General features: G+C 72.8%; 53 protein-coding genes (1 of these 53 running past the window's edge). 26 read left to right on the top strand and 27 right to left on the bottom strand.

Annotated features, from left to right (window positions below; genetic code table 11):
• Window positions 1-62 precede the first annotated feature (62 nt).
• Entirely contained in the window at window positions 63-428 is a 366-nt protein-coding gene (locus tag ACFFR3_RS47380) for an STAS domain-containing protein (RefSeq protein WP_364372504.1), read from the bottom strand.
• Between the two features lie 219 nt (window positions 429-647).
• On the opposite strand from ACFFR3_RS47380, the gene ACFFR3_RS47385 reads away from it, so the two are divergent.
• From ACFFR3_RS47385 to ACFFR3_RS47400, 4 genes are all read left to right on the top strand, one after another.
• Window positions 648-965, top strand: a complete 318-nt coding sequence (locus ACFFR3_RS47385) for a helix-turn-helix transcriptional regulator (RefSeq protein ID WP_345405835.1) — start codon at window positions 648-650, stop codon at window positions 963-965.
• Window positions 966-1026: 61 nt separating this feature from the next.
• On the top strand, window positions 1027-2385 hold the full coding sequence (locus ACFFR3_RS47390; protein WP_379485316.1) for a serine hydrolase domain-containing protein: 1359 nt from the start codon (window positions 1027-1029) through the stop codon (window positions 2383-2385).
• A 15-nt stretch (window positions 2386-2400) separates the two neighbouring features.
• Window positions 2401-3192, top strand: coding sequence for a MerR family transcriptional regulator (locus ACFFR3_RS47395; protein WP_364372511.1), 792 nt, complete (start codon window positions 2401-2403; stop codon window positions 3190-3192).
• A gap of 41 nt (window positions 3193-3233) precedes the next feature.
• The gene (locus ACFFR3_RS47400) at window positions 3234-3749 is read left to right on the top strand and encodes an XdhC family protein (protein WP_345405847.1); all 516 of its coding nucleotides are present in this window, start codon (window positions 3234-3236) and stop codon (window positions 3747-3749) included.
• A gap of 20 nt (window positions 3750-3769) precedes the next feature.
• Here the strand turns inward: ACFFR3_RS47400 and ACFFR3_RS47405 are convergent, their stop codons facing one another.
• Window positions 3770-4543 (bottom strand): SigB/SigF/SigG family RNA polymerase sigma factor, encoded by a 774-nt coding sequence (locus ACFFR3_RS47405; RefSeq protein ID WP_345405850.1) that lies wholly within the window; start codon window positions 4541-4543, stop codon window positions 3770-3772.
• Window positions 4544-5299: 756 nt separating this feature from the next.
• On the opposite strand from ACFFR3_RS47405, the gene ACFFR3_RS47410 reads away from it, so the two are divergent.
• The 5 genes from ACFFR3_RS47410 (at window position 5300) to ACFFR3_RS47430 (ending at window position 9798) form a co-directional block, all read left to right on the top strand.
• A complete protein-coding gene (locus ACFFR3_RS47410) occupies window positions 5300-6871 on the top strand; it encodes a sensor histidine kinase (RefSeq protein ID WP_345405853.1) in 1572 nt (523 codons plus the stop codon).
• Window positions 6872-6967: 96 nt separating this feature from the next.
• Entirely contained in the window at window positions 6968-7402 is a 435-nt protein-coding gene (locus ACFFR3_RS47415) for a roadblock/LC7 domain-containing protein (RefSeq protein WP_345405856.1), read from the top strand.
• A 161-nt stretch (window positions 7403-7563) separates the two neighbouring features.
• Window positions 7564-7902 (top strand): DUF742 domain-containing protein, encoded by a 339-nt coding sequence (locus ACFFR3_RS47420; RefSeq protein WP_345409843.1) that lies wholly within the window; start codon window positions 7564-7566, stop codon window positions 7900-7902.
• Entirely contained in the window at window positions 7883-8491 is a 609-nt protein-coding gene (locus ACFFR3_RS47425) for a GTP-binding protein (RefSeq protein WP_345405859.1), read from the top strand. Before ACFFR3_RS47420 ends, ACFFR3_RS47425 begins: the two co-directional genes overlap by 20 nt.
• Window positions 8488-9798, top strand: a complete 1311-nt coding sequence (locus tag ACFFR3_RS47430; protein ID WP_379485317.1) for a cytochrome P450 — start codon at window positions 8488-8490, stop codon at window positions 9796-9798. Before ACFFR3_RS47425 ends, ACFFR3_RS47430 begins: the two co-directional genes overlap by 4 nt.
• A gap of 36 nt (window positions 9799-9834) precedes the next feature.
• On the opposite strand, the gene ACFFR3_RS47435 is transcribed toward ACFFR3_RS47430, so the two are convergent.
• A complete protein-coding gene (locus ACFFR3_RS47435) occupies window positions 9835-11052 on the bottom strand; it encodes a cytochrome P450 (RefSeq protein WP_345405862.1) in 1218 nt (405 codons plus the stop codon).
• A gap of 88 nt (window positions 11053-11140) precedes the next feature.
• Entirely contained in the window at window positions 11141-13615 is a 2475-nt protein-coding gene (locus ACFFR3_RS47440) for an ATP-binding protein (RefSeq protein WP_379485318.1), read from the bottom strand.
• A gap of 175 nt (window positions 13616-13790) precedes the next feature.
• Between ACFFR3_RS47440 and ACFFR3_RS47445 the strand changes: the two genes are divergently transcribed.
• Both ACFFR3_RS47445 and ACFFR3_RS47450 read left to right on the top strand, forming a co-directional pair.
• On the top strand, window positions 13791-14246 hold the full coding sequence (locus ACFFR3_RS47445; protein WP_345405871.1) for a carboxymuconolactone decarboxylase family protein: 456 nt from the start codon (window positions 13791-13793) through the stop codon (window positions 14244-14246).
• Window positions 14247-14298: 52 nt separating this feature from the next.
• On the top strand, window positions 14299-14745 hold the full coding sequence (locus ACFFR3_RS47450) for an iron chaperone (protein ID WP_345405874.1): 447 nt from the start codon (window positions 14299-14301) through the stop codon (window positions 14743-14745).
• Window positions 14746-14827: 82 nt separating this feature from the next.
• On the opposite strand, the gene ACFFR3_RS47455 is transcribed toward ACFFR3_RS47450, so the two are convergent.
• The gene (locus ACFFR3_RS47455; protein WP_345405877.1) at window positions 14828-15373 is read right to left on the bottom strand and encodes a TetR/AcrR family transcriptional regulator; all 546 of its coding nucleotides are present in this window, start codon (window positions 15371-15373) and stop codon (window positions 14828-14830) included.
• A 92-nt stretch (window positions 15374-15465) separates the two neighbouring features.
• On the opposite strand from ACFFR3_RS47455, the gene ACFFR3_RS47460 reads away from it, so the two are divergent.
• The 4 genes from ACFFR3_RS47460 to ACFFR3_RS47475 are packed head-to-tail and all read left to right on the top strand — an operon-like array spanning window position 15466 to window position 19079.
• Window positions 15466-16359, top strand: coding sequence for a TIGR03564 family F420-dependent LLM class oxidoreductase (locus ACFFR3_RS47460; protein WP_345405880.1), 894 nt, complete (start codon window positions 15466-15468; stop codon window positions 16357-16359).
• A 29-nt stretch (window positions 16360-16388) separates the two neighbouring features.
• Complete coding sequence (locus ACFFR3_RS47465) at window positions 16389-17204, top strand: helix-turn-helix domain-containing protein (RefSeq protein ID WP_345405883.1); 816 nt, start codon at window positions 16389-16391, stop codon at window positions 17202-17204.
• Between the two features lie 46 nt (window positions 17205-17250).
• On the top strand, window positions 17251-18216 hold the full coding sequence (locus ACFFR3_RS47470; protein WP_379485319.1) for an ATP-binding cassette domain-containing protein: 966 nt from the start codon (window positions 17251-17253) through the stop codon (window positions 18214-18216).
• On the top strand, window positions 18216-19079 hold the full coding sequence (locus ACFFR3_RS47475; protein WP_379485320.1) for an ABC transporter permease: 864 nt from the start codon (window positions 18216-18218) through the stop codon (window positions 19077-19079). The genes ACFFR3_RS47470 and ACFFR3_RS47475 overlap by 1 nt, the downstream gene beginning before the upstream one ends.
• 21 nt (window positions 19080-19100) lie before the next feature.
• On the opposite strand, the gene ACFFR3_RS47480 is transcribed toward ACFFR3_RS47475, so the two are convergent.
• Window positions 19101-19763, bottom strand: coding sequence for a glycosyltransferase family 2 protein (locus ACFFR3_RS47480; RefSeq protein ID WP_364374656.1), 663 nt, complete (start codon window positions 19761-19763; stop codon window positions 19101-19103).
• Window positions 19760-20731 (bottom strand): NAD-dependent epimerase/dehydratase family protein, encoded by a 972-nt coding sequence (locus tag ACFFR3_RS47485; protein WP_446686072.1) that lies wholly within the window; start codon window positions 20729-20731, stop codon window positions 19760-19762. Before ACFFR3_RS47485 ends, ACFFR3_RS47480 begins: the two co-directional genes overlap by 4 nt.
• A 138-nt stretch (window positions 20732-20869) precedes the next feature.
• Here ACFFR3_RS47485 and ACFFR3_RS47490 point away from each other — a divergent pair, with 138 nt between their 5' ends.
• Genes ACFFR3_RS47490 through ACFFR3_RS47500 form a run of 3 tightly spaced genes read left to right on the top strand, consistent with a single transcriptional unit; the run spans window position 20870 to window position 23426 of the window.
• Entirely contained in the window at window positions 20870-22165 is a 1296-nt protein-coding gene (locus ACFFR3_RS47490) for a glycosyltransferase 87 family protein (RefSeq protein ID WP_379485321.1), read from the top strand.
• Entirely contained in the window at window positions 22162-22818 is a 657-nt protein-coding gene (locus ACFFR3_RS47495; protein WP_345405907.1) for a TIGR04282 family arsenosugar biosynthesis glycosyltransferase, read from the top strand. Before ACFFR3_RS47490 ends, ACFFR3_RS47495 begins: the two co-directional genes overlap by 4 nt.
• The gene (locus ACFFR3_RS47500) at window positions 22815-23426 is read left to right on the top strand and encodes a methyltransferase domain-containing protein (protein WP_345405910.1); all 612 of its coding nucleotides are present in this window, start codon (window positions 22815-22817) and stop codon (window positions 23424-23426) included. Before ACFFR3_RS47495 ends, ACFFR3_RS47500 begins: the two co-directional genes overlap by 4 nt.
• On the opposite strand, the gene ACFFR3_RS47505 is transcribed toward ACFFR3_RS47500, so the two are convergent.
• The 3 genes from ACFFR3_RS47505 to ACFFR3_RS47515 form a co-directional block, all read right to left on the bottom strand.
• Entirely contained in the window at window positions 23423-24316 is an 894-nt protein-coding gene (locus tag ACFFR3_RS47505; protein WP_379485322.1) for a sulfotransferase family protein, read from the bottom strand. The two genes, ACFFR3_RS47500 and ACFFR3_RS47505, sit on opposite strands and share 4 nt — an antisense overlap.
• Before the next feature lie 350 nt (window positions 24317-24666).
• Window positions 24667-27024, bottom strand: a complete 2358-nt coding sequence (locus tag ACFFR3_RS47510) for an FHA domain-containing protein (protein ID WP_364374672.1) — start codon at window positions 27022-27024, stop codon at window positions 24667-24669.
• Between the two features lie 290 nt (window positions 27025-27314).
• Window positions 27315-27785 (bottom strand): MarR family winged helix-turn-helix transcriptional regulator, encoded by a 471-nt coding sequence (locus ACFFR3_RS47515; RefSeq protein WP_379485323.1) that lies wholly within the window; start codon window positions 27783-27785, stop codon window positions 27315-27317.
• 158 nt (window positions 27786-27943) lie between these two features.
• Here ACFFR3_RS47515 and ACFFR3_RS47520 point away from each other — a divergent pair, with 158 nt between their 5' ends.
• Window positions 27944-29161: a cytochrome P450 gene (locus tag ACFFR3_RS47520; RefSeq protein WP_345405922.1), complete on the top strand. Its 1218-nt coding sequence runs from the start codon at window positions 27944-27946 to the stop codon at window positions 29159-29161.
• A gap of 58 nt (window positions 29162-29219) precedes the next feature.
• On the opposite strand, the gene ACFFR3_RS47525 is transcribed toward ACFFR3_RS47520, so the two are convergent.
• The 3 genes from ACFFR3_RS47525 to ACFFR3_RS47535 form a co-directional block, all read right to left on the bottom strand.
• Entirely contained in the window at window positions 29220-30482 is a 1263-nt protein-coding gene (locus ACFFR3_RS47525; RefSeq protein ID WP_345405925.1) for an MFS transporter, read from the bottom strand.
• Window positions 30479-30931: a MarR family winged helix-turn-helix transcriptional regulator gene (locus ACFFR3_RS47530; RefSeq protein ID WP_364374684.1), complete on the bottom strand. Its 453-nt coding sequence runs from the start codon at window positions 30929-30931 to the stop codon at window positions 30479-30481. Before ACFFR3_RS47530 ends, ACFFR3_RS47525 begins: the two co-directional genes overlap by 4 nt.
• Window positions 30932-30996: 65 nt before the next feature.
• Window positions 30997-32973: a serine/threonine protein kinase gene (locus ACFFR3_RS47535; protein ID WP_379485324.1), complete on the bottom strand. Its 1977-nt coding sequence runs from the start codon at window positions 32971-32973 to the stop codon at window positions 30997-30999.
• Window positions 32974-33088: 115 nt separating this feature from the next.
• Between ACFFR3_RS47535 and ACFFR3_RS47540 the strand changes: the two genes are divergently transcribed.
• Entirely contained in the window at window positions 33089-33994 is a 906-nt protein-coding gene (locus ACFFR3_RS47540) for an aminoglycoside phosphotransferase family protein (RefSeq protein ID WP_379485325.1), read from the top strand.
• Here ACFFR3_RS47540 and ACFFR3_RS47545 read toward each other — a convergent pair.
• The 8 genes from ACFFR3_RS47545 to ACFFR3_RS47580 form a co-directional block, all read right to left on the bottom strand.
• Window positions 33989-35437, bottom strand: a complete 1449-nt coding sequence (locus ACFFR3_RS47545) for an RICIN domain-containing protein (protein WP_345405934.1) — start codon at window positions 35435-35437, stop codon at window positions 33989-33991. The two genes, ACFFR3_RS47540 and ACFFR3_RS47545, sit on opposite strands and share 6 nt — an antisense overlap.
• 100 nt (window positions 35438-35537) lie before the next feature.
• Complete coding sequence (locus ACFFR3_RS47550) at window positions 35538-37142, bottom strand: SpoIIE family protein phosphatase (protein WP_364374696.1); 1605 nt, start codon at window positions 37140-37142, stop codon at window positions 35538-35540.
• Entirely contained in the window at window positions 37135-38814 is a 1680-nt protein-coding gene (locus ACFFR3_RS47555) for an ATP-binding response regulator (protein ID WP_345405940.1), read from the bottom strand. Before ACFFR3_RS47555 ends, ACFFR3_RS47550 begins: the two co-directional genes overlap by 8 nt.
• Complete coding sequence (locus ACFFR3_RS47560; RefSeq protein ID WP_379485326.1) at window positions 38811-39812, bottom strand: SpoIIE family protein phosphatase; 1002 nt, start codon at window positions 39810-39812, stop codon at window positions 38811-38813. The genes ACFFR3_RS47555 and ACFFR3_RS47560 overlap by 4 nt, the downstream gene beginning before the upstream one ends.
• On the bottom strand, window positions 39809-40210 hold the full coding sequence (locus tag ACFFR3_RS47565) for an anti-sigma regulatory factor (protein ID WP_345405946.1): 402 nt from the start codon (window positions 40208-40210) through the stop codon (window positions 39809-39811). Before ACFFR3_RS47565 ends, ACFFR3_RS47560 begins: the two co-directional genes overlap by 4 nt.
• The gene (locus ACFFR3_RS47570; protein WP_345405949.1) at window positions 40207-40587 is read right to left on the bottom strand and encodes an STAS domain-containing protein; all 381 of its coding nucleotides are present in this window, start codon (window positions 40585-40587) and stop codon (window positions 40207-40209) included. Before ACFFR3_RS47570 ends, ACFFR3_RS47565 begins: the two co-directional genes overlap by 4 nt.
• On the bottom strand, window positions 40587-41450 hold the full coding sequence (locus ACFFR3_RS47575; protein WP_379485327.1) for an STAS domain-containing protein: 864 nt from the start codon (window positions 41448-41450) through the stop codon (window positions 40587-40589). The genes ACFFR3_RS47570 and ACFFR3_RS47575 overlap by 1 nt, the downstream gene beginning before the upstream one ends.
• 101 nt (window positions 41451-41551) lie before the next feature.
• A complete protein-coding gene (locus tag ACFFR3_RS47580) occupies window positions 41552-41908 on the bottom strand; it encodes an STAS domain-containing protein (protein ID WP_345405955.1) in 357 nt (118 codons plus the stop codon).
• A gap of 159 nt (window positions 41909-42067) precedes the next feature.
• On the opposite strand from ACFFR3_RS47580, the gene ACFFR3_RS47585 reads away from it, so the two are divergent.
• Complete coding sequence (locus tag ACFFR3_RS47585; RefSeq protein WP_379485328.1) at window positions 42068-46363, top strand: SpoIIE family protein phosphatase; 4296 nt, start codon at window positions 42068-42070, stop codon at window positions 46361-46363.
• Window positions 46360-46662, top strand: coding sequence for an STAS domain-containing protein (locus ACFFR3_RS47590; RefSeq protein WP_364374711.1), 303 nt, complete (start codon window positions 46360-46362; stop codon window positions 46660-46662). The genes ACFFR3_RS47585 and ACFFR3_RS47590 overlap by 4 nt, the downstream gene beginning before the upstream one ends.
• A 74-nt stretch (window positions 46663-46736) precedes the next feature.
• Here the strand turns inward: ACFFR3_RS47590 and ACFFR3_RS47595 are convergent, their stop codons facing one another.
• Window positions 46737-47654, bottom strand: coding sequence for a neutral zinc metallopeptidase (locus ACFFR3_RS47595; protein WP_379485329.1), 918 nt, complete (start codon window positions 47652-47654; stop codon window positions 46737-46739).
• Window positions 47655-47763: 109 nt separating this feature from the next.
• On the opposite strand from ACFFR3_RS47595, the gene ACFFR3_RS47600 reads away from it, so the two are divergent.
• The 3 genes from ACFFR3_RS47600 to ACFFR3_RS47610 all read left to right on the top strand — a co-directional run bounded on the left by ACFFR3_RS47600 (window position 47764) and on the right by ACFFR3_RS47610 (window position 49221).
• Window positions 47764-48408 carry a class I SAM-dependent methyltransferase gene (locus tag ACFFR3_RS47600; protein ID WP_345405964.1) on the top strand — a complete coding sequence of 215 codons (645 nt, stop codon included), beginning with the start codon at window positions 47764-47766 and terminating at the stop codon, window positions 48406-48408.
• Window positions 48409-48529: 121 nt separating this feature from the next.
• A complete protein-coding gene (locus ACFFR3_RS47605) occupies window positions 48530-48718 on the top strand; it encodes a DUF4236 domain-containing protein (protein ID WP_345405966.1) in 189 nt (62 codons plus the stop codon).
• Between the two features lie 125 nt (window positions 48719-48843).
• The gene (locus ACFFR3_RS47610; protein WP_345405969.1) at window positions 48844-49221 is read left to right on the top strand and encodes a hypothetical protein; all 378 of its coding nucleotides are present in this window, start codon (window positions 48844-48846) and stop codon (window positions 49219-49221) included.
• Window positions 49222-49224: 3 nt separating this feature from the next.
• Here ACFFR3_RS47610 and ACFFR3_RS47615 read toward each other — a convergent pair whose 3' ends face one another.
• The 4 genes from ACFFR3_RS47615 to ACFFR3_RS47630 all read right to left on the bottom strand — a co-directional run bounded on the left by ACFFR3_RS47615 (window position 49225) and on the right by ACFFR3_RS47630 (window position 53169).
• Window positions 49225-49437: a hypothetical protein gene (locus ACFFR3_RS47615; protein WP_364374721.1), complete on the bottom strand. Its 213-nt coding sequence runs from the start codon at window positions 49435-49437 to the stop codon at window positions 49225-49227.
• A 109-nt stretch (window positions 49438-49546) separates the two neighbouring features.
• Window positions 49547-50146 carry a hypothetical protein gene (locus ACFFR3_RS47620; protein ID WP_364374724.1) on the bottom strand — a complete coding sequence of 200 codons (600 nt, stop codon included), beginning with the start codon at window positions 50144-50146 and terminating at the stop codon, window positions 49547-49549.
• Between the two features lie 131 nt (window positions 50147-50277).
• Window positions 50278-51783 (bottom strand): PQQ-dependent sugar dehydrogenase, encoded by a 1506-nt coding sequence (locus tag ACFFR3_RS47625; protein ID WP_379485330.1) that lies wholly within the window; start codon window positions 51781-51783, stop codon window positions 50278-50280.
• 123 nt (window positions 51784-51906) lie between these two features.
• Window positions 51907-53169 carry an NAD(P)/FAD-dependent oxidoreductase gene (locus ACFFR3_RS47630; protein ID WP_379485331.1) on the bottom strand — a complete coding sequence of 421 codons (1263 nt, stop codon included), beginning with the start codon at window positions 53167-53169 and terminating at the stop codon, window positions 51907-51909.
• Between the two features lie 129 nt (window positions 53170-53298).
• Between ACFFR3_RS47630 and ACFFR3_RS47635 the strand changes: the two genes are divergently transcribed.
• On the top strand, window positions 53299-54096 hold the full coding sequence (locus ACFFR3_RS47635) for an MBL fold metallo-hydrolase (RefSeq protein ID WP_379485332.1): 798 nt from the start codon (window positions 53299-53301) through the stop codon (window positions 54094-54096).
• A 3-nt stretch (window positions 54097-54099) separates the two neighbouring features.
• Here the strand turns inward: ACFFR3_RS47635 and ACFFR3_RS47640 are convergent, their stop codons facing one another.
• Window positions 54100-54473: the 3' portion of a MerR family transcriptional regulator gene (locus tag ACFFR3_RS47640; RefSeq protein WP_379485333.1), read on the bottom strand. It continues 58 nt past the right edge of the window; only the last 374 of its 432 coding nucleotides appear in the window; its start codon lies off the right edge, out of view; the stop codon is at window positions 54100-54102.

Below are 54473 nucleotides of genomic sequence, written 5' to 3' on the forward strand. Positions count from 1 at the left end.
TTGTCGATCTACGACACACCGAGCGATCGCCACTCAGGTCACTTCTGAAACACGACCTAGCGTCAGGACAGGCGGCGCAAGCGGCCGGTGGCCAGGGCCATGGCGGCCTCGTGCACGTCGGCGTGGATGTCGAGGACGTCCCACACCCCGGTGAGCTGCAGCATCCGGGCGGGCAGGTCCTGCACGGCGGCCAGGTGCAGGGTCCCGCCCTCCTGACGCACGTCGGCGTCCACCCGCAGCAGCACGTGCAGGCCCGTGCTGTCCATGAAGGTCAGCCCGTCCAGGTCGAGGATGAGCGGCCGGCCGGGCATGCGCTCGCGGCCGACGAACGACTCCAGGTGGTCGGCGTTGGTGGCGTCCAGCTCGCCGGACACGGCGATGAGCACGCCGAAGGTCGAGGGCCGGCGGTGGACGGCGAGAGGAGACACCTCGGTCTCGCGAGCGGTGTTCAGCGGACCGGGAAACGAGCGTGAGCGGCGAACACGGAAGGGGACCTCCAGGAGAACACGGCACTGACGCGGCGGCTGCCGCCTCTGTCTATGACGCTACGGCCGAACCTGGTTACAGGAAAGGCTTTTCGTCATAAGATCTTTGCCACAAGGGTTCTCGTACCGCCCCCACCAGGCGGAGAGGTCGCAGGAGAGGCATTGAGCGCCGCGGACAACCGGCCGTCCACCTGGACGTTCCTCACCCACCACGCCCGCGTGCTGGTGGAGATCTCCCGCGACCCCGAGCTGCGGCTCAGGGACATCGCCGAGCGGATCGGCATCACCGAGCGCGCCGTCCAGAACATCGTCTCCGACCTCTACGAGGCCGGCTACGTGCAGCGCGAGCGCATCGGCCGGCGCAACCACTACCGGCTCAACCTGGAGCAGCACTTCCGCTATCCGACCGAGGCCGGCCTGCCCGTCCGCCTGCTCATCGACATCCTCATGGATCACGACCTGAGCGAACCCGAGGGTTGACCCTGACCCTGCGTCAACCCTGCACCATGGTCGCCACCACGACCACGATCAGGGGGACGCCATGGGATTCGATCACGCGTACTGGCAGGACCGGCTCGACACGCTGCGCGCCCGCCACCACGTGCCGGGCGCGACGCTCGCCGTGCTGGCCGGCGGCGAGCTGCACGAGCTGGCGAGCGGCGTGCTGCACCGGGGGACCGGCGTGGCGGCGACCGCCGACTCGGTGTTCCAGGCCGGCTCCATCGCCAAGGTCTACACCGCGACGCTGGTGCTGCAGCTCGCCGACGCCGGGCTGCTGGACCTGGACACGAGGGTGGCCGACGTGCTGCCCGGCTTCGCCGTCGCCGACCCTGACGTCACGCGCGGCGTGACGATCGGGCAGCTGCTCACCCACACCAGCGGCATCGCCGGCGACTTCACGCTCGACACCGGCCGCGGCGACGACTGCCTCGCCCGTTACGTGGCGGCCTGCGCGGAGGCGGGCCAGGACTGCCCGCCCGGCACCGTCATCTCCTACAGCAGCACCGGGTACGCCCTCCTCGGCCGCGTCGTCGAGGTGCTCACCGGCCGGACCTGGGACGCGGCACTGCGCGAGCGGGTGCTGGAGCCGCTCGGCCTGGAGCACACGATGACGCTGCCGGAGGAGGCGCTGCGCTTCCGTACCGCGATGAGCCATCTCGGCGAGCCGGGCGCGTGGCCGGAGCCCGCGCCGGTGTGGGACCTGCTGCCCCGCTCGGCGGGGCCGTCGGGGCGCGTTCTCGCCACCGCCGGCGACCTCGTCCGGTTCGCGCGGGCCCACCTCGACGGCGGTACGCCCGTGCTGTCGGCCGGATCCGCCGCCCTCATGCGCAGCCGGGCCGTCGAGTGCCTGGACACGTGGTCGTTCATGGCCGGCGCCTGGGGGCACGGGTGGGCGCTGTACGACTGGGACGGCGTCACCGGCTTCGGCCACGACGGGGCGGCGCTCGGCCAGTTCTCCTACCTGCGGGTGGTGCCCGGCAGCGGGGTCGCCGCCGCGCTGCTGACGAACGGGGGCCGGGCGGGCGAGCTGTTCGCCGGCCTGTTCCAGGAGCTGCTCGGCGAGCTGGCGGGAGTGCGGATGCCCGGCCTGTTCGCGCCCGATCCGCGCCCGGCCGAGATCGAGATGGGGCCGCTGACCGGCACGTACGAGCGGGCCGGCGTGCGCATCACGATCATCGAGCGGGACGGACGGCCGCGCGTGCGCTGGCAGCTCACCGGCGGCAACGCCGGCTTCGCCGCGCCGATCGAGGCCGACCTGGTGCCGGTGTCGGACACCGTGCTCGCCATGCCGGGGCTCGGGCCGGTCGCCGTGCCGTGGCTGCCGCTGGTGTTCGGCACGCTGCCCGACGGCACCCCGTACGTCTACACCGGCATGCGGGCGGCCCGCAAAGTCGGGTGATGGGAGACTGGCCGGATGCTGACCATCGGTGAGCTGGCCTCGTACGCGGGGGTGACCGTGCGGGCCGTGCGCCACTACCACGCCAAGGGCCTGCTGCCGGAGCCGCGCCGCGACCGCTCCGGCTACCGCAGGTACGACGCCGCCGCCGTGGTCGAGCTGATCAGGATCAGGACGCTGGCCGAGGCGGGGGTGCCGCTGGCCCGCGTACGCGAGCTGCTGCGGGCCGGCGACGAGGAGTTCGCCGCGGCGGTCGCCGACATCGACCGGCGGCTGCGTGCCGAGATCAGGCAGCGGCAGCGGCACCGCGAGCGGATCGCCCGGCTCGCGGCGGGCGACAGCCTGGCGCTGCCGGCCGGCGTGGTGGCCGTCCTCGACCGGTTGCGGGCGCTCGGCGTGGACGAGCGGATCGTGCGGGTCGAGCGCGACGGCTGGATCCTGCTGGCCGCGCACTCACCGGAACGGGTCGAGCGGTGGACGGCGCGCAAGCGCGAGCAGCTCGCCGATCCCCGGCTCATCGGCTTCTACCTCGCCCTGGGCCAGGCGCTCGATCACACCGGCGACGATCCCCGGCTGGTCGCGGTGGCCGACGAGCTGGCCGGCTTCATCGCGGAGCTGGCCGGCGAGCAGGGGGCCGAGCATCTCGGCGAGGGCGGGCTCGAACCGCAGCTCGTCCATCTGATGGACACGCTGGCCTTCGACGCGGCGCCGCCCGCCCGCCGGCTGATCGAGCTGTTGAAACGGCGCGGCTGGACCGGCTGGACCCGGCTGGAACGCGTGCACCCACCCGGAGACGACACCCCGGGCTGAGCGGCCTCCCCTGGCCGCGTGCCTCGTGTCAGACTGCCGGTATGACGCACATCCACGACGAGGACCCGGCCTGCGACGTCGCCCACGGCGCGAGCCCCGCTGAGGAGGCCGGCCGGACACTGGTCGCCGTCTTCGCCTCCCCCGTGGCCGGGCATCTGCTGCGGTTCGGGGACGAGCTGGGCTTCCGTACGGTGCTCTTCGAGCCCGACCCGGGGCGGCATCCCGGCGACCGTCCCGCGGTGGCCCGGCTGGACGACGTCATCGACGCCACCTGCGACGTCGTGCTCACCGACCACCACCGCGACGAGATCGGGCCTGTCCTGCGCGACCTGCTCAAGTCCCCGGCCCGGTGGATCGGGATCATGGGCAGCCCGCGCCACGAGGGCCCGCACGTACGGGCGCTGACCGAGCTGGGCGTGGCGCCGGAGGAGATCGCCAGGGTGCACAGGCCGATCGGGCTCAACATCGGCTCGCGCACCCCTCCCGAGATCGCCCTGGCGACCGTGGCGGGGCTGATCGCCGACCGCAACGGCCGCCCTGGTGGCTTCACCTTCTGACTTCTGGTCGCCGGCGGCGCTCACTCCGACAGGGCCGTGCGCAGCTGGGTCAGCACGGCCCGCAGGATGCGGGAGACGTGCATCTGGGAGATGCCGAACTCCTTGGCGATCTCCGACTGCGTCATGTTGCCGTAGAAGCGCATGAGCAGGATGTTCTTCTCGCGGGCCGGCAGGGCGTCGATGAGCGGCTTGACCGCGTGCTTGTCGAGCAGGGTGTTGAGCGACTCGTCCTGCGCGGGCAGGAAGTCGCTCAGCTCGGCCGCGTCGTCGTCGCCGCTGTTGACGGGGGCGTCCAGGGAGAGCGTGCTGTACGCGGTGGAGGCCTCCAGGGCGAGCAGGACGTCCTCCTCCGAGATGCCCATCTTCGCGGCCAGGTCGGCCACGGTCGGGGAGTGGCCGAGGGTCTGGGTCAGCTCGGCGGTCGCCTTGTTGAGCTCGATGCGCCGCTCCTGGTAGACGCGCGGCACCCTGATCGCCCACGTACGGTCGCGGAAGTGGCGCTTGACCTCGCCCATCATCGTGATCATGGCGTAGCCCCTGAACTCGTGGCCGAGCTCGGGGTCGTAACCGTTGACGGCCTTCATCAGGCCCACGTACGCGGCCTGGCGCAGGTCCTCCATCGGCTCACCGCGGTAGCGGTAGCGGCGGGTGACCTCGTTGACCAGTCCCTCGTGCATCTCCACCAGGCGCTCGCGAATGCGGACGGCGTGCAGTTCGGAGATCTGGGGGTCGGCCAGCTCGGTGAGGAGCTCTTCGGCGGTGAACTGCTCGAGTGCGGGGTTCAGGACGGGCATCTGCTGCTCCAGAAGGTGCGGCGGCCTCGCCTGAGAACACAAAAAGCCCAGGCAGAGGCACGCTTAGTTCGCGTGTTACGAAGCCCTCTGCTGGACTTCGAGATCAAGGATGCCCGCAAATCCCCCGCCCATCACCCAAAAATGGTAACGAAAAGGTCACGACTAGGTCTCCGTCAAGACTCGGCCAGGTGGGAGCGGGTGGGCGGCCCGCGCCGGCGGGAGTGGGAGGCGGAGGGCTGGGGTGGATGCCGGGGTGCGAGGGCGCGGGCGGGCGTGCGGCGGCCCCGGCGTAGGGAGGGGGTTTGGCGCCGCCCCCTTCCCGTGCGTGAGCAGAGGGGCGGCGCCGCACGGTGTTGTTCCCTGAAGCACCAAGGCTCACACCAGCCACGCCCGCTTATTGACAAGATTTTCGCCAAGAAGTAAATGATCTTGGGAGAAATGCCCGGAATATCCGGAATGGCAATCCTCCAAGAGCCCTCCGCGAGGAAGGCGAAAGAAATTCATAAACGCCACCGGAGGGCGTACGGAATGGCGATGAATGTGAATGACATTCAACGATGACGCATTCCCTGGGATTGGCGTTGAAGAAATGCCGTTAAGGGGTCCACGCCATTTGCAGGGATGCTACGGTTTGTACCTGATCCCGTGCGGACAGTACCGCGCGGCACATCCCGGACAAAGGCTTGCCGTCCCCCGCATCGGCAGGTTGATGCGCCTGCGGTGCCTGGCCGTCAACACCCCACGAGGACCTGATTGATGTCAGTACACGCCTCCAAACGCCCGCGGTTCCAGACCTCGCCCATGGGGCGGGCCCTGCTGTACTTTCTTGCGGCGGCGCTCATTTCCAGCACCGCCTGCGGCTGGCTCATCACCCGGATCCCCGCGGAAGGCAAGACGCTCGTGGGAGTGGGCAGCGGCGGCGCCGTCGCGCTGTTCTCGATCGCCGTCGCGGTCGCCGCCTATTGCTCGACGACCGCACGCGAGTCGCGCGACCGGCTGCGCCGTACCGACGCCGCCACGAGCCTGCTGCAGGAGGAGCTGAAACGCCTGACGCACGAGATCCTGCCCGCGCTCGGCCACCGCATCAGGAACGGCGCCACCGTGCCAGGGGTGCTCGCCGAGATGGGCCAGCCGTCCCACCCGGCCACCCAGGCGCTGGTGCAGTCGCTGGCGCAGACCGTGGAGGGAGAGCGGCAGCGGCGGGCCGCCGCCGTGGCCGCGTGCACGGCCATGGAGGCCGAGCTGGGCAGGCTGGCGGACGAGCAGCTGCCCGCCCTGCTCGCCCGGCTGCACGCGGGCAAGGGCGTGGGCGAGCCGGCGCTGCCCGACGAGCTGCAGCCCAGCCAGAAGGCCGTGCAGCGGCTGTGGGAGGAGATCGCCCGCGAGCTGGAGGACGGCAACCGCCAGGGCGCCGCCGCGATGGCGTCCTGCGCCGAGGCCGCCGCCCGCATCCAGGCCCAGGTGACCGGCCTGCTGGGCCGGCTGCGCGAGCTGGAGGACGAGTACGGCGAGCACGAGGCCGTCTTCGCCCACCTGCTGGAGATGGACCACCGCATCTCCCAGATGGGCCGCCTGGCCGACAACATCGCGCTGCTGAGCGGCGGCCGTTCCGGGCGCCGCTGGACCAAGCCCATCCCCATGGAGAGCGTGCTGCGCGGCGCGGCCGGCCGCATCGGCGCCTTCCGCCGCGTCCAGCTCCACTCCACCAGCACCGCCGCCGTCGTCGGCTACGCCGCCGAGGGCGTCATCCACGCGCTCGCCGAGCTGATCGACAACGCCGCCAAGTTCTCGCCGCCCGGCACCGCCGTGCACGTGTACGTCGAGGAGGAGGACGCCGGCGTGGTGGTCACCATCGAGGACAGCGGCCTCGGCATGCGCACCCGCGAGCGCCGCCTGGCCGAGAGCCTGATCAGCCGCCCCCTCGACCTGGCCACGCTGTCGGGCACCCGGCTCGGCCTCGCCGTGGTGGGCCGCCTGGCCGGCAAATACGGGCTCACGGTCAGCTTCCGCCCGTCGGCCAGGGGCGGCATCGGCGTGGTGGTCCTGATCGCCCGCCAGCTCGTCGTCTACCCGCCGGTCGACGACGACGCGCCGGGCCGCCTCGACCCGCGCGCCGAAGAACCCGTGCCGGCCCGGCACGCCGCGCCGCCGCCCGGCGAGGGGCCGGACGCGTACCTGCCGAAGAGGCCGCGCGGCGGCACCCTCGCCACCGCGCAGCCGCTGCCCGCCCAGCCGCCGGCACGGCTACGCGACCCGCAGGCCGCCGCCGACCGGCTGGCCGCCTTCCGCAGGCAGCGGACGTCCCCGGCGGATGACGACCTGACGTGACGACCCGCCGTACCGGGCCCACCACCCTCACCTCTTCCCCGCAGCCGCGATCACCGATGGGAGGCAAGGGGCACGCCCGCGAGCCCCGCCGTACCGATGAGCTCCAGAGATTCCTTGAGTGCCGCCGAGCACGACCTCGGCTGGTTCCTGGGCGACCTGCGTGACAACACCCCAGGGATCAGGCATGTGCTGGTGCTGTCGCGCGACGGGCTGGCGATGTCCGGCGCGCCCGGCCTCCATCCCGACCAGGCCGACCAGCTCGCCGCCATCGCCGCCGGCATCCAGAGCCTCGGGCTGGCCGCCTCCGGCGAGTTCGGCGACCGCAGCGGGTTCGGGCAGGCGCTGCTGGAGTTCGGCGGCGGCATGCTCGTGGTCGTGCCGGCCGGTGAGGGGGCGCACCTCGCCGTGGTGGCGAGCGACGACGCCGACGTCGGCGTCGTCGCGCACAACATGAACGAGGTGGTCGAGCAGATCGGCCGGCTGCTCACCGCGCCGCCGCGCGAGCCCGCGCACAAGGGCGGTCACGCATGACCGAACGCCGCCCGCCCGGCCCCGACGGCCCTGGCCCGTACCGGCCGGGCGAGCCGGGCCCCGAGGGCCCTGCTCCGTACCGGCCGGGGGAGCCGGGGCCCGACGCCCCCGTCCCGAGGCAGCGCCGCGCACCGGGCGCAGCCGCCGGGCGCGGGCGCGCGCTGGACAAGGAGATCCCCGACCGGCTCTACACCATCACCGGAGGCCGCGCGCACGCGGGAACCGACGCGTTCGACACGGTCACCCTCATCGTCGCCGAAGGCGATCCCCGGCCCGGGATGCAGTCGGAGCACGTTCGGATCCTGCGCATGGCACGGCGGCCGGTGGCCGTGGTGGAGATCTCCGCCCGGCTCGCCCTGCCGGTCAGCGTGGTGAAGATCCTGCTGTGCGACCTGCTGGACAGCGGCCGCATCACCGCCCGGCACCCGGTCGCGGCGCGGGCCTCGGCCCCCGACATCGCAACCCTGGAGCAGGTGCTCATTGGACTCCGCAACCTTTGACGAGCCGGGCACGTCGCTGCCGGCCACCGCGTCCGACGCGTTCAAGATCGTGATCGTCGGCGGGTTCGGCGTGGGCAAGACCACCATGGTCGGCGCCGTGAGCGAGATCAGGCCGCTCAGCACCGAGGAGATCATGACGCAGGCCGCGGCCGGCATCGACGACGTCAGCCGGGTCACCGGCAAGCGCTCCACCACGGTGGCCTTCGACTTCGGCCGCATCACGCTCGACGCGCACCGGGTGCTCTACCTGTTCGGCGCGCCCGGTCAGCAGCGGTTCTGGTTCCTGTGGGACCAGCTGTTCAGCGGCAGCCTGGGCGCGGTCGTGCTGGCCGACACCCGCCGGCTGGAGGACTCGTGGTACTCCATCGACCGGCTCGAAGCCCACCGCGCGCCGTTCGTGGTGGCCGTCAACCGGTTCGGGCCAGGACCAGGGCTCGACCGCATCCGCGACGCGCTGACGCTGCCCGCCGAGGTGCCGCTGCTCGACTGCGACGCCCGCGACCGCGAATCGTGCAAGAACGTCCTGATCACCCTCGTCCGGCACCTGCTGTGCCTGCATGCCCCATCGCCGAGAAAGAGCACGCCGTGACCGACCTTTCCCCGCCCGAGCATTACCCGTCCACCGGCCACAGCGCCGACCCGGTGCTCGCCGCCGGCTACCCCGAGCACGCCGACGCCGTGCGGCTGTACGGGCCGGCCATCGCCGAGGACCCCGGCACGCTCTACCAGCAGCTGCGCCGGCAGGGCAGCGTCGTGCCGGTGCTGCTCGACGGCGACCTGCCGGCCTGGTTCGTGCTGGGCTACCGGGAGGTGCACCACATCACGGCCAACCCGCAGTGGTTCGGCCGCGACTGCCGCCGCTGGAACATCTACGACCGGCTCCCCGCCGACTGGCCGCTGATGCCGTACGTCGGCTGGACCCCCTCGGTCATGTACGCGGAAGGCGGCGAGCATCAGCGGCGGGCCGGCGCCATCGGCGACGCGCTCGACGCGGTCAACCGCATCGACCTGATCGCCACCTGCGAGCAGGTCGCCGACCGGCTCATCGACGCCTTCGCCGGCGACGGCCGCGCCGACCTGATCACCCAGTACGCCTACCAGATCCCCGCCCGCATCGTGGCCCGTCTGTACGGCCTGCCCGACGGCGACATCTCCGCGCTCGTGCAGGACGTCTTCGACTCCCTCGACGTCGGCGACAACGCCGTCACCGCCCACCAGCGCCTGCACGCCAGGATGGCGCAGCTCGTGGCGGACAGGCACGCCCGCCCAGGCCCCGACGTGCCGTCGGTGTTGCTCGCCCACCCGGCCCGGCTGTCGGACGACGAGATCGTCATCGACCTGCTCGTGATGATGGCCGCCGCGCAGGCGCCCACCAGCAACTGGATCGGCAACACGCTGCGGCTGATGCTGGTCGACGACGAGTTCTCGGTCACGCTGCAGGGCGGGCGCAGCAGCGCCGCGCAGGCGCTCAACGAGGTGCTGTGGAAGGACACCCCCACCCAGAACTTCATCGGCCGCTGGGCGGTGCAGGACTGCAACCTCGGCGGGCGCCGCATCCGTAAGGGCGACCTGCTGGTGCTGGGCTTTTCGGCGGCCAACACCGACCCGAACGTGCAGCCGGGCACCCACGGCGACTCCAGCACCAACCGGGCGCACATGTCGTTCGGGCACGGCGAGCACGGCTGCCCGTTCCCGGCGCCGGAGCTGGCCGAGATCATCGCGCGGACGGCCGTGGAGGTGCTGCTGGACCGGCTGCCCGACGTGACGCTGGCGGTGGCGGCCAAGGACCTGCGGTGGCGGCCGTCGTTGTGGATGCGCGGCCTGTTCGGGCTGCCGGTGGTGTTCACGCCGACGTTGCCGCTGGTGCCGGCGGCGGCCGGGCGGCGCGGCGCGTAGCACCGCCCGGTGTCGCGTGATCCGGTGCCGCTCCCGTCAGGCGGCGGGGGTGAAGCGGACCCGCAGCGAGGCCGGGCCGCGGGTGAAGACGCCCTGCTCGCCCGGCTCGGAGTCGCCGGCGAGCCGCAGGTCGGGCATGGCGTCGAGAAGCTGGTTCGCCGCCACCTCGACCTCGGTCTTGGCCAGCAGCGCGCCCACGCAGAAGTGCCTTCCTAAGGCGAACGCCAGGTGCGTGGCGGCGGCCGAGAACGCGGTCGACTCGTCCAGCTCGCGGCGGAAGATGTCGAACGCGTCGGGGTCGGCGTAGTGCTCCTCGTCCCGGTTGGCGGCGCCGATCAGGCACGTCACCGTGCTGCCCGCGGGCACCACCCCGCCGCTCAGCTTCACGTCCTGGGCCGGCTGCCGCATGATCATGTGGACCGGCGGCGAGTGACGCAGCGTCTCGGCGAACGCCCGTGCGATCAGGCTCCGGTCGCGCCGCACCGCCTCGAGCTGGTCGGGATGGCGCAGCAACTGCGCGAACAGGCTGGCGATGCCCTTGTCGGTGGTCTCGCCGCCGGCGGTCAGCAGCAGGCTGCAGAACGCCTTGATGTCCTCGTCGCTCATCCTGGTGCCGTCGATCTCCGCCCGGCACAGCGTGGACAGCAGGTCGTCGCCCAGCTGGGAGCGCCGCTGCCGGACGAGGGGGATCATGTACGCGGCGAACTCCTCACGGGTGCGCAGCCCCCGCTCGGTGACGCCGGGGTCCTGGCTGAGGTTGCCGAGGAAGGCGATGATCGAGGTGTACCAGGCGTGGAAGCGGTCGTGCTCGGCCTTGTCCAGGCCGAGCATGTCGACGATGACGCTGACGGGGAAGCGGGTGGCGAACTGCGCCACCAGGTCCGCCTCGCCCGCGTGCCGGAAGCCGTCGATGAGCTCGCGCGCGTTGCGCTCGATGACCGGCAGGAACGTGCGGCGCAGCTCGGCGCCGCGGAACGCGGGCACCACCAGAGCCCGGCGCACCGCGTGCTCGCGGCCGCTCATCTGCAGGAACGTGCGCCCGTGTACGGGCTCCAGCTGCCAGTCGTAGTTGGCGGTGGTGAACACCTCGTCCTTGAAGGCACGCTCGACGTCCTCGTACCTCGAGATGATGTAGCTCCGCATCCCTTCGTGCCACAGCAGTGGCGCCTCGTTCCGCAGGACGCGGTAGGCGGAGTACGGGTCGGCCATGAACTCCGGGGAGAGGATGTCGGGCGTGTTGACAGGCGCGGTCATGACGCTCCCTCGCTACGCGGTCGGTACCGGCAGGGCCGCCCTTTACCCTAAGTCGCGGCTTCCGTACGGTACAGATCCCCGGGGTGACTCAGGCGCCGAGTTCGAGGTCCTGCCTGATCGCCTCACCCGCCGCGCGATGCTCGGCCGCGGCGGCCGGGTCGCTGTCCGCCAGCACCGCCGCGAGGCCCTCGTGGGCCAGCGCCTCCTTGTGCCGGTGACCCATCCGCGCGGCCAGGTCGAGCGCCTGGCGGTGCAGCCGCAGCGCCTCGCCGGGCAGCCCGGCCTGCCGGCAGGTCTCGCCGTACCCGTCGAGGAAGTGCACCTTCCACTGCTCCTCGAACAGCTCGTCCAGCAGCGCGAACGCCTGCCGGTGGCTGGCCAGCGCCTCCTCGTGGCGTCCCATGCGGCGCAGCGCGACGCCCAGGCAGTTGAGGCACCACGCCTCGTTGTGCCGGTGACCGTCGCCACGGGCCAGGTCGAGCGCGCGGCGCAGGTGCTCGGCGGCCTCGTCGGGCCGCTCGTCGGCCAGCGCCATACCGAGCGTGATGAGCGCGGTCAGCCCGGCCGGCCAGGCGGGGTCGTCGTGGGCGACCGCCAGCACCTCGCGGGCCCGCCTCGCGGCCTCCTCGCGGTGGCCGAGCTGGAGCATCGCCCACGCCTCGTACGCGGTCGCGTGCGCCGCGCCCTCCGCGCAGCCGGCCCGCTCGTACAGCTCGCGGGCCTGCCCGAACAGCGTGAGCGGCGGGTCGCCCCTGCCGTCCTCCCAGCTCAGGTAGCCGCGGCGCATGAGCAGGTCGGCCTGGGAGCGCAGGTCGCCCGCCTGGGCCACCAGGGGCGCCGCCGCCTCGTACGCGGCCGCCGCCTCGGCCATCCGGCCCGCGTTGTAGCGGGCGAAGCCCAGGTCGCTGTGCGCCTCGGCGAGCTGCACCGGATCGCCCAGCCGCTCCGCGGCCGGCACCGCCCGCTCGAACAGCAGGTTGAGATGGGTCGTGCCGCAGCGGCGGGCGAAGAACGCGCGCATGAAGCGCGGCAGTTCGCAGGCGTGGGCGTCGGCGCCGGTGGCGATCGCCAGCTCGAAGGCACCCATCAGGTTGGGGTACTCGGTGGTGAACCAGGCGAGCGCGGCGTGCTTGCCGGTGAAGCGGGGCAGCGCGGCCGGGGGCGGGCCCGCGGTGGCGGGGCGGCTGCCGGAGGCGTACGGCATGGCCGCGTCGGCGGCGGCGGCCGCGTGCACGTAGTAGTCGAGCAGCCGGCGCAGCGCCTGCTGCCGGTCGGCGGAGGAGTCCTGCTCCTCGCAGGCCCTTCGCGCGTGCTGGTGCACCAGGTCGTGCAGGGTGTAGCGGCCGGCCGCCGGCTGCTGGACGAGGTGGGCGTCCAGGAGGTCCTCCAGCATCGTGCGGGCCTCGCGCAGCGGGAGGCCGGACAGCGCGGCGGCCACGTACTCGTCGAAGGACGACCCGGACAGCAGGCCGAGCATCCGGAACAGCCGGCGCTGCGCCCGGTCGAGCTGGCGTACGGACATCGCGAGCGCGGTGTCGAACTCGCTGCCTCCCTCCGCCAGGCGTTCGGCCAGCACTCCCACCGTCCAGCCTGGACGGTGCCGCAGCCGCGCGCCGGCCAGCCGCAGCGCCAGCGGCAGGTGCCCGCACATGCGCAGCACCTCGGCCGCCGATTCGGGGTCGCGCGCCAGCCGCCCGCCGGGGCCGGCCGGGTCGCCGCTGGCGCGGGCCAGCAGCTCTGCGCTCTCCTCGGGCGTCAGCACGCTGAGCGAGACCGGCGGCACCTCCTCCAGGCCCAGCAGCCGGTTGCGGCTGGTGACCAGCGCGACGGACGGGCCCGCGCCCGGCAGCAGCGGGCGTACCTGTTCGGCGTCGGCGGCGTTGTCGAGCACCACGACCGCGCGCAGCCCGGCCAGCTCGGCCCGCCAGCAGGCGGCCAGCGGCTCGATGCCGCCCTCCTGCGGGATCTTCTCCGAGGCGACGCCGAGCGCGGACAGCAGCGTGCGCAGCGCGGGGTCGGGGCCGAGCGGCTCGCGGCCCTCGGTGAAGCCGTGCAGGTCGATGTAGAGCTGCGCGTCCGGATAGCCGGCGGCGAGCTGATGCGCGGCGTGCACCGCGAGGCAGGTCTTGCCGACGCCCGCCATGCCGTCGATGGAGACCACCCGGCCGTCCTCCACGGCGGCGAGCACGGCGGCCAGTTGCTCCTGCCGTCCGGTGAAGTCGGGCACGTCGCGCGGCAGGTCGTTGCGCGGCGGCTGCGGGGCGCCGGCGGGCGGTGCGGGCGGCTGCACCTGGCGGGTGGCCTTCGGCGGGGCGGGCAGCGGGCTGGTGGCGCGTTCCCACAGCGGCCGGAGCTGGCGCGGGTCGCGCTTGACCAGCCGGCACAGCTCCACCACGGCGGGCCACGGCGGCACCGACTGGCCGGCGAGGTAGCGCGACAGCGACGAGGAGCTGAGCCCGGTGTCGCGGGCGAGCGCGCGCACGCCCCGCTTGGACAGCTCCTGGATGAGCCGCAGCCGGGCGGCCAGCTCGTCCCTGGGGTCCGCCGTCGTCCGCTGATGCACCGTATGGCCGCCTTTCTGTCCCATCGCGCGGCAAATCTAGCGGAACGGATCTCCGCAGGCCAACGCCGCCGGTGCTGTCCCACGGTGTCCCACGGGCATCGTGCCGGGACGCCGGTACGGCTGTGATGGAGTCATCGCCCCGGCCGACCGGGCCGGCAACCGGAAAGGAACCATCATGCAGCCCCGAATGAAGAACCCCGCCTTCGTCCTCCCCGGCGCGACCGACGGCATCCAGGCGCTGTTCAAGGCCGTGCACTCCGGCGGTGTCGACGCGACCACGCTGGAGCTGGTGCACCTGCGGGCCAGCCAGATCAACGGGTGCAGCGCCTGCGTCGACGCCGGTGCGAAGACCGCCCGCAAGGCAGGCGTGGACGAGGACCGGCTGGCCACGGTCGCCGCCTGGCGGGAGGCGCCGTACTTCACCGACGAGGAGCGGGCCGCGCTCGCGCTGGCCGAGGCCGCCACGCGGCTGGCCGACCGGGCCGACGCGGTGAGCGACGAGGTCTGGGACCGCGCCGCCACCTACTTCGACGAGCAGCAGCTCGCCGCGATCATCCTGATGGTCGGCGTCACCAACCTGTTCAACCGGCTCAACGCGAGCACCCGCCAGATCGCGGGCGCGTGGGGCTGAGCCTCCATACTGTCCCTCACTTCTCAAAATCGTTCAGAAAGGACCCATCACCATGGCCACCAAGAGCACCACGAGCTACGAAGGCTTCACCGAGGAAGAGCGCGCCGCGATGAAGGAGCACGCGCAGGAGCTGAAGAAGACGGCGCGGCGCGGCTCCAAGGCCAAGGCCGACGGCGAGGCCGACGTGCTCGCCAAGATCGCCGAGTTCCCCGACGGCGACAGGGAGCTGGCCGAGCGCATCCACGCCATCGTCAAGGAGAACGCGCCGCACCTGACCTCCAAGCTCTGGTACGGCCAGCCCGCCTACGCCAGGGACGGCAAGGTCGTCTGCTTCTTCCAGCCCTCGTCGAAGTTCAAGACCCGCTACTCGACCCTCGGCTTCAACGACGCCGCGACCCTCGACGACGGCGTCATGTGGCCCTCGGCCTACGCGCTGACGGGGCTCGACGCCGGCACCGAGGAGCGGATCGCCGAGCTCATCCGGCGCGCGGCCGGCTGACCCCCCCGCGAGCGGCCCGGCTCGTGCGGAGCCGGGCGCCGCTCCGCCGGCGGCATCTCAAGGGCTTCCGGCCGGTGGGCGGCTACGGCTCCTGGGGAGCCGTGACCCGCAGGCCGTCGAGGACGACCGTGGTGAGCGGGTCGTCGAAGCGCGAGGCGGGGCGGCAGACGGTGGCGTACAGCACTTCCACGGCCTGCTCGGGGGTGAGGTCGCGGCGCACCGAGCCCTCCTGCTGCGCCCGCCCGGCGATCTCCGCCAGCAGCTCGCTGACCTCGTCCCAGAGCTGCGCGCAGGACGGCGGCACCGGCGCCGACCCGGCGAGCGACGCGATCAGCGTCAGCGGCTGCCAGGCGCAGTAGTTCATCACGTCGAGCAGCAGCGCCCAGTACGTCTCCGGCCGCTCCTCCAGCCGGCCACGGATGTGCGTCCGCAGCCCTTCCAGCGTGATCTCCGCCAGCTCCTCCACCATGGCCCGGCGGTCGGGGAAATGGCGGTAGAGGGTGCCGACGCCCAGGCCGGCGGTCTGGGCGATCTCCTCCATCGAGACGCCGGGCCCGCGCTCGGTGAACAGTTCGAGCGCCGTCATCAGGATGCGCTCGCGGTTGCGCCGCGCATCGGCCCGCATCATCCGTCCATCCCCTTAACGTGAATCCTGGATTCAGGTTAGTGTACCGTGCAAGACCGGAACCGGAATCTCCCCTTCACGTTAGGAACGCCACCATGAAACTGGGCATCGCGCTCGCGACCGGAAGCGCGGACCTGGACACCCTGATGGAGCAGGTGGGCGCCGCCCGCAGGGCCGGGTTCGAAAGCGCCTTCTTCAACCAATATGCCTCGCTCGACGCGATCAGCGTGGCCGCCCTCGCCGGACGGCTGAACCCCGGCATGGAGGTCGGCACCGCCGTCTCCATCACCTACGCCAGGCACCCGTACGCGATGGCCGAGCAGGCCCTCGCCGCGAACGCCATCAGCGGCGGCACCTTCACCCTCGGCCTGGGCCCGAGCCACAAGCATCTCGTGGAGGCCATGTACGGGGTGCCGTACGAGCGCCCGGCCGTCCACGTCCGCGAATACCTCACCGCCCTGCGCCCGCTGCTGCGCGGCGAGCCCGTCGACTTCCAGGGCGAGACGCTGTCGGTCACCGGCCAGATCCCCGCACCCGGCGCCGAGCCCCCGCCCGTGCTGATCTCCGCGCTCGGCCCCGTGATGCTGCGCGTCGCCGGCGAGCTGGCGGACGGCACGATCCTCACCTGGGTGGGCGCCCCGCTCATCGGCGACTACATCGTGCCCCGCATCACCGCCGCCGCCGAGGCGGCCGGCCGGCCCGCGCCGCGCGTGGTCGCCTCCGCCATGGTCTGCATCACCTCCGACCCCGACCGGGTGCGCGGCGAGCTCCAGGCGCAGATGGGCTTCACCGGCGACTTCGCCGCCTACCGCGCCGTGCTCGACCGGCAGGGCCTGTCGGGCGTGCACGAGCTGCTCATCGCCGGGGACGAGAGCGACGTGGAGAAGGGCGTCGAGAGGTTCGCGTCGGCCGGCGCCACCGACCTGGCGATCATCCCGATGGGCACCCCGGAGGAGCAGGCCCGCACCTTCGCGTTCTTCAGCCGCTGACCCCGTCCGCGCGGACGTAGGCTCGCCTCATGGCAGCACCCGGCGTCCGACGGCACGGCACCTGGGAGGTGGCCGCCCCGGCCCGCGCGATCCCCGGCGTCCTGATGGCGGGCTTCCGCGACCTGGCCGGCGGGACGTTCGAGGAGCGCGTACCACCAGGTCCCGCCGTCGCGATCGTGATCGACTGCACCGACGGCAGCCTCGCACCGCTGGCCGGCAGGGTCGAGGGCGGCATCGTCACGGGCCTGGCGCCGGCGCCGGCCCGCATCGCCGGGCGCGGCGTCGACTGCGTCGAGCTGCAGGTGGACCTCGCGGTCGCGCCCGCCCTGCTCGGGGTGCCGCCGGCCGAGCTCAACGGCGCGCCGTTCGACCTCGCCGACGTGTGGGGCCCCGAGGCGGCCCTGCTGCGGGCGCGGCTCATCGAGACCCGCTCGTGGGACGAACGCTTCGCGCTGGTCGGCGCGGCGCTCGCCCGGCGCGACCGGACGACGGCCCGTCTCGACCCCGAGGTGGCCGACGCCTGGCGGCGCATCAAGGCCGGGCACGGGCAGGTGCCGATCGGCGCGTTGCCCGCCCGCTACGGGTGGAGCCGCACCCGGTTCTGGAGCCGGTTCAAGGCGCAGATCGGCGTGCCGCCGAAGCGGGCGGCGATGATCGTCCGCTTCGACCGGGCACTGCGCGGGCTCGCCACCGCGCGCGGCGTCGCCGAGGTCGCCGCCGAGCTCGGCTACACCGACCAGTCCCACCTGCACCGCGACGTGCTCGCCTTCACCGGCCGCACCCCCGGCGCGATCGCCGCCGACCCGCTCTGGTCGGTCGACGGCACCGCCTACACGATCGCCTGAACATTCGTGCAAGACGGCCGCACCGCCGCCCGGCCACGCTGCCGTCATGACATCACCGGCGATCCAGGCCAGGGGCCTGGTCAAGAGATTCGGCGCGCACCGGGCGGTGGACGGCATCGACCTGGAGGTGCCGGCGGCGAGCGTGTACGCCGTGCTCGGCCCGAACGGCGCGGGCAAGACGACCACGATCAAGATGATCGCGACGCTCATCAGGCCCGACGGCGGCACCGCCCGCGTGCTCGGCCACGACGTCGTCACCGAGGCGGCCAGGGTCAGGGAACGGCTCGCGCTCACCGGCCAGTTCGCCTCCCTCGACGAGGACCTGACGGGGCTGGAGAACCTCACCCTGCTCGCCCGCCTGCGCGGCCACCGGGGCAAAGCGGCGAGGAGCCGCGCCGCCGGCCTGCTGGACGCCTTCGACCTGGGCGCCGCGGCCAGGAAGGAGGTCAAGACGTACTCCGGCGGGATGCGGCGCCGCCTCGACATCGCCGCCTCCCTCGTCGTCCGTCCCGGCCTGCTGCTGCTCGACGAGCCGACCACCGGCCTCGACCCGCGTGGCAGGGGCCAGGTCTGGCAGTGCGTCAGGGCACTCGCCGACGCCGGCACCACCGTGCTGCTGACCACGCAGTACCTCGAGGAGGCCGACCGGCTCGCCGACCGCATCGCCGTCGTGGACCACGGCCGCGTCATCGCCGAGGGCACCAGCGGCCGGCTCAAGGCGCTGGCCGGGTCGGGCGCGCTGCGGGTGCGGGTCGCCGACCCCGCCGACCGCGCGCCGGTCGCCGGCCTGCTCGGCGGGCTGCTGGGGGCCGTACCCGTGCTGGAGGCCGATCCGGTCGCGCTGACGCTGCGGGTGGAGCGGCCGGACGCCGTCGCGCCCGCGCTCGCCGCCGTCACCGAGCGGGGCTACGCCGTCGGCGAGTACGCGCTCGCCCAGCCGAGCCTGGACGAGGTCTTCCTCGCCCTCACCGGCAGGGCGGCGGACCGGCCCCTTCCCGAGGAGGCGGCGTGATGGGCGGCGGGCGCCTGCGTTCGTCCGCAGGCCGCGGGATGAGCGCCGCCGGACAGGACGCGCGCCTGGTTGCGGCCGTCGTCCGCGACGCGCCGCCGCCGGGCGCCGGGGCCGGGCCCGTCGCGGCCACGCTGACCTTCACCTGGCGGGCCCTGCTGAAGATCAGGCACGTGCCCGAGCAGCTGCTGGACGCGACCCTCTTCCCGATCCTGTTCACGCTCTTGTTCACGTACGTCTTCGGCGGCGCCATGGTCGGCTCGCCCGAGGCGTACCTGGCGTACGCGCTGCCCGGGATCCTCGCGCAGACGGTCGTGTTCATGACCATGTACACCGCGGTCACGGTGAACACCGACATCGGGCGGGGCGCCTTCGACCGGTTCCGCGCGCAGCCCATCTGGCGGCCCGCCCCGCTGGTCGGCGCGCTGCTCGGCGACACCCTGCGCTACGGGCTGGCCGCCGCGCTGGTGCTGGGCGTCGCGGCGGCCATCGGCTACCGGCCGCCGGGCGGGCTCGCGGGCGTCGCGGGAGCCGTCGCGCTGCTGCTGGCGTTCTGCTTCGCGCTGAGCTGGCTGTGGCTGATCGCCGGCCTCACGGTACGCACGCCTGCCGCCGTCATGGGGGCCTCCACGCTGATCCTGTTCCCGCTGACGTTCGTCAGCTCGGCGTTCGCGCCACCGGACACGATGCCCGGCTGGCTGCGGGGCTTCGTGGCGGTCAACCCGGTGACGCGGCTCGTGGAAGCGGCCCGCGGCCTCCTGGACGGCGCCCCCGACCTCGGGCGGATCGCCTTCGTGCTGGCCGTGTCCGGCGTGCTGACGCTCGCGCTCGCCCCGGTCGCGCTCGCCCTCTACCGAAGAGCGTGACCGGCCGGCGTGCGGCCCGGGTCAGCCGGCGCGGACCTCGGCCATCACGCGGCGCATGTCGGAGATGGCGGTCAGCGTGCCGCGCAGCGTGCCGGTCACCTTGGAGCGGCCCTTGCGCGGCAGGTAGTCCACCTCCACCTCGCCGATCCGCCACCCGGCCGCCGCCGCGCGCAGCACCATCTCCAGCGGATAGCCGAACCGGCGGTCGGCCAGGCCGAGCGCGAGCAGCGCTTCGCGCCTGGCCGCCCGCATCGGGCCGAGGTCGTGCAGCGGCGCGCCGGTGTGCCGGCGCAGGCTGCCCGCCAGGACCGCGTTGCCCAGCCGGGCGTGCGCGGGCCAGGCGCCGGCCTCGCTGGGCACCCGCCGCCCGAGCACGAGATCGGACGAGCCGTCCACGACCGGCGCGGTGACGCGGGACAGCTGGCCCGGGTCGAGCGAGGCGTCGGCGTCCATGAAGCACACCACCTCGGCGGACGCCGCCAGCAGCCCGGCGTGACAGGCCGAGCCGAAGCCGCGTACGGGCTCGCGCACCACCTCGGCCCCCAGCTCGGCGGCGATCTGCGGCGAACGGTCGGTCGAGCCGTTGTCGACGACGATCGGACGGAAGCCGCCCGGCATGCGTTCGAGCACCCAGGCGAGCGCGGCCTCCTCGTTGAGGCAGGGCAGGATCACATCGACGGTCATGACCGCGCGAACTCCTTCATCCCGGCGTCGAATCCGATCTCGGCGCGGAACCCCAGCTCGGCGGCGGCCCGCGCGGGCGAGGCGACGATGTGGCGCACGTCGCCCAGCCGGTAGCGGCCGTTGACCTGCGGGTCGGGCCCGCCCCGCTCGGCGGCGAGCGCGGCGGCCATCTCGCCCACGGTGTGCGGGCTGCCGGAGGCGATGTTCCAGGCGCGCAGCGTGCCCTCGGGGACGGGCGCGGTGACGGCGGCCAGGTTCGCCCTGGCCACGTCGCGTACGTGCACGAAGTCGCGCTGCTGCCGCCCGTCCTCGAACACCTGCGGCGCCCGCCCCGCCCGCAGCTCGGAGCGGAAGATCGCGGCCACCCCCGCGTAAGGGGTGTCGAGCGGCATGTGCGGCCCGTAGACGTTGTGATACCTGAGCGCCGCCGCGCTGCCGCCGGTCTCCCTGGCCCAGTTGGCGGCCAGGTGCTCCTGGGCGAGCTTGCTGGTGGCGTAGGCGTTGCGCGGGTCGGCCGGGGTGTCCTCGCCGACCTCCGCCCAGGTCAGCGGCTCGCCGCAGTGCGGGCACGGCGGGTCGAAGCGGCCCCGCTCCAGGTCCTCGACCGTGCGCGGGCCCGGCCTGACGACACCGTGCGCGGCGCAGGCGTAGCGGCCCTCGCCGTAGATCACCATCGAGGACGCCAGCACCAGCCGCCTGATGTCGTGCCTGGCCATGGCCGCGAGCAGCACCGCCGTGCCGTACACGTTGATGGAGGCGTAGTCGGGCAGGTCGGAGACGTCCACGCCGAGCCCCACCTTGGCCGCCTGGTGCACCACGACCTCGACGCCCGGCAGCAGCTCGTCGAGTGCGCGCGGGTCGCGTACGTCCGTGCCGTCGCTGATGTCCAGGCGGGCGACGTCGTGCCCGGCGTCCTCCAGGGCGCCGGCGACGTGCCGCCCGATGAAACCGGCCGAGCCGGTGACCATGACTCTCACGCCGCCGACGCTAGCCGTCAGCCACTGCGGCGCGACGGCGCGTAAGGGGTTCGTAAGGGTTCTTACGGACCCGGAACAGCAGCCGCGGACGCGTTCCGGCCGCCGCCGCGAGGTGCCAGGCTGCGGCGCGTGAGTCGAAGCACGCTCGCCGCCGGCGCGGCGCTCGCCGCCCTGGCGGCCGTCCTGGTCGTGACGGTCTCGGGGCCGCCCCGCCTGGGCTGGTACCTGGCCGCGTGGGCGCTGTTCGCAGCCGCGCTGTGGGCGGCGCGGCGCCTGCCGGAGCGGCGGCTCGGCCCGCTGGTCCTGGCCGGCGGGATCGTGCTGGCCGCGACCGGGCTCACCGCTCCGCCGAGCAGCAGCACCGACTCCTTCCGTTACGTCTGGGACGGCCAGGTGCAGGCCGCGGGCATCTCCCCGTACGCCCATGCGCCGTCCGACCCGGCGCTGGCGGGGCTGCGCGACCCCTGGTTGTTCCCGAAGGACTGCGAAGGGCTTTATCCGCTGCCCGACGGGGGCTGCACGCGGATCAACCGGCCGACGGTGCCGACCATCTACCCGCCGCTCGCGCAGGGCTACTTCCTGCTCGTCCACTGGCTGTCGCCGGAGGGCTCGGGGCAGCAGCCGCTGCAGGTGGCGGGGTTCCTGCTGGCCGTGGGGGCGCTGGTCGCGCTGCACCGGGTGGCGGGGCCGCGCCGGGCCGCGGCGTGGGCGTGGTGCCCGGCCGTGCCGGTGGAGGCGGTCAACAACGCGCACGTCGACATGCTGGGCGTGCTGCTGGTGGTGCTCGCCTTCAGCGTCGTACGCGGGCGCGGCGCGCTGCTCGGGGCCGCCGTCGCGGCCAAGCTGCTACCCGTCACCGCACTGCCGGGTGCCCTGGCCGGATCCCTGAACTGGCGGCGCGCCCTCACCACGCTCGGGCCCGCCGGGCTGGTGGTGGCGCTGTCGTACGTGCCGTACGTGCTGGCCTCCGGCCCCTCGGTGATCGGCTACCTGCCCGGCTACCTCAAGGAGGAGCGCTACGACGCGGCCGGCGACGGCAACCGCTACGCCGTCCTGCGCCTGCTCCTGCCGGACTCGTGGGCGCCGTACGCGGCGATCGTGCTGCTCGCCGTCGTCGCCCTGCTCGTCCTGCGCCACGGGGACGCCGAGCGGCCGTGGGACGGGGCGCTGCTGGTCAGCGGCGCGTTCCTGCTGCTGCTCACCCCCGGCTACTCCTGGTACGCGCTGCTCGTCGTCGCGCTGGCCGCGATGGCGGGCCGCCCGGAGTGGCTGGGGACGGCCCTGGCCGGCGCCATCGCCTACGCCGACGGCCCCGCCGGGTCCGGCGTCCTCGCCACCGCCTTCTACACCGCGTCCGCCCTGGCCGTCATGGTCGCCCTGCTCGCCAGGCGGCCCGTCCCAGCCGGGCTCTCAGCGAAGGAATGAGTACCCTGAACCACTCCGACACCCCCCGCGAGCCGCACATCGTGATCATCGCCAAGGAGCCGCAGCCGGGGAAGGTCAAGACCCGGCTGACGCCGCCGTACAGCCAGGAGGAGGCGGCGGCGCTGGCCGAGGCCGCGCTGCGCGACAGCCTGCGCGCCGCGTCGGCGGTGGCCGCCCGGCCGGTCCTGGCGCTCGACGGGCTGCCGGGCCGCTGGCTGCCGCCGGACGTCGTGGTGATCCCGCAGCGCGGCGCCGGGCTCGACGAGCGGCTCGCGGCGGCCTTCACCGACGCCCACCGGCTGCGGCCGGGCCCCGTCGTGCTGATCGGCATGGACACCCCGCAGGTCACGCCGGAGCTGCTGCGCGAGGCGGCGTACGCGCTGGAGGAGCACGACGCGGTGTACGGGCCGGCGGCCGACGGCGGCTTCTGGCTGCTCGGCCTGCGCGAGCCCGACCCGTCGCTGCTGCTGGGCGTGCCCATGTCGCACCCGGAGACCGGCAAGCACCAGCTCGACCGGCTCGACCGCGCCGAGCTGAGCGTGCATCACCTGCCCGAGCTGATCGACGTGGACACCGCGGCCGACGCCGCCGTGGTGGCCGCCGCCGCGCCGGGCTCCGGCTTCGCCGCCACCGTCAAGGAGCTGGGCCGATGATCGGGGACCTGTACGCCGACGCGCTCGCGGGCGAGACGGCCGAGATCGAGTACGTGGACGGCACGCTCGTCCCGCTGGAGGCGGCCCGCTGGTTCCGGCTCATCGACGGCGACGAGGAACTGCTGGGCCGCTGCGACAGCCCCACCCTCGACGTGGGGTCCGGGCCGGGGCGGCTGACGGCCGAGCTGACCAGGCGCGGGATCCGTACGCTCGGCATCGACATCACGCCGCGCGCGGTCGCGCTGACCCGGCGGGCGGGCGGGTTCGCGCTGCTGCGCGACGTCTTCGACGAGGTGCCCGGCAGCGGGCGGTGGGCGACGGCGCTGCTGGCCGACGGCAACATCGGCATCGGCGGCAACCCCGAGGCGCTGCTGCACCGGCTCAGGCAGCTGCTGCGTCCTGGCGGCACGATCCTGGCCGAGGTCGCGCCGCCCGGCACCCGCAGCAGGGTGGACCGGCTGCGGGTGCGGCGGGGTGCGCTGGCGGGGGAGTGGTTCGGCTGGGCCACGGTGTCGGCCAACGACGTGCGCCGCATCGCGCTGGCGGCCGGCTTCTCCGGCGCCGAGTGCTGGACGGCCCACGGCCGCTGGCTGGCCCGCGTCTCCTAGCGGTAGCCCCAGGCGGCGGCGTACCTTTCGAGCTTGGGCGGCAGCGTGACGTCGTCGAAGGTGCGGGCGGCCTGGATGCGGCCCGACTTGATGGTGTCGCTGCGGTCGCCCAGGTTCGGCGCGAACTGCCCCTGGTAGTGGCAGCCGTAGTCCAGCATGCCGGGCTCCCACTCCACGTCCAGGTACGCGCAGATCTCCTTGGTCACCTGCTCCGGCTGCGCGGTGAGCTCCTCGTAGCGCACGCTCAGTCCGCCGGCCGTGCTGCGCGCCTTCTCCAGGGGCTTGAAGTACTTGAGCGCGGTGGCCTCCAGCGACTCCCTGGTGGCGGTGTTGTCCTTGCGCTTCTGCAGCGAGGAGATCACGCCCTCCGGGTGGCGCAGCATGAACAGGAACTTCGCCTCAGGCCAGACGTAGCGCAGCCGCTCCCAGATGAAGACGTTGCCCGGCGTCTTGTCGACCATGATGTCCTTGCCGCTGCGCAGCAGCTCCAGGTGCAGGACGCGGTCCCACAGGACGTGCTCCAGCTCCACCCGGTCCAGCTCCAGCTCCTCCATCGACGCCTCGGAGAAGCCGGGCGTCAGCTCCACGCCGATGGTGCGCAGGTGCAGCTCGTGCGGGGCGCGGATGCGGGAGTGGCTGTTCAGCAGCATGCGCAGCAGGGTCGAGCCGGAGCGTACGGGGGCGATGACGAAGACGGGGGAGCGGACCAGCCGCGGCACGGCCGGGACGTTGTAGTCGACGACCTGCGTGCGCTTCGGGGGGCGGCGTGCCTTGAGCCCTTCGGCGAGCCCGGAGTTGGCCGGCTCCGAGCTCGGAAGCTGCCGCGGTGGGCGCAGCGCCTCGCGGAGAAGTCGTGCTCGCCGTTTGAACCCTTTGTGTACGACTCCCATTGCGCGATTTCCTGATCCTTTCACCCCGTGCCCCTGGGCCCGCGCAGGCGTCTGACAGGGGTCACGGCGGCATGGTGACTCCTCGGGGGCTTGTCACCATATAAGGCAAAACTGAGGATTTCCTGCGAAGAAAACCCCCGGTAGAAGCCCTGATGCCCGCCGGCGCGCGGCCCTCGCGAGCCGGGAGAGCCGCGCGCGCCGGACGAGTCGCGGCCGGACGAGTCGCGTGGGCCGGACGAGCGCGAGGGCCGCGCGGGCGCTTGGGCCGGACGAGCGCGAGGGCCGCGCGGGCGCGGCCGGAGAGGCGCGCGGTGCTCGGCGGGTGCGGCTCGAGAAGGCCCGTGCGGTGCTCAGCGGGCGCGCATCACGGCCGGTTCGTGGCGGCGCAGGAGCCGGGCCACCGCGAACGAGCACACCACCGCGAGCCCCGCCAGCACCCCCATGTCGAGCAGCCACGTGCCCGCGTCCTGGCTCCACAGCGGGTCGGGCGCGTCGTCGCCGGGCGGCATGAGCCGGCCGACGTCGAGCGTGGCCGCCAGCGCCGCCAGCGCCCACCGGGCCGGGACGAGCCAGGCGACCTGCTCCATGACCGCCTTGCCGTCCAGGTGCACCAGCGCCCCGCAGAAGACCAGCTGCACCAGCGTGACCAGCACGAGCAGCGGCATCGTGGTCTCGCTGGTCCGCGCCAGCGCGGAGATGAGCAGCCCCACGACCATCGCGGTGAACGACAGCAGCGCGACGGCCGCCGCCAGCTCCGCCATCGGCGCGGTGAACACGCCCTCGTCGCGCGTCCCGACGTTCACCATCGCCACCAGCGTCAGCACGACGCCCTGCACGACGGTGATCAGGCCGAGCACGAGTAACTTCGAGCACAGGTAGGCCGACCTGGACAGCCCGACCGCGCGTTCGCGCTGGTAGATGGGGCGTTCCTTGACCAGCTCGCGCACCGCGTTGGCGGCCCCGGTCAGGCAGCCGCCGACGCACAGGATCAGCAGCAGGTTGGCGGCGCTCGCGTTGGTGCCGGGCGGCCCGGTCAGGTCGCCGGTCGGCACGACCCTGGCCAGCAGTCCCATCAGGACCGGCAGGACGAGCGTGATGCCGAGGAACAGCCGGTCGGCGACGATGCCCCGGCAGTAGCGGCGGACGAGCGTGCCGAGCTGCTCGGACCAGCTCTGCTGCTTCGGCGGCGCGGCCCGCCGCACGGGGGAGGGCGCGGAGGCCGGCACGATGAGGTCGGCGGTGATGTACTCGCGGTGCAGCGGCGAGCGCGCGTACTCGCCGGCCCAGTCGCGGCTCGGGTCGTCGAAGGCGAGGAAGACGTCCGCCCAGTCGTCGAAGCCGAGGAACGGCAGTGCCTGCCCGGGCGGGCCGAAGTAGGCGATCCTCCCGCCGGGCGCCATCACGAGCAGCCGGTCGCAGACGTCGAGGTTGGCGACGCTGTGCGTGACCACCGCGACCGTACGCCCGTCGTCGGCCAGCTCCCGCAGCAGGTGCATGACCGACTTGTCCAGCCCGGGATCAAGCCCCGACGTCGGCTCGTCGAGGAACAGCAGCGACGGCTTGGTCAGCAGCTCCAGGGCGACGCTGACCCGCTTGCGCTGGCCGCCCGACAGCGCCGAGATGCGGGTCTCCGCGCGGTGGTCGAGCCCGAGCTGCGCCAGCACCTCATCCACCCGCCGCTCCCGCTCAGGCGCGCTGGTGTCGTCGGGGAAGCGCAGCTCGGCGGCGTAGAGCAGGGCGCGGCGCACGGTCAGCACGCTGTGCAGGATGTCGTCCTGCGGCACCAGCCCGATGCGGGAGCGCAGCTCGGCGTAGTCGCGGTAGAGGTCGCGCCCGTCGTAGGTGACCACGCCCTCATCGGCCGGGCGCAGGCCGGTGAGCGCGCGCAGCAGCGTGGACTTGCCCGACCCGCTCGGGCCGACGATCGCCAGCAGGCACTTCTCGCCCACCGGGAACGTCACGTGGTCGAGCAGCACCTTGCCGCCGTCCACGGTGACGGTCAGGCCGTGGGCCTGCAGGCACACCTCGCCGGTGTCGGCGTACTCGGTGAGCGTGTCGCCCGCCAGCCGGAACGTCGAGGGCCCGATGCCGACGAAGTCGTCGGGCGAGATGCGGGCCCGGTGCACCGGGCGGCCGTTGACGTACGTGCCGCCGCGGCTGCCCAGGTCCACGATCTCGTGCACACCGCCGGTGACCCGCAGCTCGGCGTGCCGCCTGGACACCCGCAGGTCGGAGACCACGATGTCGTTGTCGGGCGCCCGCCCGATGCGGACGATCTGCGCGCCGGCGAGGTCGGTGACGGAGACCGGCTCACGCCACTGACCGGCGCGCGGGAACGGCACCGTCCCCGCCCCTTCCGAGGGGACCGTCCCCGCGGCTTGCGAGAGGACCGGCGTACGCGGGGAGGGAACGAGGGCGGCGGCGCGGAAGCGGACGATCCCGGCGCCGGTGGCCTGGCCGAGCCCGACACTGGTGCCCGCGTGCACGACGACGCGCTGGACGCGGCGGCCGCTCGCGTACGTGCCGTTGCGGCTGCCCGCATCCTGCAGCAGCCACTGACCGGCCTCGAACCAGAGCACGGCGTGGTGACGCGAGACCCGGTCGGCGTCGACCACGATGTCCGATCCCGGGTCGCGGCCCAACCGGTAAGACCGCCCCGGGTCAAGGATCATCGACCCGGCAGGGCCATCGATGACGAGCTGCGTCACGAAACCGCCTTCCCTTCACTCGGGACGCGCGGAGACGGGTGAGGGCCCCGCCGCGGCACCCCGGAAACCCATGATCGTAGGCCACCGTCCCGGGAAAGAGGGCGTCGGAGTGGACGTTTCAAAAATGCTCGTACTGTGCCTGCCTGGCGGAAACCGCCCAGCCGGGATGCTCCTATGGATGTCACACACCACTGCAGGACCGTGCTGCCGCCCGCGTTGTCGCCGTCGCGGTGGTGAGAGCGGGACGCGCCGCCGCGCGACGGCCGTGCTGCGGGCCGATCAGGTGGCGGCTATTCCGCGCCGGCGCGGGGCCAGGGGCGGCCGATGAGGCGCTCGATGTCCTCGTTGAACTGCTGGAAGTCGGCGACGAAGCGCTCGAGCCGCTCGGGCGGCCAGCCGGCCAGCACCTTGGTCAGCCCTTCGACGATCCTGGCGCGGTCGGCGGCCAGCCTGCGTCGGCCCTCGCGGGTGATGCGGAACTTGCGGGCGAGGCTGCCGTGGGGGTCGAGGGTGCGCTCGACCAGGCCCTCCTTGAGCAGGGCCGTGGTCTGCCTGTTGAAGGTGGACGCGGCCAGCCCGAACGCCTCGACGAAGTCCGCGATCGACATCGGGCCCTGCACGTCGAGCCTGCTGAGCAGCACGTACGCGCTGCGCTCCAGGCGTTCGCCGGCCGGCCCGCCCTGCGGCGTGGTGAGCTCGCGCTGCCGCGTGAGGATCATCAGCTCCCGCTCAAGCCGGGCGCTTGCCTGCTCGGCGTCCATGGGCGAACCTCCGCTCGTGCCTTCGCTCACCTGAACCCTACGGCAATGTGCATGATGCTCATCGAAAGCATCATGCAACTCGTGTGCATGATGCTTTCGATGTGTATGGTGCACAAAGGAGACGTCCGCCGCGCCAACGGTTCGACCGAGGAGGCTCTATGACGAGCGACGAGCAGGTCCTGTCCTACCCCCTGCACTACGACACGGCACTGGATCCGCCCAAGGAGTGGGAGGACCTGCGCGGCCGGTGCCCGGTGGCCACCATCGAGCTGCCCAGCGGCGACCGCGCCAAGATGATCACCCGCCACGAGGACATCAAGGCCCTGCTGGCCGACCCCCGCTTCGCCCGCCCCACCGCCGCGGACAACGCGGCCAGGGTGGCCCCCGAGGGCTCGGGCGGCGCGGCGGCTACCGGCGACTCCGCCATGGTCGTCCCCATGAAGGGCGAGGGGCACCTGCGCTGGCGGCGGCTGGTCGGCAAATACTTCACCGCCAGGCGCATGGCCGCGCTGCGCCCCTCGATGACCGCGACGGCCGAGCACCTCATCGACGAGATGGTGGCCGAGGGCGCGCCCGCCGACCTCAAGGCCGCGCTGAGCTTCCCGCTCCCGGTGTACGTCATCTGCGACATGCTCGGCGTGCCCGCCGACGACCGTCACCGCTTCTCCCACTGGTCCGACATGATGCTCAGCGTCACCCGCTACTCCCAGGAGGAGGCGCGGGCGGGGATGGCCGAGTTCAGCGCGTACATGTCCGGGCACATCGCCGACAAGCGGGCCGGCGACACCGACGACCTCATCGGCATGCTCATCAGGGAGAGCGCCGGCGAGGGGCAGGGCATGTCCGACGCCGAGCTGCTCAGCACCGCGATGGGGCTGCTGGTCGCCGGGCACGAGACGACCGCCAACGCCATCGGCAAGATGGTCGCCATGCTGCTGGCCGACCGCGGCCGGTGGGAGCGGCTGGTGGCCGACCCGTCCCTGGTGCGCACGGCGGTGGAGGAGTCGCTGCGCTACGACGTCAACCTCGGCTTCGGGCTGCGCCGCTACCTGTCGGAGGAGGCCGAGCTGGGCGGGGAGGTGCTGCCCGCCGGGACGACCGTGCTCTGCGCGATGGGCTCCGGCAACCGGGACGAGTCCGTCTTCGAGCACGCCGGCGAGATGGACCTCGGCCGCAGCCCCAACCCGCACCTGACCTTCGGCGCAGGCCCGCACTCCTGCCTCGGCCAGGCGCTGGCCCGCACCGAGCTGCAGGTCGCGCTGGAGACCCTGCTGCGCAAGCTGCCCACGCTGGAGCTGGCCGTGCCGCCTGCGGACCTCAAGCGCATGGAGGGCCTGCTCGTCGGCGGCCTCCAGGAGGTCCCGGTCCGCTGGTGAGCGCATGAACGACCCGCCGGGATCCGCTCCCGGCGGGTCGTTCGCGCAGGTGAAGGGGTCAGCTGGGCGTGCCGGTGCCGGCCTCGGCGGCCTCGGTCAGCTCCGCGCCGCGCTCGCCCTGCCCGGCGTGCGCGTCCACCTCGTTCTGGTTGCGCTCGGCGCGGACCAGGTCGCGGTGGCCGGTCGTGAGGATCGCGATGCCGACGAGGATCGCGCAGGCGCCGACCACGAACGGCACGTGCACGTTGTAGTGCTCGGCGAGCTTGCCGGCCGCGAACGGGGCCAGGCCGCCGCCGATGAACCGGACGAACCCGTACGCCGCCGAGGCCACCGGCCGCTCCACGGGCGCCACCATCATCACGGCCTGCGTGGTGAGCGTGTTGTTGACGCCGATGAAGACGCCCGCCACGATCACCGCCGCGATCAGCACCGGCCGGTTCTCCACGAAGGCCGCGATGACGAAGATGACGACCGCGAACAACGCCAGGTTGCCGTAGAGCGTGCGGGCCAGGCCGAGCCTGCGCTGCAGCCAGGGCGCGCCGGCCACCGAGAAGATCGCCACCATCAGGCCCCAGCCGGTGAAGACCAGGCCGAGCTGGATCGCGTCCAGCTCCATGGGGAAGGGGGCGTAGCCGAGCACGGTGAAGAAGCCCCAGTTGTAGCAGAGCGCGGTCAGGCTCATGGCGAGCAGGCCGCGGTGCCGCAGCGCCTTGATCGGGTCGAGCAGGCCCGTCTTGCGCGCCGGTTTGGGCTGCGGGCGTACCAGCAGGATCGTGGCCAGCAGCGCGAGGGCCATGAGCACGGCGACGCCGTAGAAGGGGCCGCGCCAGCTGATGTGCCCGAGCGCGCCGCCGAGCAGCGGGCCGATGGCGATGCCGACACCGAGCGCGGCCTCGTACAGGATGATCGCGCCGGTGAAGCCGCCGCTGGCGGCGGCCACGATGACGGCCAGCGAGGTCGCCACGAACAGCGCGTTGCCGAGGCCCCAGCCCGCGCGGAAGCCGATGATGCCGCCGATGCTGCCCGAGGAGCCGGCCAGCGCGCTGAACACCACGATCAGCACGAGACCGGCGATGAGCGTCCACTTGGCGCCGATGCGGCTGGAGACCCAGCCGGTGACGAGCATGGCGACGGCCATGACGACCAGGTAGCTCGTGAACAGCAGCGTCACCTGGCTCGGTGAGGCGTTCAGGTCGGAGGAGATGGCGGGCAGGATCGGGTCGACCAGCCCGATCCCCATGAACGAGATCACGCAGGCGAAGGCCACCGCCCACACGGCCTTCGGCTGCTTGAAGGGACTGCCGGTGGCGCCGCCGCTCATGCGCCGCCTCCGAGCGCCCGGGAGGTCAGCCGGTCGAGCGCGGGCAGCGCGGCGGCGATGGCGGCCCTGTCGGCCTCGGGCAGCTCGGCGACCAGCTCGGCCAGCCGCTTGGCCTGGGCGGCGCGCCGCCTGGCCAGCTCGTCGCGGCCGTGCTGCGTGATGGAGACCAGCACGACGCGGCCGTCCTCGGGGTCGGGGCGGCGCTCGGCCAGAGCCTGGTGTTCGAGCTTCGAGACGAGCTGGGTCATCGCGGGCTGCGTGACGCCCTCGATCACGGCCAGCTCGGTGAGGCGGCGCGGGCCGAGGCGTTCGAGGTTCGCCAGCGTGGACAGCGCGGTGATGGACAGGTCGCGGGGGACGTCGAACATCCGCATCATCGTCCTGATCCTGGCCAGACCGGCCGCGAGCTCCAGCTCGTCCACCTGATGAGAAGGGGGATCAGCTTGCATAAGACATTTATATCACCTGCTTATGTATGACCCCGCGGGGTGGGGTGGCCCAGTGTCCGGAAATGTCAGGAGGTGGGTGGGTCGATGGTGAAGTACGGCTGCACGTCGGACTTGGCCGGCGAGTCCAGCAGCCGCCCGACCAGCCTGCCGTCGAAGGCCACCACGCGGACCTCGTCCCTGCTGGTGTTGTCGTGCTCCCAGCAGTACAGGTGCGACTCGTCGTACCAGCCGAGGATCTTGTCGCAGTCGGAGGAGAAGCGGCGCACCTGCTTGCCGGTGGCGGAGTCCCACAGGCAGGTCTCGCCGTCGGCGCCCTTGGGGCACTCGGTGGTGAACATGCGGCCCGACGGCGAGAAGACGTCCATCGTGCCGGACGCCAGCGGCCCGACGCCCGGCAGTTGGCGGGTGCGCTTGCCCGAGGGGTCGAAGAAGCGCAGCCCCTCGTCGTCGCCGTAGACGATGACCACGCCCCGCTCGTCGGCGTCCCAGCCGAAGTCGCTGTCGCGGATGTCCTTGTCGGGCACCCGCACCACGTCGGCCTTGGCGCCGGCCACGTCGATGATGGCGAAGCCCGTGGTGAGCCAGGTCTCCTCGCCGTCGCTGTCCTCGACCGGCTCGTTGACGTTGAGCAGGATCTTCGAGCCGTCCTTCGACCAGGTGCGGATGCCGGCGTCCAGCGGCTTGCGCACGGTCTTCACCCGGAAGCTGGAGCCGTCGCGCCGGTCGGTGATGAGGATCGAGTCGTAGCCGTCGGAGGTGTAGTCCTCGGGCCTGCCCGCCAGGTAGCGGCCGTCGGGGGAGACCTTCGAGTCGACGTTGCCGGGGAACTTCTCGAACTCGCCGTCCAGCGACCTTCGGGCGTAGTCGTCGTCGTCCACCTCGTACGCGGTGAGCGTGATCGGGTCGGACGGGCTCTCGTACAGGGTGATGTCGTCGCCGGGCAGCTTGGAAGTGGTCGGTGTGGCGGCGGCAGAGGCGGGCGCGGTCGTGGCCGGTGCGGCGGAGGCGCGCGGGGCGGCGTCCTCGCCGAGCATGCCGGGCAGCGTGAGCGCGGCGGTCACGGCGGCCGCCGCCACCACCGCGCCCGCGGCGAGCAGCAGCCCGCGCCGCCCGCGCCCGGACGGGCCGGTGGGCGGCGTGACGGGCGGCCCGGCGGGAGGGCCGGCGGGAGGGCCGGCGGGAGGGGCGGGCACCGGCTCGGCCTGCCTGGTGCCCTCGGCGAGCGGGTTCGCGCCCGGCTGCGGGGCGCGCAGCAGGTGGGTGATCACCTCCATCGCGGCGGGCCGCTGCGCCGGGTCCTTGCTCAGGCAGCGGCGTACGAGGTCGGCCAGCTGCCCGTCGAGCGACCCCAGCTCGGGCTCCTCGTTCAGCACCCGGCTCATCACCGCGTGCGTGCCGTCGCTGCCGAACGGCGCCCGCCCGCAGGAGGCGAACACCATCGTCCCGGCCCAGGAGAACAGGTCGGCCGCCGGGCCCACCGCGTGACCCATGATCTGCTCGGGAGCCATGTACGCGGGCGTCCCGATCTGCGTGCTGCTCGTCATCGTGGCCGGGCCGAGCGTGCGGGCGATGCCGAAGTCGATCACCCGCGGCCCGCTGGCGCCCATGATGACGTTGCCCGGCTTGAAGTCGCGGTGCACCACCCCGGCCTCGTGGATCGCGGCCAGCGCGGTGGCGGTGCCGATGGCCAGCCGTTCGAGGTCGCCGCCCGACAGCGGGCCGTCCTCGCGTACCCGCCGGTCGAGCGAGCGGCCCTCGACGTATTCGCTGACGATGTAGGGGCGGCCGTGTTCGGTGCCCGTGCTGAGCACCGCCGCCGTGCAGAACGCCGCCACCCGCCGGGCGACCTCCGCCTCCCGCAGGAACCGCTCGACGGTGTCGCCGTCGTCGGAGGGGCGCAGCCACTTGACCGCCACCCGCACGTCCATGGGGGTTTTGGCGAGGAAGACGACGCCCTGCCCGCCCTCGCCCAGCCTGCCGAGCAGCTCGAAACCGCCCAGCTGCTGAGGGTCACCGGGCAGGAGCGGCGTGAAGTCAGCCATGCGTCATTGTGATACCACGTTCCGGATCTCCTGGAACCTTACTATTCGATAACCGGCCGGTGGCGGAGGGTGTCAGGCGTCCGCGCCCGGTCGCCCGGCGTGAAACGATCAGGTCATGACCGACCTCGCCAGCCGCACCGCCGCCGCCCTCGACGCCGCCGTGGGGGCGGGCCGCGACCTCGGGCTCACCGTGACCGACGCGCGGGTGCTGCACGACCTGTTCTCCGTGGTCGTGCACCTCGCGCCGGCGCCGGTCGTGGCCAGGGTGCCGGTGGTGCTGCCGGCGTACGTCGATCTCGACCTGCTCGCCCGGCGTCAGCGGACGGAGCTGGACGTGACGCGCTGGCTCGCCGACCAGGGCACGCCGGTGATCCCGCCCAGCCCGCTCGTGCCCCATGCGCCCGTGCGGCGCGACGGCTTCTCGCTGACCCTCTGGCAGTACGTCGAGGAGGACCGCGGCAAGGAGATCGACTACGCGGCCAACGCCGAGAGCGTCGCCGGCCTGCACGCCGCGCTGCGCGACTGCCCGGTGCCGCTGGAGTTCCTGTCCGCCGCCGAGCCCGAGTTCATGGCGGGCGCCCTCGACCGGCTCGCCGAGAGGCCCGACCTCATCAGCGCCGCCGACCTCGGCAGGGCCCGCCGCGAGTGGCAGGAGCTCGAACCCCTCGTACGCTCCCGCGCCGCCTTCGAGCAGCGCTTCCCCGGCGTCGAGCTGCGGCCCGTGCACGGCGACGCGCCGGCCGCCAACATCTTCCCCGGCGCCGAGGGCGACCTTTACGCCGACTTCGAGCTGGTCACCCTCGGCCCCGTCGAGTGGGACATGGCGGGCCTCGGCCCCGACCTCGCCGCCGCCTACGACCGCGGGGCGAAGGACCGCGGCCTGCGGCCCCTCGACCCCGATGTGCTGCGCTTCACCGACGCCATCGGCATGCTGCGCGTCATCGCCTGCCTCGACCTCCTCCCGCAGCTGCCCGTGCTGCACGACTACCTCAAGCCCGCCCTCGACCAGTGGCGGTCATGACGGGGTGCGGGTCCACTGCTGGTTGGCGCCGCTGCCGCAGGCGTACTGCTGGATGTCGGCGCCGTCGGCGGTGGACACGTTCGCCACGTCGAGGCACTTGCCGCTGTGGCGGGCTCTGAGCTGGTGGTAGCTTCCGGTCTGGACCCACTGCCACTGCTGGTTGGCGCCGCCGCCGCAGGTGTACTGGATCACGTTGGCCCCGTCGGCGGTGGAGTTGCTCGCGACGTCCAGGCACTTGCCGCTGTTGACGCTGACCAGGCGGAAGTAACCGCCGCCGAGGTCTTGAAACTGCCACCGCTGGTTGTCGCCGCCGTTCCACGGATACTGCTTGACCTCGGCGTTGTCGGCGGTGGAGGCGCTGACGACGTCCATCACCTTGCCGCTGTGCCGGGCGGTGATCCGGTACGACGGACCCGCGCCCGAGCCGGTGACCTCGCCGGTCGCGGCGTCGATCGTCACCTGCGCGTGCCAGCTCAGGCTCATGCTCGTCGCCGAGGGGAACGTGATCGGCAGCCACACGTACTGCGAGTCGTTCACCGGCCCGCCCCACGCGCCCGCCCACCGGTCGCCCATGTAGAGGTAGCTCGTCGTCGAGGTGCCCTGCACCGGCAGCACGTACGCCGGCTGCGAGCCGAACGTCGTGCCGTCGCCCGCGTTCGTCCAGCCCGTCCACGGGCCCGAGACGCTGGACGCGGTGGCGTACTTGGCCTGGTTCGGGTTCCAGCCGGTGGCGCCTGAGGTCAGCAGGAAGTACGTCGAGCCGCGCCTGAACATCGCCGGGGCCTCCCGGTGCGCGTCGTTCCAGAAGTTGCCCACCAGGGCGGCGACGTTCAGGTAGTCGGAGGTCAGGCGGTAGATGTGCAGGTCGTAGTTCTCGTCCGCGGCCGAGATCATGTACGCGGTGCCGCCGTCGTCGTAGAGCGTGATGTCGCGCGACATGTGCTGTCCCAGCGGCCGGAAGCTGCCGTGGTAGGTGTAGTCGCCGTCCACCGTGGCCGACGAGGCGACGGCGGCCCGCGCCTCGCCGTAGTCGCGGCCGTTCTCCTTGTGCATCCACATCACGTAGCGGCCGGTCGCGGCGTTGTAGATGACCTTCGGCCGCTCGATGTTGGCCACGTTCAGCTCGGAGTGCGACGACCTGGTCAGCACGTCGCGCCGGAACTCCCAGGTGACCAGGTCGGCCGAGCGGTAGACGGACACGGCGCGGAAGGTGTTGTCGGCGTTGCGGTTCTCGCCGAACCAGTAGTAGTAGCCGCCCGACTTGAGCACCCCGCCGCCGTGGGCGTGCAGCACGTTGCCGGCGGTGTCGCGGAACTGGGTGCCGTTCGTGATCGTCAGCGGCGCGGCCTGCGCCGGCGCCGAAGGGGCCACCAGCGCGGCGGCGATCAGCAGGGCGGCGGTCAGCAGGGCGGCGGTCAGCGCCCGCCGCAGGGATCTCAGCATGCCCGAGTGTTGACCTGGCGATCACCGCTGTCAACGAACGGCTGCAACTTTTCAGCAACCGGAGGACGCCCGCGGATCGCTCGGGCAGGCGGCCGGCGTCCTAACGGTGGCGGCGGACGATGACCAGGGCCACGTCGTCCTCGCGGGCCCCGAAGGCCGCGATCAGCCGGTCGGCGGCCTCGTTCACGTCGCCGCTGATCGCCGAGGCGGCCTGGCGGGCGATCTCCAGGCTGTCGTCGAGGTATTTGTCGCGGTCCTCCACCAGCCCGTCGGTGAACATCAGCACCGCCCCGCCCGGCGGCACCCTCACCCGGTCGATCCTGTAGACCTCCTCGGCCACGCCGAGCAGCAGGTTGCCGAACTTCTCGTGGTAGCGGGCCGCGCCGTCGTCCTCGCCCTCGCCGTCCAGCAGCAGCGGCGGGATGTGGCCCGCGTTGGCGATCTGCGCCTCCCCGGTGGCCGGGTCGAGCAGCATCAGGCACACGGTCGCGGTCATCCGCCGGTGGTAGCGGCGCAGCACGTCGTTGAGCAGCGCCAGCGACTGGTCCAGCTCGATCTTGCCGATGAGCGAGGCGCGCAGCGCGTGCCGCAGCTCCGCCATCACGGTGGCGGCCAGCAGCGAGTGCCCCTGCACGTCGCCCACCGCGAACAGCACCTTGCCGTCCAGCTCCAGCACCTCGTAGAAGTCGCCGCCCACCTCGACGTTGTCCACCGCCGGCTGGTAGCGCCAGGCGATGTCCAGCCCCGCCACCTGCGGCACGCGCGACGGCAGCAGGCTGCGCTGCAACGTCAGGGCGATGGCGTGCTCCTCGGCGTAGGCGCGCAGCGCCTCCACCGCCAGCGCGACCGCCTGGCCGAGCTGGCGCAGCATGCTCGCCTCGTCCTCGTCCAGCGGCGGGTGGGGCTCCAGGCCGAGCAGGACGGGCGGCCGGTCGCGCTTGGTGCGCGACATGACGGCCACGATGTCGCGCCGCGCCGGGGTGTCGGGCGCGACCTCCGACCAGTAGGCGTACGGGATGGTCAGCAGCTCCGTGCCGAGCTGCTGGCCGAGCGCCTGCTCGCCCAGCGTCTCCAGGGCGGCGGGCGGCGCGGTCCTGGTGACGGCGGCGGCGTCCGGCGGCCCGGCGGTCAGCCTGCGCGTACGCCCGTCCGGCGCGAGCGCCACCACCCCGGCGTGCCGGTCGAGGATGCGGCAGGTGCCCGAGGCGGCGATGGACAGCAGCTCGTCGAACGTCTGGGCGGCGTTCATCTCCAGCGTGAGATCGGTGAGCGCGCGCAGCCGCCCGGCCAGCCGCTCGGCCCGCTGCCGGGCGCGGTGGTAGCGCAGCGCCGCCTTCACGGTGGCGACGAACTCGTCCGGCTCGATCGGCTCGGCGAGATAGCCGTCGGCGCCCCGGTGCAGGCCGAGCGCCCGGTCGGCGGCGGTGATGGCGGCGCCGGAGATCTGGATGACGGGGATGGACGCGGTCGCCGGGTCGCTCTTGATGCGCTCGCACACCTCGTACCCGGACAGGTCGGGCAGGCGGACGTCCAGGACGACCAGGTCGGGCGACACCTCGCCGATGCGCTGCAACGCCTCCAGGCCGCCGGAGGCCTCCACCACCGCGTACCCGGCCCTGCGCAGCCAGCTCGACAGGATGTACAGCTTGGCGGGGGTGTCGTCGACGACGAGGATCGTCGCCGTGAAGGGTGCCAGGTCAGGCATGGCCGCCTCCAATCACCTGTCGGACCGCGCCGAGCAGCATGTCCCTGCGCAGCCCCTGCTTGCCGAGCACCGCGGCGGCCCCCTCGGGGTGGCGGTTCGCGACGGCCAGCGTGATCACGATCACCGGGACGTCGCGGAGCCGCTCGTCGTCGGCCATGCGCTGCAGCACGGCGGCGCCGTCCAGTTCCGGCATCAGCAGGTCGAGCAGCGCCAGGTCGGGCGTGGCCGCCGTCATCGCGGCGAGCGCCGCGGCGCCGTCGGGGGCCTCGTCGATGTGCTCGGCGAACCCGGTCAGCATGCGCCGCACCCCCGCACGGAAGTTCTCGTCGTCGTCGGCGATCAGCACGCGCCCCACCACGGGCACGTCGTCCGGCTCGTACGGCAGCCGCAGCACCGCCGTGGTGCCCGCGCCGGGCTCGCTGGTGAGGGTGAGCGTGCCGCCCATCGCCTCGGCCAGGCGCCGCGCGTACGGCAGGCCCAGCCCGGTGCCCTTGACCCGCGTCTGCTCGGGCCCCGGCACCTGGTAGAACTCCTCGAAGACGCGCTCGAGGTGCTCGGCGGGGATGCCGATGCCGGTGTCGGTCACGGTGAAGACCGCCTCGCTGGCCGCCACGTCGTGCGAGACCTCCAGCAGCACCTCGCCCTCCTGGGTGAACTTCAGGCTGTTGGCCATCAGGTTGCGCAGGATCTTGGTCAGCATCGCCTCGTCGGCCACCATGGTGAACGGCGGCGGCGGGATGCGCACGCTCAGCGTCACCCGCTCGCTGCCCTTCGCCGGCCACATCGTCATGCGCAGCCGCTCGGCCAGCGCGACCAGATCGACCGTGGTGTCCTGCGGATCGAGGCGGCCCGACTCGGCCTTGCCGATGTCGAGCAGCTCGCTGACCAGCGTCAGCAGCGTCTCGGCCGAGGAGCCGATCAGCTCGACCTGACGGGCCTGCTCGGCGCCCAGCGGCTCACCGCCCGGGCCGGTGAGCAGCCGCACCAGGCCGATGATCGAGTTGAGCGGGGTGCGCAGCTCGTGGCTGACCGTCGCCCAGAAGCGGTTCTTGGCGTCGCTGGCCTGCCGCAGCTGCGTCGACTTCTCGTCCAGCTCGGCGTAGAGGGCGACGACGCCGCGGTTGGTCTCCTCCAGCTCGGCCGACAGCTGGTTGTACAGCGCCATGACGCCCTGGTTGGTCTCCTCCAGCTCGGCGTTGAGCCGGCGGACCTCCTCCAGGGTGGCGGCCAGCACGTGGTTCTGCTGGCGCAGCTCGTCCATGGCGCTGACCGGCGCGAGGGCCTCGACCTTGGCCCGCAGCCGCGCGATCGACAGCGTGCCCCGGCCGCGCGGCAGCCGCTTGCGCAGCACCAGCCGGCCGGGACGGGCGCGATCGACGACGTCCATGAGCCGGGCGGCCAGCGTGACGCCCTCGGTGTCCTGCGCGCCGGTCGCCTCGGAGAAGCTCAGCTCGACCACCAGCTCGCCGGGATCGAGGGAGAACGTGACCAGCATGCCGGCGCCGCGCTCCATCGCGATCTCCCTGCCCAGCTCGCTGAGCGCGGTCGCCACCCTGATCTGGTCCTGCTCCGACATCTCCAGCGCGGCGGCGACCTCGCGGCCCAGCCGGCGCATGGCGTAGACGTCCTGGTCGTCGTCGACCCGGATGGTGGTCAGCCGTTCGCCGCTCACGGCGCGGCTCGTACGGCCAGCACGGTCGCGTCGTCCCTGCGGGTGCCGGCGTCCCTGAGCAGGGTGGCGGCCACGACCGCCGGGGTGTGCGCGGACAGGCCGGGGAAAGCGGTGACGTCCCAGCGCTCGGTCAGCCCGTCGGTGTGCAGGACGAGCAGGCTGTGCGGGGGGACGGCGTAGTCGTACTCGCGCAGTTTGTCGCGCTGGTGGCCGGCGATGCCCGGCAGGGAGATCATGCCCTGGCGGCCTTCGGCGTGCACGATCCAGCCCGAGACGTTGCCGAGCCCGGCATAACGGATCACGCCGGCCGCCCGGTCGAGCCGGGCGACGGACACCGCGCCGCCCCTGGTGCCGCGCAGCGCGTGATGGATGCGCTCGAGCAGCAGGACCGCGGGCAGGTCGTAATGGTCCTGAAAGACCCGCACCGCCTCGCGGGAGGCGACGGCCGCGGGCTCGCCGTGGCCGAGGCCGTCGCACAGCATGGCGATCACCGTGCTCCCGGACTCGACGTAGGCGAAGGCGTCGCCGCAGACGGCCTCCTCGCCGATCGGCCGGGCCAGCCCGCTCGCGAGCGGGACGGGGGGCGTGGTGCCCGTGGCGGTGAAGCACATGCCGACCACGGTGCCGCGCCCCAGCACGGTGTAGACGTCGTGGGCCGAGGCCATCCGTGCGATGCCGCCGAGGCCGAGGCCGAGCGTGCCCGTGGTGGAGTAGCCGTCGCGCGCCGCGCGGGACAGGTCGTGGATGCCGGGACCCTTGTCGATGGCGATCACCTCGACGGCGGCGTCCGTCTCCGGATGCGACCGGATCATCATCACGCCTTCCGCGGCGTGCTTGACCAGGTTGGAGGCCGCCTCGCTGACGGCGACGGCGACCCTGCCGCGGTCGTGCTCGTCGAAACCGCACGACTCGGCCAGCGTCATCGCGGCCCTGCGGGCCGCCCCGATGGCGCTGGCGTCCTCCACGCGGACCCAGGACTCGTCCCGGGAGCGGATCATCTGGCCCACTTGACCACCGTCACCCGCGTGCCCTCGCCCACCTTGGAGTGCAGGTCGAAGTCGTCCACCAGCCGCCGCGAGCCGCTCAGGCCCAGGCCGAGCCCGCCGCCGGTGCTCCACCCGTCGGTGAGCGCCTGGTTCAGGTCGGAGATGCCAGGGCCCTCGTCGGTGAAGGTCAGGCGCAGGCCGTCACGCAGGCCGTTGCTGACCACCTCGATGAGCACGCGCCCGCCGCCGGCGTACGTGAGAGCGTTGCGGGCCAGCTCACTGGCCGCGGTCACCAGCTTGGTCTGGTCCACCAGCGACAGCCCCACCTGCTGCGCGCTGGTGCGGACCTGCTGGCGCACGATGACCACGTCGCTGTTGCCCGCGATGGCGAGCTCGATGGGTGAGGTCACTCCTGCACCGCGGCAGCGCCGGTCTCGTCGCGTTCCTTGAGCATGGCCACGCCCTTCTCGAGGTTGAGAGCGGTACGCACGCCGCCGAGCGAGAGCCCCAGCTCGACGAGCGTGATGGCGACCGCGGGGCGCATCCCCACGACGACGGTCTCGGCGTCGAGCATCCGGGAGATGGAGGCGATGGTCGCGAGCATGCGGCCGATGAAGGAGTCGACGATCTCCACGGCGGTGATGTCGATGATCACGCCGCGGGCCCGGTTGTTCACGATCGCGTCCGCCAGGTCCTCCTGCAGCATGAGGACGCTCTGGTCCTGCAGGTCGATCTGGATGGAGACGATCAGCAGGTCGCCGAGCTTGAGAACGGGGACACGTTCCATCAGGCCTGCTCCAGCCCCACGACGACCTGCTTGTCGGCCGACCGCGTGAACCGCACGCCGCTGCGCCGCAGCGTGTACGCCAGCGCGTCGGCCAGCGTCGCCTTGGTGACGATGTCGCCGAACTCGATGCCGAGCGTGACGATCGTGTGGGCGATCTGCGGGCGGATGCCGGAGATGACGCACTCGGCGCCCATCAGGCGCGCGGCGACGACGGTCTTGAGCAGGTGCTGGGCGACCTGGGTGTCGACCGCGGGCACGCCGGTGATGTCGATGACGGCGTGCTCGGAGCCGGTGTCGACCAGGCCCTGCAGCAGCTTCTCCATGACGACCTGCGTACGGGCGGAGTCGAGCGTGCCGACCAGCGGCACCGCGAGGATGCCGTCCCAGAGCTTGACCACCGGCGTGGACAGCTCCAGCAGCTGCTCGGCCTGGTCGGAGATGATCCGCTCACGGGCGGTGACGAACGTCTCGAACGTGAACAGCCCGAGGTCGTCGATGAGGCGCGACAGCCAGATGTAGCCGCGCAGCGCCGCGGCGTCCTCCTGGGTCTCCAGCAGCGCGTAGACGGCCTCCTTGAGGCTGAAGACGACGGTGGCCGTCTCCGACGGGGTGAAGCCCTCCCTGGCCTGCGCCCTGGACAGGTCGGCGAGCAGGCCGCGCAGGTCGCTGGTGTCGGCGCCCTCGCCGAGCGAGTGCTGCAGGGCCTGGTAGACGTCGCGCAGGCGGCCGGCCAGCACACCCCGGTCGGCGCGGCCCCCGACGGTGGCGAGCGCGAGGTCGGTCCAGCGTTTGAGGATCGTCTCGTCCTGCTCGCGCAGGAGCTGTTCCATCCGGAGCCGGCCGGCGTCGGCGTGTGCGGTCAAAGTGCGCTCCCCATAGTGGGTGATTTGCGGTGGAATGGAACGAAGGGTATCGGGCTTTCCACGGTGGAACTGTCGCTTCCGCTCCGCACGCGAGGAGGGCGTCACCCCAGGGCCGCGATGGCGTCCGCGGTGGTGTCGTGGAAGGAGAGCAGTCGGTCGAGACCCATGATCTTGAAGACGTGGGCGATGTCGGGGGCCAGCCCCGCCAGCGCCGCCCGCGCGCCCGCCTCCCGCGCCCGCTGATGCGCGGTGACCAGGATCGAGACGCCGGTGGAGTCGCAGAACGTCAGCGCCGACAGATCGACCACCAGCGCGTCACCTGGCGCGAACGTCACGTCGTCGAGCGCCGCCAGCAGACGCGAAGAAGTGTGGTGGTCCAGGTCTCCTGACACGACCAGGACATGGATGCGAGCAGAATGCGGCTGGTAGGTGACGGTCAGACCGTGGTCGTGCTGCACCAAGGCTCCTGAGGGGAGGGCGGGACGGACGAGGCGGACGCCGTGGCGAACCGTGCGGGCGCCTTGGCCGAGGGGTGCGCTCAGTTTACGCACCGTGGCGTATCGATCGCCGATGGCTTGAGGTGTCGGGCCGGCAAGCGCCGCCCTGCATGGAGGGAATTGCCCTATTCTACGTACGGCCGTAGCACCGAGGCCGCACACCGGAAGTGCCAGGCCGCGGTCGGCGACCCCACGATCACCCAGCTGGCGGTGAGCCCCACGCTCGCCGCAGAGGAAAGGGTCCGCATGGCACCCGAGGACGACGGCGCGCCCGCGCCCGCGGCCGGCACGGCGATCTTCTCCGCCTTCTCCGCCGACGACGAGGTCGGCCGCGACCTGGCCGCCGTCGACTGGGCCGCGACCCCGCTCGGCCCGCCGCGGGACTGGCCGCAGAGCCTGCGCACGGCGGTCAGCATCCTGCTGTCGTCCCGCTTCTCCATGTGGATGGCGTGGGGGCCGGAGCTGACGTTCTTCTGCAACGCCGCCTACCGCCGCGACACGCTGGGCCACAAATATCCGTGGGCGCTCGGCAGGCCCGCCGCCGAGGTGTGGGCGGAGATCTGGGGCGACATCGGCCCCCGCATCGACGCCGTGCTGCGCACCGGGCAGGCGACCTGGGACGAGGCGCTGCTGCTCTTCCTGGAGCGGGCCGGCTACCCCGAGGAGACGTACCACACGTTCTCCTACAGCCCGCTGCGCGACGACGGCGGCGCGGTCGTGGGCATGCTCTGCGTGGTCAGCGAGGACACCGAGCGGGTCACCGGCGAGCGGCGCATGGCGACCCTGCGCGACCTCGGCTCCGACCCCAGCGTCGTGCGCACCGAGCAGGAGATGCTGGCCTTCGCGGGGCGGCAGTTCGGCCACAACCTGCGCGACCTGCCGTTCACGCTGACGTACCTGTTCGACGAGGACGGCCGCGCGCGGCTGGCCGCGTCGACCGGCATCGCGGCAGGCCACCCCGCGGCCCCCGCCGACGCGGCAGGAGTGTGGCCGGCCGAGGAGCTGGCGGCGGGCGAGGCCACGCTGGTCGAGCTGGACGGCGACCCGTTCCGCGACCTGCCCTGCGGCGCCTGGACGGAGCCGCCCACGCGGGCGCTGGCCGTGCCGCTGCGGCAGCAGGGCAACGCGCCGTACGGGTTCCTGGTGGTCGCGCTCAACCGCTACCGGCCGCTGAACGAGCGCTACCGCGGCTTCATCGAGCTGGCCGCCGGCCACGTCGCGGCCGGCATCGCCTCGGCCCGCAGCTACGAGGCCCAGCAGCGGCGGGCCGAGGAGCTGGCCGAGCTCGACCGCGCCAAGACCGTCTTCTTCTCCAACATCAGCCACGAGTTCCGCACCCCGCTCACCCTGATCATGGGTCCGGTGAACGAGCTGCGCGCCGCGCTCGCCGACGCCGAGCCCCAGGTGCTGCAGGACCTCGAGGTCATCCACCGCAACGGGCTGCGCCTCGGCAAGCTCGTCAACACGTTGCTCGACTTCTCCCGCATCGAGGCGGGCCGCATGCAGGCCCGCTACGAGCCGGTCGACCTCGCGGCCGTCACCGCCGAGCTGGCCAGCGTCTTCCGCTCCGCCGTCGACAAGGCCGGCCTGGTCTTCCGCGTGGACTGCCCGCCGCTGCCCGAGCCGGTCTGCGTCGATCGCGAGATGTGGGAGAAGGTCGTCTTCAACCTGCTCAGCAACGCGCTGAAGTTCACCTTCGACGGCTCCATCACCGTCGCCGTCACCGCGCGTGACGGGCAGGCCGAGGTGACGATCTCCGACACCGGCATCGGCATCGCCGCCGACGAGCTGCCCCGCCTGTTCGAGCGCTTCCACCGCATCGAGAGCGGCCGTTCACGCTCCAACGAGGGCAGCGGCATCGGTCTCGCGCTCGTCCAGGAGCTGGTGGGGCTGCACGGCGGCACCATCACCGCCGCCAGCGCCGAGGGGGCGGGCACCACCTTCACCATCCGGCTGCCGTTCGGCTCCGCGCACCTGCCCGCCGGCAGCGTCGTGCCCGCCCGCGCGGGCGAGCCGGTCCCCGCACTCGGGAACGCGTACGTGCAGGAGGTCATGCGCTGGCTGCCCGAGGACGACCCAGCCGGTGAGCTGCCCGCCGACGCCCGCTCCGCGGCGCCCGGCGACGGCGCGCCGCCCCGGGTGCTGGTCGCCGACGACAACGGCGACATGCGCGAATACCTCGTCAGGCTGCTCAGGGGCGCCGGTTACCAGGTCAGCGCCGTCGGTGACGGCCTGCGCGCCCTGGACGCCGTCCGCGCCGACGCGCCCGACCTCGTGGTCAGCGACGTCATGATGCCGCACCTCGACGGGCTCGCCCTGGTCGCGGCGCTGCGCTCCGACCCTCGTACGGCCGGGGTGCCGGTGCTGCTGCTGTCGGCCCGCGCCGGGCAGGAGGCCGCCATCGAGGGGCTGTCGGCGGGCGCCGACGACTACCTCGTCAAGCCGTTCTCCGCGGCCGAGCTGCTGGCGCGGGCCAGGGCCAACGTGGAGCTGGCGCGGATGCGCAACCACCACGCCCGCTGGCGCAACGCCATGATCGACTCGTTGCAGGAGGCGTTCTTCGTCACCGACGAGGACGGCGCGGTCATCGAGATCAACGCGGCGTTCACCGACATCCTCGGCTACGGGCCCGACGGCCTGCCGTACGCCCCGCTGCACCCGTGGTGGCCGGACCAGGACGCCGACCCGCAGGGCCACGCGCTGGTCGCCGAGCTGTTCGGCCGGCTCGTCGGGGAGGGCAGGGGGAGCGGCGTCATCCCGGCCGTCCACCGCGACGGCCACCAGGTCTGGATCGCGGTCACCTTCAACGAGGTCACCGACCCCGACACCCGCCGCCGCCGGGTCGTCGGCACGCTCCGCGACGTCACCGCCGAGCACTACCTGGTGCAGCGCGAAAGCGCGCTGGCCGCGCTCAGCATGCGCGCCTCCCAGGCCGACAACCTGGCCGGGGCCCTCTCCGGCGGCCTCGCCGCCCTCCAGGAGGTCTGGCGCGCCCGCCAGGTCCTCGCCGCCCTCTGGGCCGGCGCGGAGGCACCACTTGCTCCCGTCGAGGGGCCGCCCGTTGTCGTAGGTGTTCCGGACGGCGAAGGCTGGGACGAGCTGCCCGAGCAGCTTCAGGGGGCGCTGAGCGGGCTGCGTGAGCAGCCGCCGCTGCGGCCGGTCGCCACCGAGACCGATGGTGCCGGCATCACCCTCGAACATCCCGAGGGGCTGCTGGCCGTGTGGGTGGATCTGGGACAGAACCGGCCCTTCTCCGCCGAGGACCAGACGATGCTCGCGCTGCTGGCCGGGCACCTCGGGCAGTTGCTGCACCGCGTGCACCAGCTCGACCAGCAACGCGAGGCCGCCGTGGCGTTGCAGCGGGCCATTCTCGGCCCGTCCACGCTGCCCGACGGTTTCGCCGTCCGGTACGAGCCGGCCGGCCGTCCCCTTGAGGTCGGCGGCGACTGGTACGACATCGTGCCGCTGGCCGGCGCCCGCATCGGCATCGTCGTCGGCGACTGCGTCGGCCGCGGGCTCGGCGCCGCCGCCGTCATGGGCCAGCTGCGCAGCGCCTGCCGCGCCCTGCTGCTGCAGAACTCCAGCCCCGCCCAGGTGTTCACCACCCTCGACAGGTTCGCCGCCCTCATCCCCGGCGCCAAGTGCACCACCGTCTTCTGCGGCGTGCTCGACACCGCCACCGGCGACCTCGTCTACGCCAGCGCCGGCCATCCCCCCGGCATCCTGGCCCGCGCCGACGGCGGCACCACGCTGCTGGAGGGCGGCCGCTCCACGCCGCTCGCCGTCCGGCCGGCCCGGCCCCGCACCGAGGCGACGTGCACGATGCCGCCCCGCTCGACCCTGCTGCTCTACACCGACGGCCTGGTCGAGCGGCGCCGCCGGCCGCTGACGGCGGGCATCGACCAGGCCAGCGCCGCCGTCCAGGACGGACGGTCCACCCCGATCGAGGACCTCGCCACCGACGTCATGGCCAGGCTCGCCCCCGACGGCGGCTACAGCGACGACGTCGCCCTGCTCCTCTACCGGCAGCCCGCGCCGCTGGACGTCGCCTTCCCCGCCGAGTCCAGCCAGCTCGCCCCCGTACGCTCGGCGCTGCGCACCTGGCTGAGCCGCTGCCAGGTCACCTCGGCGCAGGCGCAGAGCATCCTGGTCGCCGCCGGCGAGGCGTGCGCCAACGCGATCGAGCACGGCCACCGCGACAGCCCGGGGGAGACGATCCGGCTGCGGGCGGTGGCGACCGGCGACGACGTCCGCCTCACCGTCGCCGACACCGGCCGGTGGAAGGCGCCGCAGCCGGAGGCCAACTCCCACCGCGGCCGTGGCGTCGCCCTCATGCGCGCCCTCATGCAGGAGGTCACCATCCAGCCCGGCGCCGCCGGCACCATCGTCGACATGCATGCGAGGATCGCCCGATGACCGCACCCCTGAGCCTGGTCACTTCAGAGCTGCCCGACGGCACCCCCGTGCTCGCCGTCACCGGCGAGGTGGACATGAGCAACGCCGCCACCCTGGACGACGCGCTCACCAGGACGTCGGGCCTCACCGTGCTGGTGGACCTGAGCGCGGTCGAGTACCTCGACAGCGCGGGACTGACCGTGCTGTTCTCCCATGCCGGGCGGATCAGGGTGGTCGCCAACCCGCTGCTGGAGCCCGTCCTGGAGATCTCGGGCCTCGTGGACGTCACCACCGTCACCAGGAGCGAGGACGACGGCTGACCGCGGCACGGAGAAGGGCCGGACCCGAGCGGGGTTCGGCCCTTGTTCAGCTCATGTGAGCTGCGGCTGCACGCTTAGAGGGTGGCCCTGGCGGAGGCCTTCCACGTGTTGCAGGCGGCGGGGGAGCCGCTGTTGAAGCCGCGCGTCATCCAGTTCGCCTGGGTGGGGCCCCTGCCGTGGTCGTTCTGCGGCCAGCCCTTGGCGCCGTTCTTCCTGAACCAGTCCACGGTGTAGTCCCACTCGCGGTCGGTGAAGTCCGGCTGGCCCTGCAGGGTGGACATGAACACCGCGGAGAAGCACTCGGCCTGCAGCTCGGAGCGGCGCGAGAGCGCCAGCTGCTGCGACTTGCTCGCCCTGGCGCGGGCCGTCCAGTAGTAGCTCCAGATCTTGGAGATCTGCTGCACGTGGTGGCCGTACTCGTGGGCGACGAGCCGCGTGATGCCCAGCGGGAACGGCTGGCGCAGCTGCGTCTTGCTGATCCACATGTACATCGTGCGGTCGGCGGAGCAGTAGACCGCCTCGGCGCCGGCGTTCCACTTGCCGCAGGGCGTGTTCACCTTACGGGTGACGATGCGCAGCCGCGGCTTGGAGAAGGGCAGCCTCGCCTTGCGGAACTGGCGGGACCACGCGTTGTTCAGGCAGGTGGTCACGCGCGTCAGGAACCGCTTGTACGCGGCCGTGCTGCCACGGGGCAGCGAGCCCGGCCGGCAGTTCACATCGGCGAAGCGCCCGGACCGGTAGATCCGGTTGGCGGTCGCCAGCGACTTGTTGGCGAGCGCGGCGCTGCTCTGCGCGGCGCTGTTCACGGCCGCCGGGGCCGGGACCGCCTGCGCAGGAGCCGGCAGTGCCTGCCGGCTCACCGCGGCGGTGGAGGCCGAGGTGGAGGCCGAGGCGGAGCCGGCCATGACGAACACTTGCGAGGACGCGGCCACGGTGAGGGCCACGCCCGCGGCCGCGATGGCCGCGAGTCTGGAATGAGGAAGGTTGTTCATATGTGCCCAAACAGTAGGTCAAGTTATGGCAGGTTGGGGCGAGATTGACAAAATATGTACAAAGAGGCTCACGATGCGTAGGGGGCGGAGGGGTTTAGGGTGCTGCGCCATGGGCACAGATCATTGGCTGACCGACACCCGCGACTCCTACGACACCGTCGCCGAGAGCTACGCCGCGTACGTGCGTGACGCCATCCCCGAACGTCCGTATCTGCGCCTCCCGCTGGAGCTCTTCGCCGAAAGCGTGCGCGCGGTCGGTGGCGGCCCGGTGGCGGACGTCGGCTGCGGCTCCGGCCACGTCACCGCCCACCTCGACCGCCTCGGCGTCGCCGCGTACGGCCTCGACCTGTCGCCCGCCATGATCGACCTGGCCCGCCGCGAGCACCCCGGGCTGCGCTTCGAGGCCGGCTCGATGACCGAGTTCGACGCCGAGCCCGGCTCCCTGGGCGGCGTCATCGCCTGGCAGTCCCTGATCCACCTGCCCGACGACGAGGTCCCGGGCGTGCTCGCCCGCTTCCACCGCGCGCTGCGGCCGGGCGCGCCGCTGCACCTGCTGTTCCACATGGGCGGCGACGTACGGCTCAAGACGCGGGGCTACGGCGGGCACCCGATGAAGGTCCGCGTCCACCGCCGCGACCCCGGGCAGGTGACCGGCTGGCTGCGTGCGGCCGGGTTCGAGATCGAGGCCCAGCTGCTGCTGGAGCCGGACGGCGAGCAGCCGCAGGCGTTCGTCTTCGCTCGCAGGCCGGCCTGACGCGCGCGTCGGGCAAGCCGTCCTCACCTCCCTTCGGCGCCGGCGATTTTTACTCAAGGCGATATATCGCGCGTTCTGTGGGTAGCGGAGGCTTCTCGCACACTCATGGAGGAAAAGCGATATGGGTTGGAGCTACCGGAAGTCCAAGAAGTTCGGCCCGTTCCGGCTGAACCTGTCCCGCCGCGGTGTGGGGCACAGCTGGGGCAACCGGCTGTTCCGCGTCACCCGGTCGGCGGACGGACGCCGTACGTTGTCGATCAACCTGCCCGGCGGCCTGCACTGGCGCAAGACCATCGGCAGCAGCCGCTGACACGTCGTGAGGGGGCGGGCTCCGGCCCGCCCCTTTACCGTGTCCGCCTTTACCGTGTCCGCCTTTACCGGGCCCGCCGTTTCACCGCCTCCGCTCGGGGAAGTCGGCGGCGGGAGGTGACCGCCATGCGGAAGCACGGATACGAGGGCGACGACGACGGGCGCGTCCGCGGAGGCGCGCCGCACCTGACCGGCGGCGGGCACCCCGGGACGCCCATGCAGGACGACGGGCCGACCTACGGGGTGGGCGCCGGCGGGCGGCCGCTGTGGAGCGAGCGTGACCGCGACAGCGAGCGCATCCACGCGCTGCTGCGCCGGGCGGGCTGCGCCGGTTTCATCGTCTCGGCCGGGGACGCCGGGTTGTTCCTGGTGACGTGTACGGACCCCTACCCGGCGGCGACCGGCCGCATCACGACCTGCGTGCAGGCGCTGACCAGGGCCGGGATGGCGGTGGCGCCGCTCGTGGGCGACTCGCGCACCTTGCAGGTCAGGGTGACGACCTGAGCGTCAGGCGTCGGATGAGCGCCAGCGGCGCAGGATGGCCTCGTCGTCGCGGTCGCCGTGCCAGGACGCCTTCTCGTCGATCGCGTGCGGCAGCCACTCCTGATAGTCGGGCGCCTCGGGGGTGATGTCACGGGTGCCGTCGACGTGGGTGCCGTCGGGCAGCACGGTGGCGGCGGGGACGCGGAGGACGCCGCCGGCCAGCAGAATCGCGGTCATGTGCTTCATCCCCTCCGTGTGATGCCGCGTGTGATGGCGGGCACTTCGATCACCACAGTCTCGTACCCCAGCATAGCGGCCGGATGCGCCGCCGCCGGGAGCCGTTCGTTCAGCCGATGCCGTACCGCCTGGCGAACCAGGTGTAGACCTGCTGAGCGGTGTGCTCGTCGTCGAAGAGCTGGATCAGCCGCCGCGCCCGCCGCACCAGCACGCACGCGAACGCCTCGGCGTACAGCTCGGTGACCGTCTCCCGGTACGGCGGCGCCAGGTAACGGGCGCTCCTGGCATGCAGGTGCAGCCAGAACGGGCTCTGCGACGGCATGCCGTCCATGTCGTCGGTGGCATGGCCCAGCTCGTGCGCCGCCACGCTCGCCGACGGCGACGGCACGCTGCCGACCCCGATGACGCGCCGCGCCGGGTCGTAGACGCCGGCGCTGCGGTCCCACCAGCCCTGCTGGACGGGCAGCGAGGTGCCACGCAGGTGCTCGAACCCCGGTAAGTCCGGCACCGAGCCCGGCCCCACGATGATGCCGCCGTGGAGATGGCCGGCCAGCCGGGTGCCGAGGACGCGCGGCACCGCCGAGAACGTCATGATCGCGAGCAGGGTCTCGGCCGGCGGGAACGCGCCAGGGTCCCACGCCCTGCGCACCCGGTCCTCGAGCGCGCCGACATGGAGCCAACCCGGCCGTCCCCTGCTCTGGCTGGCCACTCACGTTCCCTGATCATCGCTCTTGCACCGGCGCAGGGCGGGCCGGCGGGGGAGCGCCCCGCCGGCACACCCGGCATTTGATCAAGAACCTTATCCATACGCGAGCCGCGCCGCATCTCGGCCCCTCCGGCTCAGCGGGTGACGCTGCAGGCGTCCCTGTTGAGCGAGATCCGGCTGGGCAGCGAGCTGTCACCCGTGTGACTCACGAGGTAGCCCATCGTGACGCTGGCGCCCGGCGCGATCGCGGCGTTGTGGGCCGCGGACGCGGCGGTGACCATGTCACCTGACTGGGTGAGGTCGGTGTTCCAGTCGGAGACGACCTGCTGGCCGCGCGGCAGCGGGAAGCGCAGCGTCCAGCCGTTGATCGGGGCGGCGCCGGTGTTGGTGATCGTGAGGTCCACGGTCATGCCGGTGCCCCACGCCTGCTTGACGTACCGGACGTGGCACGTCGGCGTCGCCCGCTCGAACGTGACGCGGTGCAGGCCGCCGGGCAGGTCGTTGACGACGTACAGCTCGCCCTCGGGCGTCGCGCCGAACGCGGTGACCTGCGTCGGCGTCTGGCCGAGCTCGGCCTGCTGGTAGCCGCCCTCGCCGTCCTCGCGCAGCGCCCACACCGTGGAGGAGCAGTAGTCGGTGGCGATGTAGGTGCCGCCGACCAGGTCGGCGAACTGCTCGCCCCGATACACCTCGCCGCCGATCACCGCGCAGCCGCCGGTGTGCGGCGAGTAGGTGAAGACGGGCTTGGTGTACGTCTCGTCCGGGCGGCACTGCGCCTCGTCGAACACCTCGAAGCCCTCGAAGCAGGACCAGCCCAGGTTCGCGCCCGCCTGGTCGCCCGGCTTGACGTGGTTGATCTCCTCCCAGCGGCCCTGGCCGACGTCGGCGATCCACATCGAGCCGCCGGCGTGGTCCACGGAGAAGCGCCAGGGGTTGCGGCCGCCGTACATCCAGATCTCGCCCCGCGCGCCCGCGACGCCCGCGAAGGGGTTGTCGCCGGGCACGCAGTACGCCAGGTCGCCGCAGGTCCTGCTGACGTCGATGCGCAGGATCTTGCCGAGCAGGGTGTCCAGGCGCTGGCCGCTGTCGAACGGGTCGCCCGAGCCGCCGCCGTCGCCGATGCTCATGTAGAGCATGCCGTCGGTGCCGAAGGCGAGGTCGCCGCCGTTGTGGTTGGTGTTCTCGCCGTGCTCCTGGGCGAGCAGCGGGTCGAGGCTCTCGTCGTCCATGTCGTACCTGGCGAGGGTGACCGCGCCGTCCGGCAGCGCCGTGTAGGCGAGGTACAGCTCGTGGTCGTCGGCGAAGCCGGGGGAGAGCGCGATGCCGAGCAGGCCGCGCTCGTTGCCCGACTCGTCCACTGATGAGGTGATGTCGATGATCGGGTCGGGGGCGAGGCCGGTGTCGGGGTGGTAGACGCGTACGGTGCCGCGCTTCTCCACGATGAACAGCCGGTCCGTGCCGTCGTCCGGGGCGGCGATGGCGACGGGGCGGCGCAGGCCGAAGGCGACCTGGGTGGTGACCGCGTTGATCTCCTCCAGCGGCACCTCCGGCGCCGCGCTCGCGGCGGCCTGCGGCGGGGTGCCGACAGCGAGGAGGGACAGGGCGAGCAGCGTGGACGCGGCCCAGCGTTTTCCTGGCATGCCGGGACGGTATAAGATCATCCGCCGCCGTTACCAGGGTCGCGATCAAGACGCGCGGTGCCTTGCCGGACCCCTTCGCTGACCTGCGGCGATACGGCTGCTCCTGCCGCGGGCCGATGAAACTTACATCGCGGGGGAGCGGGGCCTCACGCGCGACGGCAGGTCGGCCAGCACGGCGTCCGCGGCGCGCCGGCCCGACACCAGGGCGCCCTGCAGCGAGCCGGTGTCGCGGTGGTCGCCGCACACGTACCGTCCGGAGCGCAGGCGTACCGGCTTGCGCAGCGGGTGCGGCGGCGGCATCGCGGGCAGCGCGGCCGGGATCGGGTAGGTGGCGACGTGCTCCCAGCCGGACGTGTCGCCGTAGATCTCGCCCAGCCGCCGCAGGACCGTACGCTCGTCGACGTCCAGGCCGAGCACCGAGGTGGACACCAGCGCCCGCCCGTCCAGCGAGTACTCCGGCGCGGCGTCGGTGACGACCAGGGTGTCGGTGATGACGCCGGTGGCGTCCACGATCTGGGTCGGCTCGCCCATCGGCGAGCGGGGAGCGGCGTGGTAGAAGGTGGTCACCGCGCGCATCGGCGGCGCCTCGATCTCCTCCAGCAGCCGTGCGGCCGTGTGCGGGTCGGCGGCCACGACGACGGCCGGGCCGCTGATCGTGGTGCCGTCCGCGAGCCGCACCCCGCCGTCCGTCACCTCCTCCACCCGCGCGCCGAGCGTGACGGTGCCGGGCGGCAGCCGGTCGGCGAGCTGGCGGGGGATCTCGCCCATGCCGTGCGCGGGCAGGCCGATGGTGCCGCGCGCGAACGACCGCCACAGCAGGTGGAAGACCCGGCTGGACGTCTCCAGCTCGCGTTCGAGCAGCACGCCGGCCAGGAAGGGACGCATCAGGCAGTCGATCATCTTGGGGGACATGCCCCAGGCGCGCAGCTCCTCATCGGTACGCCGCTCGGCCCCTTCGCGCAGCACCGAGGCAGGCAGGGCGAGGTCGCGGCCGGTGACGGCGGACAGCACGGCCTTGTCCTTGAGCGTCCCGACCCCGGCCATCAGCGCGCTGAACGCGTGCCCCGGGTGCCGCCACGGCAGCATCACCCTGGCCTCGGCGGTCCTGCCCCGCACGATCACCCCGGAGGAGAACGGGCGCAGGTCGAGCGCGCCGATGTCGAGGACGCGGCGGGCCTCGGGGTAGGAGCTGATGAACACCTGGTAGCCGCGGTCCAGCCGGAACCCGGCCACGAGGTCCGTACGCACCCGGCCGCCGACCCCGTCGGACGCCTCCAGCACCCGCACCGGCACCCCGGCCTCGTGGAGGCGGAGGGCGCAGGCGAGTCCTGCCATTCCGGCGCCGACGACGATGACGGGCTCTCGCGTTCCCCGGTCGCTGTCCATGCGGGGCCTCTGCCCGCGCGTGCCGCCGTCCAACATTCCTTACGAATCTACAATGTAAAGGCCCCGGGCTGGTGACGCGTCTCATCCTCTCCACCGTTCAGAAGCCCGCACCTGGGAAGACCTCCCTTCATGGGGGAGATTCCGCGTCAGGAGAGCGCCGTCATGGTGGTGGGCGGGCCGACCGTCGTCCTGGATCTGGGCGGGCTGCGGATCGTGAGCGATCCGACGTTCGACGACCCTGGTCCGCACGGCTACCTCACCAAGGTCGAGGGGCCCGCGGTCGGCGAGGACCGCCTGGGGCCGGTGGACCTGGTGCTGGTCAGCCATGACGTCCATCCCGACAACCTCGACGACCGGGGACGCGCGTTCGCGCAGGCGGCCCCGCTGGTGCTGACCACGCGCGGAGCGAGCGAGCGGCTGGGCGGTGGTGCCGTGGGGCTGGCGGCGTGGGAGAGCCGGTCGGTGCCGCGTCCGGGCGGTGGTGAGCTGGTGGTGACGGCGGTGCCCGCGGTGCACGGGCCTGAGGACGGGGAGCGGGACGCCGACGGGTTCGTGAACTGCGAGGTGATCGGGTTCGTGCTGGAGGGCGCGGGGTTGCCGACGGTGCATGTCAGCGGGGACAACGCGTCGATCCGGGTCGTGGTGCAGGTGGCGCGGCGGTTTCCGGCGGTGGACGTGGCGGTGTTGCATGCGGGGGCGGCGCGGGTACCGGGGAAGTTCCGTGACCGGCCGTTGAGTCTGGACGGCGTGCGTACGGCGGCGGCCGCTGCGATCCTGGGCGCGCCGCGGGTCGTTCCCGCGCACTACGACGGGTGGGCGCACTTCAGCGAGGGGGCGGCTGATCTGGTGAGGGCGTTCGACGAGGCCGGCTCGTCGTCGCGTCTTCACCTGGCCGCGCACGGCGCCTGGGTCCCGCTGGCTGACTGAGAGTCAGGTCGTGTGGGCGCGTTCGTGGGCCTCTCCGAGGGTGGCGCCTTCGAGGAGGGCGGTGATGCCGCCGGCGAAGCGGGGGCAGTCGGTGATGAGCTCGTGGGAGCAGGCCAGGCCGTGCTCGATGGCGGTGCGGGCCGCCTGGGCCTGGGCGATGCGGCGGTCGAGCTCGGTGAGTTTGCGTTGGTAGAGCTCGCGCCAGCCGTCGGAGGTGCGGGCGGAGGTGAAGGCGGCGATCTCCTGGAGGGTGCAGCCGACGCCGCGGAGCAGGAGCACGAGGCCGACCTGTTCGACGGCTGACGGTGGGTAGCGGCGGCGGCCTGAGACGCGGGTGGGGGCGGGGAGCACGCCGAGTTCTTCCCAGTAGCGCAGGG

The sequence above is a fragment of the Nonomuraea salmonea genome (genome assembly GCF_042428605.1).
In the GTDB taxonomy this organism is placed as follows: Bacteria; Actinomycetota; Actinomycetes; order Streptosporangiales; family Streptosporangiaceae; genus Nonomuraea; species Nonomuraea salmonea.

Excerpts from the sequence above, each read along its gene's own strand:
- ACFFR3_RS47475 (WP_379485320.1), top strand. The coding sequence starts at position 18,216 with ATGGGCGGCGGGCGCCTGCGTTCGTCCGCAGGCCGCGGGATGAGCGCC.
- ACFFR3_RS47550 (WP_364374696.1), bottom strand. The coding sequence starts at position 37,142 with ATGCCTGACCTGGCACCCTTCACGGCGACGATCCTCGTCGTCGACGAC.
- ACFFR3_RS47560 (WP_379485326.1), bottom strand. The coding sequence starts at position 39,812 with ATGATCCGCTCCCGGGACGAGTCCTGGGTCCGCGTGGAGGACGCCAGC.
- ACFFR3_RS47570 (WP_345405949.1), bottom strand. The coding sequence starts at position 40,587 with ATGGAACGTGTCCCCGTTCTCAAGCTCGGCGACCTGCTGATCGTCTCC.
- ACFFR3_RS47525 (WP_345405925.1), bottom strand. The coding sequence starts at position 30,482 with ATGAGCGGCGGCGCCACCGGCAGTCCCTTCAAGCAGCCGAAGGCCGTG.
- ACFFR3_RS47485 (WP_446686072.1), bottom strand. The coding sequence starts at position 20,731 with ATGGTCACCGGCTCGGCCGGTTTCATCGGGCGGCACGTCGCCGGCGCC.
- ACFFR3_RS47595 (WP_379485329.1), bottom strand. The coding sequence starts at position 47,654 with ATGAACAACCTTCCTCATTCCAGACTCGCGGCCATCGCGGCCGCGGGC.
- ACFFR3_RS47460 (WP_345405880.1), top strand. The coding sequence starts at position 15,466 with ATGAAACTGGGCATCGCGCTCGCGACCGGAAGCGCGGACCTGGACACC.
- ACFFR3_RS47405 (WP_345405850.1), bottom strand. The coding sequence starts at position 4,543 with ATGCCCGTCCTGAACCCCGCACTCGAGCAGTTCACCGCCGAAGAGCTC.
- ACFFR3_RS47600 (WP_345405964.1), top strand. The coding sequence starts at position 47,764 with ATGGGCACAGATCATTGGCTGACCGACACCCGCGACTCCTACGACACC.
- ACFFR3_RS47455 (WP_345405877.1), bottom strand. The coding sequence starts at position 15,373 with ATGATGCGGGCCGATGCGCGGCGCAACCGCGAGCGCATCCTGATGACG.
- ACFFR3_RS47505 (WP_379485322.1), bottom strand. The coding sequence starts at position 24,316 with ATGGGAGTCGTACACAAAGGGTTCAAACGGCGAGCACGACTTCTCCGC.
- ACFFR3_RS47605 (WP_345405966.1), top strand. The coding sequence starts at position 48,530 with ATGGGTTGGAGCTACCGGAAGTCCAAGAAGTTCGGCCCGTTCCGGCTG.
- ACFFR3_RS47470 (WP_379485319.1), top strand. The coding sequence starts at position 17,251 with ATGACATCACCGGCGATCCAGGCCAGGGGCCTGGTCAAGAGATTCGGC.
- ACFFR3_RS47615 (WP_364374721.1), bottom strand. The coding sequence starts at position 49,437 with ATGACCGCGATTCTGCTGGCCGGCGGCGTCCTCCGCGTCCCCGCCGCC.
- ACFFR3_RS47465 (WP_345405883.1), top strand. The coding sequence starts at position 16,389 with ATGGCAGCACCCGGCGTCCGACGGCACGGCACCTGGGAGGTGGCCGCC.
- ACFFR3_RS47410 (WP_345405853.1), top strand. The coding sequence starts at position 5,300 with ATGTCAGTACACGCCTCCAAACGCCCGCGGTTCCAGACCTCGCCCATG.
- ACFFR3_RS47540 (WP_379485325.1), top strand. The coding sequence starts at position 33,089 with ATGACCGACCTCGCCAGCCGCACCGCCGCCGCCCTCGACGCCGCCGTG.
- ACFFR3_RS47545 (WP_345405934.1), bottom strand. The coding sequence starts at position 35,437 with ATGCTGAGATCCCTGCGGCGGGCGCTGACCGCCGCCCTGCTGACCGCC.
- ACFFR3_RS47495 (WP_345405907.1), top strand. The coding sequence starts at position 22,162 with ATGAGTACCCTGAACCACTCCGACACCCCCCGCGAGCCGCACATCGTG.
- ACFFR3_RS47390 (WP_379485316.1), top strand. The coding sequence starts at position 1,027 with ATGGGATTCGATCACGCGTACTGGCAGGACCGGCTCGACACGCTGCGC.
- ACFFR3_RS47590 (WP_364374711.1), top strand. The coding sequence starts at position 46,360 with ATGACCGCACCCCTGAGCCTGGTCACTTCAGAGCTGCCCGACGGCACC.
- ACFFR3_RS47480 (WP_364374656.1), bottom strand. The coding sequence starts at position 19,763 with ATGACCGTCGATGTGATCCTGCCCTGCCTCAACGAGGAGGCCGCGCTC.
- ACFFR3_RS47400 (WP_345405847.1), top strand. The coding sequence starts at position 3,234 with ATGACGCACATCCACGACGAGGACCCGGCCTGCGACGTCGCCCACGGC.
- ACFFR3_RS47450 (WP_345405874.1), top strand. The coding sequence starts at position 14,299 with ATGGCCACCAAGAGCACCACGAGCTACGAAGGCTTCACCGAGGAAGAG.
- ACFFR3_RS47530 (WP_364374684.1), bottom strand. The coding sequence starts at position 30,931 with ATGCAAGCTGATCCCCCTTCTCATCAGGTGGACGAGCTGGAGCTCGCG.
- ACFFR3_RS47435 (WP_345405862.1), bottom strand. The coding sequence starts at position 11,052 with ATGACCGCGCCTGTCAACACGCCCGACATCCTCTCCCCGGAGTTCATG.
- ACFFR3_RS47630 (WP_379485331.1), bottom strand. The coding sequence starts at position 53,169 with ATGGACAGCGACCGGGGAACGCGAGAGCCCGTCATCGTCGTCGGCGCC.
- ACFFR3_RS47515 (WP_379485323.1), bottom strand. The coding sequence starts at position 27,785 with ATGGACGCCGAGCAGGCAAGCGCCCGGCTTGAGCGGGAGCTGATGATC.
- ACFFR3_RS47500 (WP_345405910.1), top strand. The coding sequence starts at position 22,815 with ATGATCGGGGACCTGTACGCCGACGCGCTCGCGGGCGAGACGGCCGAG.
- ACFFR3_RS47395 (WP_364372511.1), top strand. The coding sequence starts at position 2,401 with ATGCTGACCATCGGTGAGCTGGCCTCGTACGCGGGGGTGACCGTGCGG.
- ACFFR3_RS47445 (WP_345405871.1), top strand. The coding sequence starts at position 13,791 with ATGCAGCCCCGAATGAAGAACCCCGCCTTCGTCCTCCCCGGCGCGACC.
- ACFFR3_RS47610 (WP_345405969.1), top strand. The coding sequence starts at position 48,844 with ATGCGGAAGCACGGATACGAGGGCGACGACGACGGGCGCGTCCGCGGA.
- ACFFR3_RS47535 (WP_379485324.1), bottom strand. The coding sequence starts at position 32,973 with ATGGCTGACTTCACGCCGCTCCTGCCCGGTGACCCTCAGCAGCTGGGC.
- ACFFR3_RS47625 (WP_379485330.1), bottom strand. The coding sequence starts at position 51,783 with ATGCCAGGAAAACGCTGGGCCGCGTCCACGCTGCTCGCCCTGTCCCTC.
- ACFFR3_RS47520 (WP_345405922.1), top strand. The coding sequence starts at position 27,944 with ATGACGAGCGACGAGCAGGTCCTGTCCTACCCCCTGCACTACGACACG.
- ACFFR3_RS47415 (WP_345405856.1), top strand. The coding sequence starts at position 6,968 with ATGAGCTCCAGAGATTCCTTGAGTGCCGCCGAGCACGACCTCGGCTGG.
- ACFFR3_RS47635 (WP_379485332.1), top strand. The coding sequence starts at position 53,299 with ATGGGGGAGATTCCGCGTCAGGAGAGCGCCGTCATGGTGGTGGGCGGG.